Annotated in this window: 50 protein-coding genes and 9 pseudogenes (2 of these 59 cut by a window edge); 36 read left to right on the top strand and 23 right to left on the bottom strand. The window is 62.3% G+C overall.

Annotated elements, in window-relative coordinates; genetic code table 11:
- The 7 genes and pseudogenes from hemP to AC0L7P_RS14345 all read left to right on the top strand — a co-directional run.
- A protein-coding gene (hemP, locus tag AC0L7P_RS14375; RefSeq protein WP_473433360.1) for a hemin uptake protein HemP crosses the window boundary here: on the top strand, window positions 1–37 show its 3' portion. The gene continues 131 nt to the left of window position 1, outside the view; 37 of the gene's 168 nt are visible here — the last part of the coding sequence; its start codon lies beyond the left edge, outside the window; its stop codon occupies window positions 35–37.
- 103 nt (window positions 38–140) lie between these two features.
- Window positions 141–554, top strand: a complete 414-nt coding sequence (locus AC0L7P_RS14370) for a hypothetical protein (protein ID WP_473433359.1) — start codon at window positions 141–143, stop codon at window positions 552–554.
- 11 nt (window positions 555–565) lie between these two features.
- Window positions 566–1,828, top strand: coding sequence for an imelysin family protein (locus AC0L7P_RS14365; protein ID WP_473433358.1), 1,263 nt, complete (start codon window positions 566–568; stop codon window positions 1,826–1,828).
- A gap of 117 nt (window positions 1,829–1,945) precedes the next feature.
- Window positions 1,946–3,433 carry a di-heme oxidoreductase family protein gene (locus AC0L7P_RS14360; protein ID WP_473435467.1) on the top strand — a complete coding sequence of 496 codons (1,488 nt, stop codon included), beginning with the start codon at window positions 1,946–1,948 and terminating at the stop codon, window positions 3,431–3,433.
- Entirely contained in the window at window positions 3,433–4,422 is a 990-nt protein-coding gene (locus AC0L7P_RS14355) for an imelysin family protein (protein WP_473433357.1), read from the top strand. Before AC0L7P_RS14360 ends, AC0L7P_RS14355 begins: the two co-directional genes overlap by 1 nt.
- A 4-nt stretch (window positions 4,423–4,426) precedes the next feature.
- Complete coding sequence (locus tag AC0L7P_RS14350) at window positions 4,427–5,503, top strand: DUF1513 domain-containing protein (protein WP_473433356.1); 1,077 nt, start codon at window positions 4,427–4,429, stop codon at window positions 5,501–5,503.
- 639 nt (window positions 5,504–6,142) lie between these two features.
- A pseudogene (locus tag AC0L7P_RS14345) lies at window positions 6,143–9,782 on the top strand (vitamin B12-dependent ribonucleotide reductase).
- 181 nt (window positions 9,783–9,963) lie between these two features.
- On the opposite strand, the gene AC0L7P_RS14340 reads toward AC0L7P_RS14345, so the two are convergent.
- Window positions 9,964–10,308, bottom strand: a complete 345-nt coding sequence (locus AC0L7P_RS14340; RefSeq protein ID WP_473433355.1) for a lysozyme inhibitor LprI family protein — start codon at window positions 10,306–10,308, stop codon at window positions 9,964–9,966.
- A gap of 276 nt (window positions 10,309–10,584) precedes the next feature.
- Between AC0L7P_RS14340 and AC0L7P_RS14335 the strand changes: the two genes are divergently transcribed.
- From AC0L7P_RS14335 to AC0L7P_RS14320, 4 genes are all read left to right on the top strand, one after another.
- Window positions 10,585–11,976, top strand: a complete 1,392-nt coding sequence (locus AC0L7P_RS14335) for an MATE family efflux transporter (protein ID WP_473433354.1) — start codon at window positions 10,585–10,587, stop codon at window positions 11,974–11,976.
- Window positions 11,973–12,398 (top strand): glyoxalase superfamily protein, encoded by a 426-nt coding sequence (locus AC0L7P_RS14330; RefSeq protein WP_473433353.1) that lies wholly within the window; start codon window positions 11,973–11,975, stop codon window positions 12,396–12,398. Before AC0L7P_RS14335 ends, AC0L7P_RS14330 begins: the two co-directional genes overlap by 4 nt.
- A gap of 235 nt (window positions 12,399–12,633) precedes the next feature.
- A complete protein-coding gene (locus AC0L7P_RS14325; RefSeq protein ID WP_473433352.1) occupies window positions 12,634–12,891 on the top strand; it encodes an EF-hand domain-containing protein in 258 nt (85 codons plus the stop codon).
- A gap of 199 nt (window positions 12,892–13,090) precedes the next feature.
- Window positions 13,091–13,717, top strand: a complete 627-nt coding sequence (locus AC0L7P_RS14320; protein ID WP_473433351.1) for a hypothetical protein — start codon at window positions 13,091–13,093, stop codon at window positions 13,715–13,717.
- Window positions 13,718–13,768: 51 nt separating this feature from the next.
- On the opposite strand, the gene ilvN is transcribed toward AC0L7P_RS14320, so the two are convergent.
- Complete coding sequence (ilvN, locus tag AC0L7P_RS14315) at window positions 13,769–14,338, bottom strand: acetolactate synthase small subunit (RefSeq protein ID WP_473433350.1); 570 nt, start codon at window positions 14,336–14,338, stop codon at window positions 13,769–13,771.
- A 238-nt stretch (window positions 14,339–14,576) separates the two neighbouring features.
- Here ilvN and AC0L7P_RS14310 point away from each other — a divergent pair, with 238 nt between their 5' ends.
- On the top strand, window positions 14,577–15,374 hold the full coding sequence (locus tag AC0L7P_RS14310; protein WP_473433349.1) for a hypothetical protein: 798 nt from the start codon (window positions 14,577–14,579) through the stop codon (window positions 15,372–15,374).
- Here the strand turns inward: AC0L7P_RS14310 and AC0L7P_RS14305 are convergent.
- The 7 genes and pseudogenes from AC0L7P_RS14305 to AC0L7P_RS14275 all read right to left on the bottom strand — a co-directional run bounded on the left by AC0L7P_RS14305 (window position 15,375) and on the right by AC0L7P_RS14275 (window position 20,325).
- Window positions 15,375–17,128 (bottom strand): annotated as a pseudogene (locus tag AC0L7P_RS14305) (acetolactate synthase 3 large subunit).
- 484 nt (window positions 17,129–17,612) lie between these two features.
- Window positions 17,613–18,443 carry an arginyltransferase gene (locus tag AC0L7P_RS14300; protein ID WP_473433348.1) on the bottom strand — a complete coding sequence of 277 codons (831 nt, stop codon included), beginning with the start codon at window positions 18,441–18,443 and terminating at the stop codon, window positions 17,613–17,615.
- A 31-nt stretch (window positions 18,444–18,474) separates the two neighbouring features.
- Window positions 18,475–18,978: an RDD family protein gene (locus tag AC0L7P_RS14295; protein ID WP_473433347.1), complete on the bottom strand. Its 504-nt coding sequence runs from the start codon at window positions 18,976–18,978 to the stop codon at window positions 18,475–18,477.
- A 72-nt stretch (window positions 18,979–19,050) separates the two neighbouring features.
- Window positions 19,051–19,470, bottom strand: coding sequence for a DUF2852 domain-containing protein (locus AC0L7P_RS14290; protein ID WP_473433346.1), 420 nt, complete (start codon window positions 19,468–19,470; stop codon window positions 19,051–19,053).
- A gap of 94 nt (window positions 19,471–19,564) precedes the next feature.
- Window positions 19,565–19,708, bottom strand: a pseudogene (locus AC0L7P_RS14285) (YbaK/EbsC family protein); the annotation flags it as partial.
- A gap of 138 nt (window positions 19,709–19,846) precedes the next feature.
- Window positions 19,847–20,017: a hypothetical protein gene (locus AC0L7P_RS14280; RefSeq protein ID WP_473433345.1), complete on the bottom strand. Its 171-nt coding sequence runs from the start codon at window positions 20,015–20,017 to the stop codon at window positions 19,847–19,849.
- Window positions 20,014–20,325: a hypothetical protein gene (locus AC0L7P_RS14275; protein ID WP_473433344.1), complete on the bottom strand. Its 312-nt coding sequence runs from the start codon at window positions 20,323–20,325 to the stop codon at window positions 20,014–20,016. The genes AC0L7P_RS14280 and AC0L7P_RS14275 overlap by 4 nt, the downstream gene beginning before the upstream one ends.
- A gap of 433 nt (window positions 20,326–20,758) precedes the next feature.
- Between AC0L7P_RS14275 and AC0L7P_RS14270 the strand changes: the two are divergent.
- Both AC0L7P_RS14270 and AC0L7P_RS14265 read left to right on the top strand, forming a co-directional pair.
- Window positions 20,759–21,548 (top strand): annotated as a pseudogene (locus AC0L7P_RS14270) (IS5 family transposase).
- 155 nt (window positions 21,549–21,703) lie between these two features.
- Window positions 21,704–22,083, top strand: a pseudogene (locus AC0L7P_RS14265) (transposase); the annotation flags it as partial.
- 341 nt (window positions 22,084–22,424) lie between these two features.
- On the opposite strand, the pseudogene AC0L7P_RS14260 reads toward AC0L7P_RS14265, so the two are convergent.
- Window positions 22,425–22,889: pseudogene (locus tag AC0L7P_RS14260) on the bottom strand (YbaK/EbsC family protein); the annotation flags it as partial.
- A 94-nt stretch (window positions 22,890–22,983) separates the two neighbouring features.
- On the opposite strand from AC0L7P_RS14260, the gene AC0L7P_RS14255 reads away from it, so the two are divergent.
- Window positions 22,984–25,770, top strand: coding sequence for a [protein-PII] uridylyltransferase family protein (locus tag AC0L7P_RS14255; RefSeq protein ID WP_473433343.1), 2,787 nt, complete (start codon window positions 22,984–22,986; stop codon window positions 25,768–25,770).
- A gap of 33 nt (window positions 25,771–25,803) precedes the next feature.
- Complete coding sequence (locus AC0L7P_RS14250) at window positions 25,804–26,073, top strand: hypothetical protein (RefSeq protein ID WP_473433342.1); 270 nt, start codon at window positions 25,804–25,806, stop codon at window positions 26,071–26,073.
- Here AC0L7P_RS14250 and eda read toward each other — a convergent pair.
- Entirely contained in the window at window positions 26,070–26,708 is a 639-nt protein-coding gene (eda, locus tag AC0L7P_RS14245; RefSeq protein ID WP_473435466.1) for a bifunctional 4-hydroxy-2-oxoglutarate aldolase/2-dehydro-3-deoxy-phosphogluconate aldolase, read from the bottom strand. The two genes, AC0L7P_RS14250 and eda, sit on opposite strands and share 4 nt — an antisense overlap.
- Window positions 26,709–27,030: 322 nt before the next feature.
- On the opposite strand from eda, the gene AC0L7P_RS14240 reads away from it, so the two are divergent.
- From AC0L7P_RS14240 to AC0L7P_RS14230, 3 genes are read left to right on the top strand one after another with little or no spacing between them, the layout of a single operon-like run.
- Window positions 27,031–27,723, top strand: a complete 693-nt coding sequence (locus AC0L7P_RS14240; RefSeq protein ID WP_473433341.1) for a hypothetical protein — start codon at window positions 27,031–27,033, stop codon at window positions 27,721–27,723.
- The gene (locus AC0L7P_RS14235; RefSeq protein ID WP_473433340.1) at window positions 27,707–27,952 is read left to right on the top strand and encodes a hypothetical protein; all 246 of its coding nucleotides are present in this window, start codon (window positions 27,707–27,709) and stop codon (window positions 27,950–27,952) included. Before AC0L7P_RS14240 ends, AC0L7P_RS14235 begins: the two co-directional genes overlap by 17 nt.
- Entirely contained in the window at window positions 27,943–29,067 is a 1,125-nt protein-coding gene (locus tag AC0L7P_RS14230; protein WP_473435465.1) for a surface lipoprotein assembly modifier, read from the top strand. Before AC0L7P_RS14235 ends, AC0L7P_RS14230 begins: the two co-directional genes overlap by 10 nt.
- A 15-nt stretch (window positions 29,068–29,082) precedes the next feature.
- Here the strand turns inward: AC0L7P_RS14230 and edd are convergent, their stop codons facing one another.
- Window positions 29,083–30,888 (bottom strand): phosphogluconate dehydratase, encoded by a 1,806-nt coding sequence (edd, locus tag AC0L7P_RS14225; RefSeq protein ID WP_473433339.1) that lies wholly within the window; start codon window positions 30,886–30,888, stop codon window positions 29,083–29,085.
- Window positions 30,889–31,118: 230 nt separating this feature from the next.
- Between edd and AC0L7P_RS14220 the strand changes: the two genes are divergently transcribed.
- From AC0L7P_RS14220 to AC0L7P_RS14210, 3 genes are read left to right on the top strand one after another with little or no spacing between them, the layout of a single operon-like run.
- Window positions 31,119–31,265 carry an RSP_7527 family protein gene (locus AC0L7P_RS14220; RefSeq protein WP_473433338.1) on the top strand — a complete coding sequence of 49 codons (147 nt, stop codon included), beginning with the start codon at window positions 31,119–31,121 and terminating at the stop codon, window positions 31,263–31,265.
- A gap of 41 nt (window positions 31,266–31,306) precedes the next feature.
- Window positions 31,307–32,518, top strand: coding sequence for an RSP_2647 family RNA methyltransferase (locus AC0L7P_RS14215; RefSeq protein ID WP_473433337.1), 1,212 nt, complete (start codon window positions 31,307–31,309; stop codon window positions 32,516–32,518).
- The gene (locus AC0L7P_RS14210; RefSeq protein ID WP_473433336.1) at window positions 32,515–33,060 is read left to right on the top strand and encodes an RSP_2648 family PIN domain-containing protein; all 546 of its coding nucleotides are present in this window, start codon (window positions 32,515–32,517) and stop codon (window positions 33,058–33,060) included. The genes AC0L7P_RS14215 and AC0L7P_RS14210 overlap by 4 nt, the downstream gene beginning before the upstream one ends.
- Here AC0L7P_RS14210 and AC0L7P_RS14205 read toward each other — a convergent pair.
- The 6 genes from AC0L7P_RS14205 to AC0L7P_RS14180 form a co-directional block, all read right to left on the bottom strand.
- Complete coding sequence (locus AC0L7P_RS14205) at window positions 33,057–35,096, bottom strand: ASKHA domain-containing protein (RefSeq protein ID WP_473433335.1); 2,040 nt, start codon at window positions 35,094–35,096, stop codon at window positions 33,057–33,059. The two genes, AC0L7P_RS14210 and AC0L7P_RS14205, sit on opposite strands and share 4 nt — an antisense overlap.
- Before the next feature lie 12 nt (window positions 35,097–35,108).
- Entirely contained in the window at window positions 35,109–35,699 is a 591-nt protein-coding gene (locus tag AC0L7P_RS14200) for a hypothetical protein (RefSeq protein WP_473433334.1), read from the bottom strand.
- Window positions 35,700–35,889: 190 nt separating this feature from the next.
- Window positions 35,890–36,867, bottom strand: a complete 978-nt coding sequence (locus AC0L7P_RS14195; protein WP_473433333.1) for a methyltetrahydrofolate cobalamin methyltransferase — start codon at window positions 36,865–36,867, stop codon at window positions 35,890–35,892.
- Window positions 36,864–37,517, bottom strand: coding sequence for an HAD family hydrolase (locus AC0L7P_RS14190; RefSeq protein WP_473433332.1), 654 nt, complete (start codon window positions 37,515–37,517; stop codon window positions 36,864–36,866). Before AC0L7P_RS14190 ends, AC0L7P_RS14195 begins: the two co-directional genes overlap by 4 nt.
- Window positions 37,518–37,526: 9 nt before the next feature.
- A complete protein-coding gene (locus tag AC0L7P_RS14185; RefSeq protein ID WP_473433331.1) occupies window positions 37,527–38,447 on the bottom strand; it encodes a methylenetetrahydrofolate reductase in 921 nt (306 codons plus the stop codon).
- Between the two features lie 26 nt (window positions 38,448–38,473).
- Window positions 38,474–38,770 (bottom strand): virulence factor, encoded by a 297-nt coding sequence (locus AC0L7P_RS14180; RefSeq protein ID WP_473433330.1) that lies wholly within the window; start codon window positions 38,768–38,770, stop codon window positions 38,474–38,476.
- Between the two features lie 234 nt (window positions 38,771–39,004).
- On the opposite strand from AC0L7P_RS14180, the pseudogene AC0L7P_RS14175 reads away from it, so the two are divergent.
- Window positions 39,005–40,122 (top strand): annotated as a pseudogene (locus AC0L7P_RS14175) (Ppx/GppA phosphatase family protein).
- A 249-nt stretch (window positions 40,123–40,371) separates the two neighbouring features.
- On the top strand, window positions 40,372–40,968 hold the full coding sequence (locus AC0L7P_RS14170; RefSeq protein WP_473433329.1) for an outer membrane protein: 597 nt from the start codon (window positions 40,372–40,374) through the stop codon (window positions 40,966–40,968).
- Here the strand turns inward: AC0L7P_RS14170 and AC0L7P_RS14165 are convergent.
- Together AC0L7P_RS14165 and AC0L7P_RS14160 are read right to left on the bottom strand one after the other, a co-directional pair.
- A complete protein-coding gene (locus AC0L7P_RS14165; protein WP_473433328.1) occupies window positions 40,965–41,813 on the bottom strand; it encodes a TPM domain-containing protein in 849 nt (282 codons plus the stop codon). The genes AC0L7P_RS14170 and AC0L7P_RS14165 overlap by 4 nt on opposite strands.
- 3 nt (window positions 41,814–41,816) lie before the next feature.
- A complete protein-coding gene (locus AC0L7P_RS14160) occupies window positions 41,817–42,626 on the bottom strand; it encodes an isocitrate lyase/PEP mutase family protein (RefSeq protein ID WP_473433327.1) in 810 nt (269 codons plus the stop codon).
- A gap of 311 nt (window positions 42,627–42,937) precedes the next feature.
- On the opposite strand from AC0L7P_RS14160, the gene cysS reads away from it, so the two are divergent.
- The 11 genes and pseudogenes from cysS (at window position 42,938) to AC0L7P_RS14105 (ending at window position 54,328) form a co-directional block, all read left to right on the top strand.
- Entirely contained in the window at window positions 42,938–44,377 is a 1,440-nt protein-coding gene (gene cysS, locus AC0L7P_RS14155; protein ID WP_473433326.1) for a cysteine--tRNA ligase, read from the top strand.
- A gap of 97 nt (window positions 44,378–44,474) precedes the next feature.
- Window positions 44,475–46,089: pseudogene (gene cimA / locus AC0L7P_RS14150) on the top strand (citramalate synthase).
- On the top strand, window positions 46,086–46,793 hold the full coding sequence (locus tag AC0L7P_RS14145; protein ID WP_473433325.1) for a class I SAM-dependent methyltransferase: 708 nt from the start codon (window positions 46,086–46,088) through the stop codon (window positions 46,791–46,793). Before cimA ends, AC0L7P_RS14145 begins: the two are co-directional and overlap by 4 nt.
- Window positions 46,790–47,542 (top strand): squalene/phytoene synthase family protein, encoded by a 753-nt coding sequence (locus tag AC0L7P_RS14140; RefSeq protein ID WP_473433324.1) that lies wholly within the window; start codon window positions 46,790–46,792, stop codon window positions 47,540–47,542. The genes AC0L7P_RS14145 and AC0L7P_RS14140 overlap by 4 nt, the downstream gene beginning before the upstream one ends.
- A 183-nt stretch (window positions 47,543–47,725) precedes the next feature.
- Window positions 47,726–48,079: a DMT family protein gene (locus tag AC0L7P_RS14135; RefSeq protein ID WP_473433323.1), complete on the top strand. Its 354-nt coding sequence runs from the start codon at window positions 47,726–47,728 to the stop codon at window positions 48,077–48,079.
- Window positions 48,080–48,304: 225 nt separating this feature from the next.
- Entirely contained in the window at window positions 48,305–49,051 is a 747-nt protein-coding gene (locus AC0L7P_RS14130; protein WP_473433322.1) for a FadR/GntR family transcriptional regulator, read from the top strand.
- Complete coding sequence (locus AC0L7P_RS14125) at window positions 49,023–50,180, top strand: PLP-dependent transferase (RefSeq protein WP_473433321.1); 1,158 nt, start codon at window positions 49,023–49,025, stop codon at window positions 50,178–50,180. The genes AC0L7P_RS14130 and AC0L7P_RS14125 overlap by 29 nt, the downstream gene beginning before the upstream one ends.
- Window positions 50,181–50,216: 36 nt before the next feature.
- Entirely contained in the window at window positions 50,217–51,479 is a 1,263-nt protein-coding gene (locus tag AC0L7P_RS14120; RefSeq protein WP_473433320.1) for an ABC transporter substrate-binding protein, read from the top strand.
- Window positions 51,428–52,414: a carbohydrate ABC transporter permease gene (locus tag AC0L7P_RS14115; RefSeq protein WP_473433319.1), complete on the top strand. Its 987-nt coding sequence runs from the start codon at window positions 51,428–51,430 to the stop codon at window positions 52,412–52,414. The genes AC0L7P_RS14120 and AC0L7P_RS14115 overlap by 52 nt, the downstream gene beginning before the upstream one ends.
- Before the next feature lies 1 nt (window position 52,415).
- Window positions 52,416–53,258 (top strand): carbohydrate ABC transporter permease, encoded by an 843-nt coding sequence (locus tag AC0L7P_RS14110; protein ID WP_473433318.1) that lies wholly within the window; start codon window positions 52,416–52,418, stop codon window positions 53,256–53,258.
- Window positions 53,259–53,267: 9 nt separating this feature from the next.
- Window positions 53,268–54,328, top strand: a pseudogene (locus tag AC0L7P_RS14105) (ABC transporter ATP-binding protein).
- Window positions 54,329–54,331: 3 nt separating this feature from the next.
- Here the strand turns inward: AC0L7P_RS14105 and AC0L7P_RS14100 are convergent.
- Entirely contained in the window at window positions 54,332–55,393 is a 1,062-nt protein-coding gene (locus AC0L7P_RS14100; RefSeq protein ID WP_473433317.1) for a D-TA family PLP-dependent enzyme, read from the bottom strand.
- A gap of 223 nt (window positions 55,394–55,616) precedes the next feature.
- On the opposite strand from AC0L7P_RS14100, the gene AC0L7P_RS14095 reads away from it, so the two are divergent.
- Entirely contained in the window at window positions 55,617–56,372 is a 756-nt protein-coding gene (locus tag AC0L7P_RS14095) for a heparan-alpha-glucosaminide N-acetyltransferase (RefSeq protein WP_473433316.1), read from the top strand.
- Here the strand turns inward: AC0L7P_RS14095 and AC0L7P_RS14090 are convergent.
- Together AC0L7P_RS14090 and infC are read right to left on the bottom strand one after the other, a co-directional pair.
- Window positions 56,369–57,058: a DUF938 domain-containing protein gene (locus AC0L7P_RS14090; RefSeq protein WP_473433315.1), complete on the bottom strand. Its 690-nt coding sequence runs from the start codon at window positions 57,056–57,058 to the stop codon at window positions 56,369–56,371. The genes AC0L7P_RS14095 and AC0L7P_RS14090 overlap by 4 nt on opposite strands.
- A gap of 33 nt (window positions 57,059–57,091) precedes the next feature.
- Window positions 57,092–57,244, bottom strand: the 3' portion of a protein-coding gene (gene infC / locus AC0L7P_RS14085; RefSeq protein ID WP_473433314.1) for a translation initiation factor IF-3. 363 nt of this gene lie beyond the right edge of the window; the window shows 153 of its 516 coding nt (coding positions 364–516); its start codon lies beyond the right edge, outside the window; it ends in the stop codon at window positions 57,092–57,094.

Raw genomic sequence — 57,244 nt, 5'->3', positions numbered from 1 at the left:
GATCACGCGGGCCGGTAAACTGATTTTGACGAAATGAGCATGTCATTCCGGTTTTCCGCACCCACGCCACAACAGCCCGCGCCGCCGCCCCGTGGTGCCGCGCCGGTCGGTCATCTGAACGAACTGCCGGCGGTCGAGCTGTGCGCCATCCTTTACTTGCGCGGCTGGTGTCAGGGGGCGCTGCGAAGGACCGGATCGGGAACGATTTCCGGTTGATTCTGGATGCGCCGGGCGCTGACGCCGCGTTGGAGCATTTCAGCGATTTGATGGACCACACCCTTGGCGGCTGTCGTCGCGCGCTGATGCGTCATGGGGTTGGGTGCCGCTGTTTTGGTGGCGACGAAAGCGCCTTTGCCAACATGATCGCCGCCGCCGCCGGGGGGGACAACGACGATGCGATGTTGTTCGCCTGCACGCTTTTGCACCCTTCTGCCGCCTTTGCTGTGGTGCAACTGGCCAGTGCCCTTGGCCCGGTTTTCCTGCGGCTTGCCCGCATCCCTTCAAACCCGGGTGGTGATATTCATCGTCCGTCGCCTTCATCCCTGAAACACTGAGAGGAATTTGAATGACACGCACACTGATGGCCGCGCTGGCCACCACGGCCCTGACGACGCTGCCCGCCCTTGCGGTGGAAAAGGCCGAGGTTCTGAATACCTATGCCGACATCGCCGCCGCTGGCTATGGGGACAGCCTGACCACGGCGCAGCACCTGCAAGAGGCGGTCAACGCCCTGATCGCCACGCCATCGGCGGCGACGTTGCAGGCTGCCAAAACCGCCTGGTTGGCGGCGCGCGTGCCTTATCAGCAGACCGAGGCGTACCGGTTTGGCAATGCCATCGTCGATGATTGGGAGGGCAAGGTGAATGCCTGGCCGCTGGACGAGGGGCTGATTGATTATGTCGATTCGGCCTATGGCGGGGCGACTGATGAAAACGAATATGCGGTGCTGAACGTGATCGCCAATCCCAGCTTTACCCTGTCGGGTGAAACGGTGGACGCGGCCCAGATCACCCCCGAGCTGCTGGAATCCACCCTGCACGAGGCGGATGCCGTGGAATCCAACGTGGCCACCGGATATCACGCGATTGAATTTTTGCTCTGGGGGCAGGATCTGAACGGTACGGAACATGGCGCGGGCAACCGGCCCTGGACGGATTACGCCAGCGGTGCCGATTGCACCAACGGCAATTGTGACCGGCGGGGGGATTACCTGAGTGCCGCAACGGACCTTTTGGTCAGCGATCTGACATGGATGGCCGATCAATGGGGCAAGGACGGCGCGGCGCGCGCCGCAGTGACCGCCAATGAAAACGCCGGAATCAGTGCGATCCTTACAGGTCTGGGCAGCATGTCTTACGGCGAACAGGCCGGCCAGCGGATGAAGCTGGGCGTGTTGCTGAACGACCCCGAGGAAGAGCATGATTGTTTTTCCGACAATACCCACAACAGCCATTATTATGATGGTCTGGGGATGCGGAACGTGTATCTCGGGTCTTATACGCGGATCGACGGCACGGTGGTGTCGGGCCCGTCTGTTTCCGATCTGGTGGCCGAGGCCGACAGCAAGGTTGATGATGAGCTGCGCGCAAACCTTGACGCCACCATGTTCGATCTGAGCCGGATCAAGATGGCCGCCGAGGCAGGCATGAGCTATGACCAGATGCTGGACCGCGACAATAAGGCCGGTGAGGCGCTTATCATGGATGCGGTTGATGCCCTGGTGGCGCAAACCCGCAGCATCGAACGGGCCGTGACCGTTCTGGGCGTGGATCAGATTGATTTCGAAGGGTCTGACAGCCTCGACAATCCCGACGCTGTGTTTCAATAACCGGGCAGGGTCGGGGGCAACCCCGGCCCACCCACAATCATAAGTGATCTCGTGAAAGCTTCTGCATTTTTGCCATCGGCGCTGTGTTGCGCCGTCGCGTTTTTCGCCCCGGGGGCCATGGCCGCCGATCTGCTGCACCCGCATCTGAATGAAATCCCCCGCACCGCGAAAGAGCGGGCGCGGATCGCCAATGCCACAGCACCCACCACCACATTCGACGCCGCCGAGCGGTTCGAGACAAACCCGGGCGGCGCCGCCACCGTCAGGGCGCGCACCGATGCCGATGCCTTTTCGCTGTCCTCGGCCAATATGCCGTTTGAAAGCGAGCTGGATTTCAAGCTTGGCAACGGGTTGTTCACCAAACTCTGGGTATCGTCGCCGTCGTCGACACTGGCATCTGATGGGTTGGGGCCACTTTATAATGCCCGGTCATGCCAGCGGTGCCACCTGAAAGACGGGCGCGGCCATCCACCGGAAAATGCCGATGACAGCGCGGTGTCGATGTTCCTGCGTATTTCCGTGCCCGCCTCCCCGAAAGAGGCGATGAGCGAGATCGAGGCGTTTCTTTTGTCCGTGGGCGATGAACCCCAGCGCACCCGCCCCGACCCGGTGTATGGCGGGCAGTTGCAGGATTTCGGCGTGCAGGGGCATCCGGCGGAATACCGGCTCGATATTACCTATGACGACATCAAGGTGCCGCTTTCGGATGGTGAGGTGGCCCATCTGGCCGCGCCGACCTATCGCGCTGCTGATCTGGGGTATGGCCCATTGACCGAGGGGGCCATGCTCAGCCCCCGGGTGGCGCCGCCGATGATCGGGCTTGGGTTGCTGGAGGCGATCCCGGCCGAGGATATTCTGGCCCACGAAGACCCGGGCGACGCCGATGGTGATGGCATTTCGGGGCGTGCCCAGATGGTGTGGTCCTTTGATGAAAACCGGATCATGCTGGGGCGGTTCGGGTTAAAGGCCGGGGCGCCGACCATTCGCGAACAATCCGCCAGCGCCTTTGCCGGGGATATCGGCATTTCCAGCCCGCTGTTTCAACAGCCCTGGGGCGATTGCTCCGAGGCCGAGGTGGCCTGTCGCGCCGGCCCCCATGGCGATGGCGATGCACGCGGCACCGAGATTGACGCCGAGGGGCTGGATCTGGTGACGTTCTATAGCCGCAATCTGGCGGTTCCGGCCCGGCGCGATGTGAGTGATCCGCAGGTGTTGCGCGGCAAGCAGATGTTCTATGACTCAGGCTGTACCTCGTGCCACACGCCGAAATATGTCACCGCGCGCCTGAAGGATCAGCCGGAACAAAGCTTTCAACTGATCTGGCCCTATACCGATCTGTTGCTGCACGACATGGGCGACGGTCTGGCCGATCACCGCCCCGAAGGCCGCGCCAGCGGTCGGGAATGGCGCACCTCGCCCCTTTGGGGAATCGGGCTGACCCAACAGGTGAACGGCCATTCGCGGTTTTTGCATGATGGCCGGGCGCGCAGCCTGCTTGAGGCGATCCTGTGGCACGGCGGCGAGGGTGAAGCCGCGAAACAGAATGTGGTGACAATGCCCAAAGAGGATCGCGATGCGCTGATCCGTTATCTGGAGAGCCTGTAATGCGATTTCTGCCTGCCCTTGTCCTGTGCGGTCTGGCCGCGCCTGCCATGGCCGATGTCAGCCGTGTGATTGATGATCATATCCTGCCCGGTTACCGCCAGTTTGCCGAGGCAACCGGCGCCCTGGCCGCTGCGGCGCAGGCCGATTGCACCGCGCCCACCCTGCGCCCGGCGTATCAGGCGGCGTTCGATGCCTGGATGGGGATCAGCCATCTGCGCCTTGGGCCGGTTGAAACCGATGGCCGTATTCTGGCCATCTCGTTCTGGCCCGACACTCGCAACCTGACCGAAACCAGCCTGCGCCGGATGATCGCGGATCAGGATGACGTGGTAAACAGCCCCGAGGCCTATCGCGGGGTCAGCGTGGCGGCGCGCGGCCTGATGGCGCTGGAGCGGTTGTTGTATGACGATGATCTGTCTGGTTACGCGCCGGACAGTTACACTTGCCGTCTGGTCACAGTCGTGGCCGAAGATCTGGATGGCATGGCCGGCACGGTTCTGAACGAATGGCAGAACGGTTATGCCCAGACCCTGCGCAGCGCCGGGGCGGCGGACAATACGGTGTTTCTGACTGAAAAAGAGGCGGCCCAGGCGCTGTTGACCGTGCTGACCACCGCGTTGGAGTTCGATGCGGATCAGCGGATTGGCCGCCCCATGGGAACCTTTGATCGCCCGCGCCCCAACCGGGCCGAGGCGCGGCGTTCGGGGCGGCCCCTGCGCAATGTCATCCTGTCCCTGGGCGCCCTGCGCGATCTGGCCGCCGCGTTGGCGGACACTGAACCGACACTCACCCTCGACGCATTTGATACCGCGCTGGAAACGGCCCGCGATCTGGATGATCCGTTGTTTGCCGGGGTGGAAGACCCGGGCGGGCGCTTCAAGGTGGAATCGTTGCAACAGCAGGTACAGAACGTGGATCGGGCGGTTCTGGGCGAGATTGGCAAGGAACTGGGCGTGACTGCCGGGTTCAACGCAGCAGACGGAGATTGAGCCGATGACCACCACCCGCCGAACCTTTTTGGCCAGCGCCTTTGCCGCCTCGGCCGTGCCGCAGTTGAGCTGGGCCGATGCGGGCAACCCGGCCTTTATCGCCGCCGCGCGCGAACCGGACGGCGCGTTTGCCCTGTTCGGGTTGTCGGCGGCGGGGGCGGATGTGTTCCGCATTGCACTGCCCGGGCGCGGCCATGCCGCCACGGCCCACCCCACAGCGCCGGAAATCGTCGCCTTTGCCCGACGCCCCGGCACCTTTGCGCTGGTCATTGACGGGGTCAGCGGACAGGTGATTGAGCAGCTTGAATCGCCCGCGGGGCGGCATTTTTATGGGCACGGCGTGTTTCTGGCCGGGGGTGACATTCTGTGCACCACCGAGAATGACATTGAGACAGGGCAGGGGCGGATCGGGCTTTGGGCGCGGCGCAAGGGCTATGCCCGGGTGGGCGAGGTCGCCTCGGGCGGGATCGGGCCACACGACATGAAACTGCTGGCGGATGGGCGCACTTTGGTGGTGGCCAACGGCGGCATCCGCACCCATCCCGATTCCGGGCGCGACAAGCTGAACATCGACACGATGCAGCCCAACCTGACCTATCTGACCGTTGATGACGGGATCAGCGAACAGGTGGAACTGAGCGCCGACCTGCACCAATGTTCGATTCGCCATCTGGCGCTGGGGGCAGGGGGGCAGGTGGCCTTTGCCATGCAATATCAGGGCGACATCGCCGATGCGCCGCCACTGTTGGGGCTGCACCGCCAAGGCAGCGCGCCGGTGCTGTGTCAGGCCGACCTGGCCGAGCAGATCGCGATGCAGGGCTATGCCGGGAGCATCGCCTTTGACGGCGAGGGCCGGCATGTGGCGATCACCAGCCCCCGGGGCGGGCGGGTGCATGTGTATGATGCCGACGGCGCGTTTCACGAGGTGATCGCGCGGGCCGATGTCTGTGGCATTGGCCGGGCGGCGCGCGGGTTTGTGGCAACCGATGGTTTGGGCGGTATCGTTGCCCTTGGCGCGGCGGGCCTGACCCCCCTGAGCCATGCCGCACGCGCCTGGGACAACCACCTGATCGAGGTCTGAGTCGGGCTGATTCCCCGTTCCGGTCGTGGTGCGGCAGCACCCGGATGGGCGGCTGACCGTGATTCGTGATTCCAAAGATCGCGGCACTTCGCTGAGATTACTATATGTTGTGCGGTTTTTGGATGATCTGTTGTTTTCCACCATATGTGGCCCATCTGCGCCAGCGGAGGGTGGGTTGAAAAAATATTGATGGCCGCCGGGCACTGTGTTGTCCCCAGCCCGCCATTGAACCGCTTTGTGAATAACTTGCCCTAACCATGCCCGAACCCTTGGAAAAACGCCCCCGGCGGCATGTTGATAAATCGGGGGGTAACCCAAGGGGGAATCCCGGGGCGGGTTTGCCGTCAGATCGGGCGGTAACATTCAACAGATAATTCGCGAAGATTTCGTAAATTTGCCGTTGACCCCATAGGCCTGAATACGCCAGTTTGTGCAGGCCGACGGGGAGACTACCAGATGTGGTGGTCGGTTGGCCGGGAACCACATGTAATCCACCCGCGTGACGGGGTAAGTAACGGGCAGGCATCAGCCCGTTGCAGACAATATGTGGTGATCGCCCCCCGACGGTTTCTTGCTGGTGTCCTCTGCAACGACAGGGGGCGGGTATTTGAAAATCTAACCTATGGGGCAGATCGAGACATGAAAATCGAACGCACGTTCACCCGCGCCGGTTCGGACGCATACGCGAAGCTTGAGTTCACCACGGTGACCTCCGAGATCTCGCAATCCCGACGGCACGGTCGTTTTTCACAACGACCGGGTGGAAGTGCCCGGCGCCTGGAGCCAGGTCGCCAGCGATGTGATCGCCCAGAAATATTTCCGCAAGGCCGGGGTGCCTGCGATTTTGAAAAAGGTGCGCGAAAAGGACGTTCCCGAGTTCCTGTGGCGTTCGGTGCCTGACGAAGAGGCGCTGTCCAAACTGCCCGAAGACGAACGGTTCGGCGGCGAGGTGAGTTCAAAACAGGTGTTTGACCGTCTGGCAGGGGCCTGGGCCTATTGGGGCTGGAAGGGCGGCTATTTCAGCCGTGAAACCGATGCCCGCGCCTATTTCGATGAAATGCGGTTCATGCTGGCCACGCAAAAGGCCGCACCGAACAGCCCCCAGTGGTTTAACACCGGGCTGCATTGGGCCTATGGCATCGACGGTCCGGCGCAGGGCCACCATTATGTTGACTTCAAGACCGGCAAACTGACCAAGTCGAAATCATCCTATGAGCATCCCCAGCCCCACGCCTGTTTCATTCAGTCGGTTGCCGATGATCTGGTGAACGATGGCGGCATCATGGATCTGTGGGTGCGCGAGGCGCGCCTGTTCAAATACGGCTCGGGCACCGGCACCAACTTTTCCTCGCTGCGGGGCGAGGGTGAAAAACTGTCGGGCGGTGGCAAATCCAGCGGCCTGATGGGGTTTCTGAAAATCGGTGACCGGGCGGCAGGCGCAATCAAATCGGGCGGCACCACCCGGCGCGCGGCCAAGATGGTGATTGTCGATGCCGACCACCCCGATATCGAGGATTTCATCAACTGGAAGGTCATCGAGGAACAAAAGGTCGCGTCCATCGTTGCCGGTTCCAAGATGCACGAGCAAAAACTGAACGCCCTGTTCGCGGCGATCAAGCAGTGGGACGGCGCCGAGGCCGACGCCTATGACCCCAAGGTGAACGATGCCCTGAAGGCGGCGGTGAAAGACGCCAAAAAGGTTGCGATCCCGGAAACATACGTGAAACGCGTGCTGGATTACGCCAGGCAGGGCCACACCAGCATCGAATTCCCGACCTATGACACCGACTGGGATTCAGAGGCCTATTCAAGCGTGTCAGGCCAGAACTCCAACAACTCGATCCGGGTGACTGATGCCTTCCTCAAGGCGGTCGAATCCGACAGCACATGGGATCTGATCAACCGCAAGGATGGCAAGGTCGCCAAAACCATCAAGGCCCGCGATCTGTGGGAACAGGTGGGCCATGCCGCATGGGCCTGCGCCGATCCGGGCATTCAGTATCACGACACGATCAACGACTGGCACACCTGCCCGGAAGATGGCGCAATCCGTGGGTCGAACCCCTGTTCGGAATACATGTTCCTTGATGATACCGCCTGCAATCTGGCGTCGATGAACCTGCTGACCTTCCTCAAGGACGGCAAGTTTCAGGTCGAGGATTACATGCACGCCACCCGGTTGTGGACCGTGACCCTGGAAATCAGCGTGACCATGGCACAATTCCCGAGCAAGGAAATTGCCCAGCGGTCCTATGATTTCCGCACCCTTGGTCTTGGCTATGCCAACATCGGCGGGCTGCTGATGAACATGGGCCATGGCTATGACAGTGCCGAGGGCCGCGCGCTCTGCGGGGCGCTGACCGCGATCATGACGGGTGTTTCCTATGCCACCAGCGCCGAAATGGCGGGTGAGTTGGGCGCCTTCCCGGGCTATGCCAAGAACGCGGCGCATATGCTGCGGGTGATGGGCAACCACCGCACCGCCGCCTATGGATTGTCGGACGGATATGAATCCCTTGCCACCAATCCTGTGCCGCTGGACCATGCCAATTGCCCCGATGCGCGGTTGATCGACATCGCCAAAGGCGCCTGGGACGAGGCGCTGACCCTGGGCGAAAAGCACGGCTATCGCAACGCACAGGTTTCGGTGATCGCCCCCACGGGCACCATTGGTCTGGTCATGGATTGCGACACGACCGGGATCGAGCCTGACTTTGCGCTGGTAAAGTTCAAAAAGCTGGCCGGTGGCGGGTATTTCAAGATCATCAACCGCTCGGTTCCCGCCGCGCTTGAAAACCTCGGCTATGGCAGCGCGCAAATCGAAGAGATCATCGCCTATGCCGTGGGTCATGGTTCCATCGGCAATGCGGCGCGGATCAACACCACATCGTTGATCGGGCACGGGTTTGGCGCCAATGAGATCGCCAAGATCGAAGCGGCGCTGCCCTCGGCCTTTGATATTCGGTTCGTGTTCAACCAGTGGACGCTGGGCGAAACTTTCTGCCGCGAAAATCTCGGCATTCCGGCGGAAAAGCTGAACGATCCCACCTTTGATCTGCTGCGCCATCTTGGGTTTACCAAGCAGGACATCGAAGCGGCCAACGATCACGTTTGCGGTACGATGACCCTTGAAGGTGCACCGCACCTGAAACCCGAACATTACCACATCTTCGATTGCGCCAATCCCTGTGGCAAAAAGGGCAAGCGGTTCCTGTCGGTGGACAGCCACATCCATATGATGGCCGCGGCGCAATCGTTCATCTCGGGTGCGATCTCCAAGACGATCAACATGCCCAACGACGCCAGCATCGAGGATTGCCAGAAGGCGTACGAATTTTCGTGGTCCCTTGGGGTAAAGGCCAACGCGCTCTATCGTGACGGCTCAAAGCTTTCGCAACCGCTGGCCGCCGCCCTGGTCGAGGATGACGACGAGGCCGAGGAAATCCTGGCCACAGGCAGCGACCGGGAAAAGGCAATCGTTCTGGCGGAAAAGGTGGTGGAAAAGGTCATCATCAAGGAAATCGTCCGCTCGAACCGCGAAAAGATGCCTCAGCGGCGGCGTGGCTATACCCAAAAGGCCAACGTGGGCGGGCACAAGGTGTATCTGCGCACCGGGGAATATGCCGACGGCAAGCTTGGCGAAATCTTTATCGATATGCACAAGGAAGGTGCCGGTTTCCGGGCGATGATGAACAATTTCGCCATCGCGGTGTCGGTGGGCCTGCAATACGGCGTGCCGCTGGATGAATTCGTCGATGCCTTTACCTTTACCAAGTTCGAACCTGCGGGCATGGTGCAGGGCAACGACAGCATCAAAAGCGCGACCTCGATCATCGACTATATCTTCCGGGAACTGGCCGTGTCTTACCTCGACCGCACCGATCTGGCCCATGTGCAACCCCAGGGCGCCACGTTCGACGACATCGGACGCGGCGAGGAAGAGGGCAAGCGCAACTTTACCGAAGTGCCGGGCAGCAAGGCGGCATCGCCGCTGGATGTGCTGAAACAGGTGGTGTCCACCGGTTATCTGCGCAACCGGGTGCCGCAAGAGCTGCGCGTGGTGCAGGGCGGACAGATAAGCGAGGCGGCGAATGATGCGGTTGCAACCCTCACGCCCGAGGTCAAAGCCGCACCGGCAATGGCCATGGACGCCCGCGCCAAGGCCAGGATGCAGGGATACGAGGGCGAAGCTTGCGGCGAATGTGGCAATTACACCCTCGTGCGCAACGGCACCTGCATGAAATGCAACACCTGCGGCGGCACAAGCGGCTGTAGTTAACGGCAGCGGGCGTTTGTTGCGAAAGATCGAACAAGTTCCGGGGCGGGTGCGCTCGCCCCTGACGCGGATTGGGCCGCAGGCATAAAACAAGACGAGCGGTGAACCAATTGAGCCCGATCATGTGAACCTTGGGGCGCCCTTGTGGCGCCCCTTTTTCATTCCTGCGCTGGTATTGTGGCGATCAGCGCAAGGCGCGCAGGGTTTGATTGCGCTTTTGGGTCTCTTCTTTCATGCAGGTCCAATAGAACATGGCATCGGCAGTGCCGCCGCCGTCCCATTCGGGATCGCAGGTCGCGTCGCGTTTTTTCAACCAGGCGCGTTGCTGGTTCAACAGCTTTTTGCCGGTTCCGCGGGCGTCTGCCCGGGATTTCACCTGTTTCCAGAGGCGGTTCAATTCACTGTCGGCGATTTCCCATTTTTCATTGGCGCACAGATTGGCATCCCGTTGGGTATCGCCGCTGCAAGAGGCCTGCGCAAAGGCGTCAGCCGGGCCGAATGACAGAAAGAGGGTCAGAACTCGGATCATTGGGAAACTCCATCAGCAATCCTGCGAAACTATCACGACGGGCAGATTGCCCAAAGAAAATACTGCAATCTGCAAAAGGGCAACCACGCGCCCTTGACGGCCCCCTGTCAGGCCTCTAAAGGGCGCGCAGGCTGTGGACGCCTGCCTCCCGCTGACGCAATGTCTTGGTTAAGTTCCGCGACGATATATTTCCATCGACCTTACTGCCGCATATCGCGCGGATGGTAACGCGGGCCCCGTCCTGAATTGCGTGATCTGGCCAGAGGGATATGGGATATGTCTGACACCCCCGCAAATACGTTTACCAATGGGCCTTTGGGTGCCATTTATCTGAAAACCGCGCTGCCGATCATCTTTGTGATGAGCATGAATGGCCTGCTGACCGTGGCTGACGCGTTGTTTCTGGGCCGGTTCGTTGGCCCCGAGGCCCTGGCCGCCGTCACGCTGATGTTTCCGATTTATATGTTGATCGTCGCGCTTTCGACCCTCGTGGCCAGTGGCATGTCCAGCCTGCTGGCCCGCCATCTTGGGGGCGGTCGTTTGGCGGATGCGCGGGCCGTTTTTGCCGGGGCGCATGGGTTGGCCGTGGCTCTGGGACTGGTGCTGATTTTGCTGTTCGTGGCTTTTGGCGCGCCGGTGTCGCTGTTGGCGGCTGGCGGGGCCGTGGATCTGGCGCATATGGGGTGGGTGTATCTGCGGATCAGCGTGTTTTTCGCGCCGCTGCTGTTCATTCTGTCTGTCAATTCCGACGCCCTGCGCAATGAGGGGCGCGTGGGGTTCATGGCCGCGATGAGCCTGCTGGTGTCCCTCGCCAATATCGTTTTCAACTATGTGCTGATCGCCGGTCTGGATATGGGGGTGGCAGGGTCGGCCTATGGCACGGCGGCGGCGCAATGTCTGGCCCTTGGGATCATCACCGCGTTTCGGCTGTTCGGCGCGACGGCGCTGCGCCCTTCGGTTTTGCTGCACTATTCGCTGTTTCGATCATGGCGGCGCATTCTGGCCCTTGGCGCGCCCCAAAGCCTGAGCTTTGTCGGGCTGGCCCTTGGGTCGGCGGCTATTTTAACCGCGCTGCAATGGGTCGGCGGCCCGGGCTATTCCGATACGGTGACGGCCTATGGCATCACCACCCGAGTTATTACCTTTGCCTATCTGCCGCTGCTGGGGCTGTCGTTTGCGATGCAGACGATCACCGGCAATAATTACGGCGCATCCCTTTGGCAAAGATCAAACGCCAGCCTGCGCACCGCCCTTTGGGCCGCGTTCGTATATTGTGGCATTGTGCAGATCATCGTTACCGGCCTGCCTGCCCGGATTGCCGGGGCGTTCGTCGATGACCCGGCGGTCATATCCGAGGTGGCGCGCATTCTGCCGGTGATGACCTGCGCCTTCTTTCTGATGGGGCCACTGATGATGATCGCCAATTATTTTCAGGCCATCGGCGTGGCTGTGCGCGCGGCGGTTCTGGGTCTTGCCAAACCCTATGCTTTTGCGATCCCGCTGACGTTTGCCTTGCCCCTGTGGTTCGGAGAAATGGGGGTTTGGTATGCTGGTCCGACGGCAGAAGTGTTGCTGTTGTGTCTGACGGTGCTGGTGTTGTCGAAGGCGGCCCGTGGTGGGCAGTTGCACTGGGGCCTTTTCCACCGCGCTGAGGGGGCAAAGCCATGAGCGCGCGCCTTCCGACCACCACACAAGCCAAGGATCAGGCAAAGCGGTTGCGGCTGGATCTGGCGCAGCAGGGTATAAAGGTGGGCCATGCCCAATCGCTGGAGCGGGTGGCGCATCATTACGGGTTTCGGGACTGGAACACGCTGATTGCCGCCATCGGCAACCGCCCGCCCGAGCCATGGCAGGTGGGGGGCAGGGTGCGCGGGCGATATCTGGCACAGCCGTTCAAGGCGCGGGTGATCGCCGTTACGATGCTGCGCCCGGGGTGGTTTCGGTTGGAGCTGGAGCTGGATGTGGCGGTTGATGTTGTCACGTCTGAACGGTTCGCGAACCTGCGAAAGCGGATTCGCGGTGTTGTCGGGCCAAAGGGGCATTCCATGGAACGCACCAGCGATGGAACGCCGCATCTGCAAATTGAATGACCGGCATTCTGCGCGATCCTGCCCAAACCGGCCCCGCCCGCCGGAAGGTTCCCGCCGATGAAACGGGGCAGGGGCCAACGGGCGGGGCAGTGCCCAGCGAACGGGCGTGTTTTGGCGGGCAACCGCGAAAACCGGGGCGTTCGGTTCGGGTGGCGTGACCTGACCGGCAATCGGAGGCGATATGCAGGGGCACGGCGATGATGCCGGGCGCAAAACCTGAAACGGAGATGTGCAAATGAAATCGATGAACCTTATTGCTGCCGCCGCTGTTGGCCTGACCATGGTGACCACTGCCGCAATGGCGCAGGATGCAACCACAGCCACAATGGATGCGGACGGCGATGGCGTCTATTCCTATGACGAACTGACGGCGGCCTTTCCCGATCTGACCGAAGAAACCTTTCTGAGCGCGGATGCCAATGCCGACGGGCTTGTCGATGAGGACGAGCTGGCCATGGCCCGTGATGCCGGACTGTTGCCTGCGGACGGCTGATTTTTCCCACCACTCACGCAAGGGGCCTTGTACCGGAAACGGTGCAGGGCCTTTGCTTTTGCAAGTTGGAAAAAGTTCCGCTCGGGTTGCGCACGTTGATGTGACTGGAAAAAACCGGGCTGCGCGGAACGAAACGGTATGCGGCGCATTGGGTGAGGGAAGGCGCGATACTGCGCCACATGAACGATAGGAGTACCCGATGAAACGCATTATGATTGCAGCCGCCGCGACAGCCATGTCCACCACAGCAGCCTTTGCCGCAATGGACCTGGCCCAGATCGACACCAACGGCGACAATTTTGCATCCGAAGCCGAAATCATGGCAGCCTATCCCGGATTTGACCCCGCAGATTTCAACCAGATTGACAAGAATTCCGACAACCGCATCAGCAGCGAAGAGCTGCTGGACCCGAACACCCAGACGGTGCTTGATCGCTCCGGCGGTCAGATGTCGATGATGGTGATGGCTGACGCAGACGGTGACGGGTTCGTTACCTACGCTGAATTGAACGCCGTTGTTCCCGGTTTCATGCAAAGCGATTTTGACACGCTGGACACCAACAGCGACAACCGCCTCAGCGCCGTTGAAATGGACGCCCCCGGCGCCTCGGCGATCTTTGATCGCGAAACGGCCGCCAATACAACGATGGATATCGCCAACCTCGACACCAATGGCGACAACTTCCTGAACTTTGACGAATTGGCCGCAGGTTTCCCGGGGATCAAGCAAGAGATCTTCAACGACATCGACACCAACGATGACAGCCGGATCAGCGCAAACGAATTGAACGCGCCCGAGGCACGTACGATGCTTGAACAATACTGATCTGCAATTCTGATCGGTTGATCAGCCGCCAGCCCCGTGCTGGCGGCTTTTTCAATCCCGGATACCGCCGCGCCCCAATGCGGCCACGCCGGTGCGCGCCACTTCGCTCAGGCCAAGGGGGCGCATCAGTTCGGCAAAAGCCTCGATTTTTTCGGGGGTGCCGGTGATCTCGAACACAAAGCTGCCCAGGGTGGAATCCACGACATTGGCGCGGAAAATATCGGCCAGACGCAGGGCCTCGACCCGTTTGTCGCCGGTGCCTGACACCTTGAACAGGGCCAGTTCGCGTTCAACCGTCGGGCCTTCGACGGTCAGGTCATGCACCTCGTGAACCGGCACGATCCGGCCCAGTTGCGCCTTGATTTGTTCGATCACCGCCGGGGTGCCCCGGGTGACAATGGTGATCCGCGACCGATGACCGGTCTGGTCAATCTCTGCCACGGTCAGACTGTCGATATTATAGCCGCGCCCGGAAAACAGCCCGATCACCCGCGCCAGAACCCCCGCTTCGTTATCGACGACCACGGCAAGGGTATGGGATTCGATCACGTCGGAATGGGGATCGCGCAGATCATAGACCGAGTGGCGCGACGTTCCTTTTTTGATATTCAGGGGCGACATCTGCGAATATTCCTTGTTCCTGCATGGCCTTGGCCGCCAAAAGAAGTGTGGCGGTGTGTCCTTAAACATCCTTTACAGCACTTCTCGCAATACATGAAACACTCAGCATCACCCAACGCGTTGAAATCTCTGATTTCAGGCAGTTTTGGGTGAGTCAGGATTTTGCGAGAGGGCCTAAAACCTGCTAGGCCAGAGGGATCGCGCGGTTTGGACGGGCGGTTTGCGGAAAGGCGGGGCTTTGACACCACGGCAGGGACAGACACACAGCGGGCTGCGCTGCGCGGAATGCGGGCGGCCTGTCGTCCCGGGGCAACGTGTCGCTGGCGGAATATGCGGCGCGGTGGCGTGCCGCGCGGCATTGGTGGCGCGGATCGAACAGGCGCGCGCAGCCCGCCGCAGCACCGAACAGGCGCAGGCGCTGACCCGCCTGCGCCGGGCGTGGCGGCGGCGATTGGCGCAGGTCGCCAAAGGGGCCGGCTGCGCGCCGGGGCAGGTGGCACTGGGGCAGGTGCCCGCCATTGCGGCGGCGCCGTTGATACCATTGCCCCCCGACAGGCGCGCCAGATTTGAAACCCATCTGCGCCGGGTCGTCGCCACGGCGTTTCGCGATGATCCCGCCCCCGAGGCGCAAGCGGACGATACCGGCGCAACGCCCGTGATCGCCGGGGCCTGCGGTGCGTGCCGGGGACAATGTTGTGCTGTCGGCGCGGACAGTCAGGCGTTTCTGACCCCGGGGATGATCGCGGCGATCCGCCTCAGACGCCCGACGCTGGATGCGGCGGGCATGGTGGCGCTGTACCTTGATGCCTTGCCTGCGCGCTCGGTGCCCGGTTCGTGTGTCTTTCATGGCGCGACGGGTTGTACTCTTTCGCGGGATGACCGGTCGCATCTGTGCAACCTGTATCTGTGCGACGGGCTGCGCGCCGCCATGGCCGCGCACCACCCCGATGTGCCGATGCTGATTGTCGCGCGGCCCGAAACCGGGCGCGCGCGCTCTTGTGTGGTGCCGGGCAGCGGCGCGCGCCCGGCCTCCTGATCACACCATCATGGCGCCTTTTTTGCCGATCGCCCCCTTGGTCGAGGCCTGACCGAACAGCATCTTGTTGTGCGCCTCGCCCGAGGGGATCATCGGGAAACAGTTCTCGTGCTTTTCCACCAGACAATCAAACACCACCGGCCCGTCGTGGTTGATCATCTCCATGATCGCCTCGTCCAGATCGGCAGGGTCAGAGCATTGGATGCCTTTGGCGCCAAACGCCTCGGCCAGTTTCACAAAATCCGGGAGCGATTCTGACCAGGATTGCGAATACCGGCTCGCCGTGCAGCAATTCCTGCCACTGGCGCACCATGCCCAGACGTTCGTTGTTCATGATGAATTGCTTGACCGGCAGGCGGAACTGCATCGCGGTGCCCAATTCCTGCATGTTCATCTGCCACGAGGCCTCGCCCGCGACATTGATGACCAAGGCATCAGGATGGGCCATCTGCACCCCCACCGAGGCCGGAAACCCATAGCCCATGGTGCCAAGGCCCCCGGATGTCATCCAGCGGTTGGGGTCCTCAAAGTTCAGATATTGCGCCGCCCACATCTGATGCTGGCCCACCTCGGTGGTGATATAGCGGTCATATCCCTTGGTCAGTTCCTCCAGCCGTTTCAGGGCATATTGGGGTTTGATGACGGGTCCGTCCTGGGTGAAGCTCAGGCAATCCGCGCTGCGCCATTCGTTGATCTTGTCCCACCATTTCCCCATGCCCTTGGTGTTGGGGGACAGCCCGCGTTCCTTCCAGACCGCGATAAGCTGTTCCAGAACATGGGCCACATCCCCGACAATCGGCATATCCACGCGGATCACCTTGTTGATCGAACTCGGGTCGATGTCGATATGGGCCTTGATCGAATTGGGGCTGAAACTCTGGACGCGCCCGGTGATCCGGTCATCAAAGCGCGCGCCGATGTTGATCATCAGGTCGCAGCCATGCATCGCCAGATTCGCCTCGTACAGCCCGTGCATCCCCAACATGCCCAACCATTGCTTGCCCGAGGCGGGATAGGCCCCCAGACCCATCAGGGTGCTGGTCACGGGAAACCCGGTCAGCTCGGCCAGTTCGCGCAACAATGCCGTCGCGCGCGGCCCCGAATTGATAACGCCCCCCGGTGTAAAGGATCGGCCGTTCGGCCTTGGCCATCGCCTCGGCTAGATCGGCGATGGTGTCGGGGTTGCCCTTTACGCGGGGCTGATAATGGCTGGTGTTCACCTTGTCCTTGGGCGTGTATTTGCCTTCCGCGAACTGCACATCCTTGGGAATGTCGATCAAAACCGGGCCGGGCCGCCCGGTCAGGGCAACATGAAACGCCTGATGAATCGTCGAGGCCAGAAGATCGGTATCCTTGACCAACCAGTTGTGCTTGGTGCAGGGGCGGGTGATGCCCACGGTGTCAGCCTCCTGAAAGGCATCGGTGCCAATGGCAAAAGTGGCCACCTGACCGGTCAGAACGACAATCGGGATCGAATCCATCAAGGCATCGGTCAACCCGGTCACGGCATTTGTGGCACCGGGGCCAGAGGTGACAAGGCAGACACCCGGTTTGCCGGTTGAACGGGCATATCCTTCGGCGGCGTGAACCGCGGCCTGTTCGTGCCGCACAAGAATGTGCCGGATTTCATTCTGCTGAAAGATTTCATCATAGATGGGAAGAACAGCACCGCCCGGATACCCGAACACCACTTCCACTCCCTGATCCTTGAGCGCCTGAACCACCATGGCCGCTCCGGTCATCGCCTTTTTCATCATCTTTCTCCGCTGTGCCTTTGCTGCCTGCCGTGTCCGACCATTGGCCATAAAAAAACCCCCGGTGTAAACGGGGGCGCATGGGGTACCTTGTGGGTGTCCGTTACCGGCCCATGCGCGCGTCTCTTACAAGTACAATAATCCGTGCAACGGGCATTCGTCCGGCTCCTGTTCCAGTAACGGAACATTAGAACCGCTGTGCAGGGGCGTCAACCGCATGGATTGAGAAAATATGTCCGCCAAGCCCATTTTTTTGTATTTTTATTGCGGCGATGTGTCTGCCGGGGGAATATGCGAAAACTGCCCCTGGATTTGGCCGCCCATATCAGGCAAAAGGGTGTGTCACCTTTCACAATTACCCGCCTGATCCTGAACGAACCGCAGCCGCAAAAGCAAAACAGCCTGCTCTTTTTACTGATAAAAATACTCAAAATACCGCGGCCTGCAGCACGCACGCGGAAACAGAATGGCACCGGGCCGGCGTTTATCCGGTCGGGCGCGTATCGGGCAGGTTGATCCGCGCCACCTGTTCGGCAATCGGATCGGTGGACAGGGGGTGTAGCGCAACCGAATACTCCTCGGGGTCGCGCATGGGTTGCCATTGGCCACCGACATAAACCTCAAGCCCCGAAAACTTGGCCTTATACCCCATCTTGGGGCTGCCCGGCACCCAATACCCCAGATAAACATAGGGCAACCCGGCATTGCGGGCGATTTCGATGTGATCCAGAATCACATGGGTGCCAAGGCTTTCGGCGGGGTCGTCGGGGTCATAGAACGAATATACCATGGACAATCCGTCAGACAGAACATCCGTCAGACAGACGGCGGCCAGATCGCGGTCGCGCGGGGTGTCCCCGGGGCGGGCATATTCAATCACCCGGCTGCGGATCGGGGTTTCCTCGATCATCGCCGCAAATTCAAAGATATCCATGTCCGCCATCCCGCCCGTGGCGTGGCGGCTGTCAAGATAGCGGCGGAACAATGCGTATTGGTCTTCGGTGGCCCAGGGCGAATTGGCCGAACGGCTGAGCGCGGAATTGCGGCGCAGCACCCGGCGCTGGGTGCGGCTGGGGATGAAATCGGCAACCCGCACCCGCGCCGACAGACAGGCCGAACATTCGGCACAGGATGGCCGGTACAGCACGTTTTGCGACCGGCGAAACCCCTGTTGGGACAGGGCATCGTTCAGGGTTTCGGCGTGTTCACCCTGAAGGGCGGTGAACAATTTCCGCTCCATCCGCCCCTCAAGATAGGGGCAGGGCTGGGGGGCCGTCACATAAAACTGTGGCGCAATGGGAAGGGTGTGGCGCATGTGGTTCCGCTGGTCGTTTCGACTCGCTACGCTAACAATGGTTCACGCCTCTGCCAAGCCCCTTCAAAGGCGCGGGCTCGCCTGCGGCGCGGTTGATCGCCGCCGTGCCCAGCAGAAGATCGGTCAGACCTTGCGCCCGCGATGATGTCAGCATCAGCACGATCGAGATCAGTTGCAGCGGAAACACGGCCAGCGATACGAAATAGCCCAGCGTGTGCATGAACGCCGTTCCCAGATCGAACCGCGCGCCCTGTGCGGTGCGGAATTCGACAGCCATGATCCGCATTCCCGGCGTGGCCGAGCGGTTGGCAAGGCTGATCACCCGGTACATGAAACTGAGTGTGGCAAAAAGCAGCGGCAGGAAAAACAGGCCGATAAACAGGGTCAACGGCACCGCCAGCACGGTCAAAAGCCCGATCAGCAGAATATCGATCAGCCAGGCAAAGAACCGCTTTGACGGCACATCGGCGTAGAACGCCCCCTGGCTGTCGGGGTCGGGCAGGCCCCAATCCGGTCGGTTGTCGGCAAAGCTCATGACGGGGTGATCCTTTGGTTGTTCATTCTCTTGGGTCATATGGCCCGCCCAAAGGGCAGGCCAAGGGGGATGTCAGACTTCGATCGGTTCGGCGTCGCGTTTCGCGGTCTTGCCGGCCCGGTCGTCCATGAACTGGTCGAACTCGGATTTGTCCTTGGCATCGCGCAGCCGGTTCAGAAACTCCTGAAATGCGGCCTGTTCGTCTTCGAGGCGGCGCAGGGTGTCGGCCTTATAGGCATCAAAGGCGGTGTTGCCCGAACTTTGCCAGGCAGTGGCACGGCCCGTGAACCGGGCGGCTTTGCGGCAGGATTTGTTGAACATACGTTTGCTCCAGATCATATAGGCAAGAATGGCAAGGCCAACGGGCCAGAAAAACACGAACCCAAGAACCATGGCGGCGATCCAGGCACCTTTGCCTTTTTCGTCCAGCCAGCCTTCGGTGCGCGCAAACCACGACGTGCGGGTTTGGGGGGTGTCGGCAAGGGTGCTCATGTTGGTCTCCGTATCCGGGGTTAATGTGAATGTCTTTCACATCACCAAGATTGGAATTTGCACAGCCGTCTTCAAGGGTCGATGTGAAACAAATTTACATTGTTTGCTGTTTGCTAGTGAAATCAGACTGTTGCGCACCGGTAATCCGCAGCAAAACGTCAGGGGCAATGCTGAAAACATGGCGCGGCGTGCCTGCTGCGGCCCAGATTTGTGCAAATTCGCTCAGGCGCGGGTGTAGCGTGACAGCAGGATCTGCAGTGTTTTACAGCAAGTATTGCAGGAAGCCGTTTTTTGTAACGGGGCGTTAAAGAGGGTGTATTTTACCTTTCCAGTTTCGGGCGTCGTGACTCGGGTGCCGCCTCACGGCCAATACCCATCATCCGCATAGTCCACCGGAATATCGCCGCTGTCCTTCAGCGCCCAGGCGGCGGCGTAGATGGCCGAGGCGGCGGTCGCGTTCGGCGTTGACACCTGCCGCGCGCATGGCCTGCTCTTGCTCCGCCTTGTCCTCGGCGGTGATCATTTGGGTAAAGTCGATGTTGCTCATGCTGTGGCCTCGGCTTCATAGGGCGGCAGGGTGACCGGGCCGTCGCTGGTGAGGGTGATTGGCGCGGCGAACCGGGTTGCTTCGGGCGCGTCGGCGCCATGGGGCAGGGTCAGGGTGATGTGCAAAGCACCGCTCATCCGGCTGACCGGGCCGCAAAACCAATCGCTGTCGATGGCCTCGGCTGGCAGGGTTGCGCCATCGGGCAGGGCCGAGAAATCGAACACCTCGCCGTTGACGGTCAGGGTGTCGCCAGTGCGGCTGAGCGTCAGACGAGTATCGCTGCGCATGGGGGATAATGTGATATGCATGGCGTTCTCCTTCAGAACCAGCGGCCAGTGGCCGTGATGTGGATATCCACAGAGTCACTGCCGCCCCAGTCACCGGCATTCTTGCTGAAGTAGATCGTGGTGCTGGTGTTGGCTGTGGAACGTGTCGAAATGGTCGCCGGGATGGCTGACGTCCAATTGCCCGACCCAGACGCAGCGCCATCGCGGGATCCATCGGCACGACTTGCATGGATGGTCGGGCAGAAAACTCGGCGGGGAAGGTCCAGGAATCTTGCAGGGTATTGGCGCTCACGGTGGAGAGCCGCAGTGCATGCCAACATATCTGTATCCCGTTGGCAAACCGCGCCCACTCGCCGTTTGCGTTGGATCCTGTCTCCATTAGGCTCCAGACCCATTAATCTTCTTGAGGCTGCCATGCCTGCATGATTCAAGCGCCCCGAACTGAGGGGGTTTCATGAGCACTCTTTACTGGCTGGGCGAAGATCAAATGGCGCGGCTGCGGCCGTAATTTCCGAGAAGCCATGGTGTGCCGCGCGTTGGTGATCCCGTTGCCTGGCAGGGCATGTTTGCATGCCCGGGAAGGGGCGCGTTCTGAGTGGCATTATTTTCATCAACCGCAATGGGTTGCGATGGTGTGATGCCCCCAGGGGGTATGGTCCGCACAAGACGCTCTACAACCGCTGGAAACGGGGGAGTGACATGGGGGTGTTCGCACGGATCATGACAGGGCCGGCTGCCGAAGCACCTGACAACACGACGATCTCGATCGACGCAACTTACCTCAAAGCGCATCGCACGGCCTCCAGCCTGCGGGTGAAAAAGGGGGACTTGGGCGCCTGATAGGGCGGACAAAGGGCGGCATGAACACCAAGCTGCATGCGGTGTGCGACAGCCAAGGCCGACTTCTCAGCTTGTTCATCACTGTCGGTCAGGTGAGCGATTACATCGGAGCGCGGGCCATGCTCAGCAGCCTGCCCAGGGTCGACTGGCTGCTTGGGGACCGCGGCTATGACGCCGATCGGTTCAGAGAAAGGTGGGAAGACAAAGGGTTAGGCGCCTGCATCCCCGGCCGGAAGCAACGCAAGGCGGCCGTGAAATACGACAATCGGCGAAACAAACGTCGCAACCGGATCGAGATCATGTTCGGAAGACTGAAGGACTGGCGACGTGTAGCGACACGCTACGACCGTTGCCCAAGAATATTCCTCTCAGCAATCGCCCTCGTAGCAACAATATTATTATGATTATAAATCAATGAGATGCCGTAACGGGGCCTGCGTCGCGACCCGCCCGTTGCCGTTGCAAAGTTGCGGGCAAGCTGGCGCCATTCCCGTATTGGATCCAAATGGAGGACTACGGGATGAAGCTGTTTGTAGGGCTGGATGTGTCGCTGGAGAAACCCGCCCAGGAGGACCCGGTCTGTCGCCGATTGATGTCGATGCCCGGGATTGGCGCTGTCGTTTCGCTGACCTATCGATCTGCGGTCGATGACCCGGCCTGACGCCCTCCCGCAACCAGTCGGGCGAACGCGACATCTCGGGCGGGATCACCAGGGCGGGCGCCGTCAACCTGCGTCGTGTCCTGTGTCAGGCGGCAACCGTCATGATGCATCGCGGGCGAGCGACATGCCTGAGAACCTGGGCGGCGAAACCTGCGCGCCGTCGTGGTGCCAAGCGCGCGATGGTTGCGCCGGCCCGGCGCATCGCCGTGATTCTGCACCGCATGTGGAAGGATGACACCGACTTTCGCTTCGCTACTCCGGTGCTTCATGCCGGCTGAAGATACAGGTTCCAAACTGCCGCCCGCCTGATCGCGGGCCTTCGAGGTCCCCACGGGACGCGGTTCCGGTGATGCCGTGCTCCGGGCTGTTGTCGACCAAAATCGAGCACGCCAATGAGATGGGCACATCGGAATTGTCTTGGACCAGAATCATGTTGGCGGCCAACGCGCTGACCACGGACCGAAGCATGCACCCGGGTCGATCTCACGAGAAGGCTACCGAACAGGAGAGCGGATCAATTGTTCAAAGGACAAGACCGCAGAGTGGCGGAGCTTTCCCCATGCGAAAAACCGCTTGACCGGGACGACCCCGTTACCGAAGTCTGGTGCCTGGCATTCGTCGTGAAATCAGACTGTTGCGCGCCTGAAATTCGCAGCAAAATGTCAGGGGCAATGCTGAAAATATGGCGCGGCGTGCCTGCTGCGGCCCAGATTTGGGCAAAGTCGCGCAGGCGCGGGTCGAAAAAGGCCCGGATCGGGGTCAGGTGGCCAATGGGGGCGACACCGCCGATGGCAAAGCCGGTTTGCCCCCGGATCAGCGCCGCGTCGGCCTTGCCCAGGGGGGCGCCCACAAGGGCCGCGGCCTTTTCCGGGTCCACCTTATTGCCCCCTGCCGTCAGAAACAGCACGGCGGTCCCCGTGGTTTCATTGCGAAAGATGATGGATTTCACGATCTGGTCAATTTCGCATCCGGCGGCATCGGCTGCCTCGGCGGCGGTGCGGGTCGAGTCCGCCATTTCGCGGATCTCGGCCGTGACCCCGGCGGCGTCCAATGCGGCGCGGACCCGTTTCAAACTCTTGCTCATGCCAACCTCGCGTGATGTGATTTCTGCAGGGTGATACCATTGGCGCGTCAGTGCAACCCTTGACCCCGCCCGCGCCATGGCCGACCGTCGGTTCATGACATTTGCCAACGCCATCACCCGCAGCCCCCGCCCCTTTGACCGCGACCGCGCCAATGAGGTGGGCAACCTGTTTGCCGATCAGCCCCCCGAGGTGCGCGCGCTGCTGCTGGGCACTGCCGGGTGCAGCCCCTACCTCAAGGGGTTGATGGAGCGCGAGGCGGATTGGTTGCGCACGGCGCTTTCCCTGTCGCCGGACACGGCCTTTGGGGTGCTGATGCGCGAAACCCGTGACCTGACAAACGGCGATCTGGCCAAGGGCCTGCGCCAAAGCAAACGGCGGGCGGCGCTGTTGATTGCCCTTGCCGATCTGGGGGGCGTCTGGCCGCTGGAACAGGTGACCGGCGCGCTGACCCGGTTTGCCGATCTGGCCACCGACCGCGCCCTGCGCGCCTGTGTGGCCCAGCAACATGCCCGGGGCAAATTGCCCGGGGTGTCCGAGGATGATCTGGCGGTTGCCGGGGGCCTTTGTGCGCTGGCCATGGGCAAGATGGGCGCGGGCGAACTGAATTATTCCTCTGATATTGATCTGATTTGCCTGATCGACGACGGGCGTTTTGATCCCGACATGTTCATGGAGGCGCGCCCTGGCTTTGTGCGCGCCACACGGGCGATGGCGGCGGTGTTGTCGGATGTGACGGGCGATGGATATGTGTTTCGCACCGATCTGCGCCTGCGCCCCGATCCCTCGGTCACACCTGTCGCCCTGAGCATGGAAGCCGCCGAGCGATATTACGAAAGCCTGGGTCGCACATGGGAACGGGCCGCCCATGTCAAGGCGCGCCCCTGTGCGGGGGATATTGCGGCGGGTGATAAATACCTCGACCGGCTGCGCCCCTTTGTGTGGCGGCGTCATCTTGATTTTGCGGCGATTCAAGATGCCCACGACATGCGCCTGCGCATCCGCGATCACAAGGGGCTGGGCGGGCCGATTGCCCTTGAGGGCCACAACATGAAGCTGGGGCGCGGCGGTATCCGCGAGATCGAATTCTTTACCCAGACCCGTCAGATCATTGCCGGCGGGCGCGATCCGTCGCTGCGGGTGCGCGGCACGCTGGATGGGCTGGCGCGGTTGGTGGCGGCGGGTTGGGTTGATGGCGGGACTGCCGAAATGCTCGGCACCGATTACCGGTTTCACCGCGAGGTCGAACATCGCCTGCAGATGATCGCCGATGCCCAGACCCACGAATTGCCCGGCAATGACGAAGGGTTTGACCGTCTGGCCGCCTTCATGGATCGTGATACCGCCGATCTGCGCCGTGAACTGGATGAACGCCTGACCCGGGTGTCTGACCTGTCGGAACGGTTCTTTAGCCCCAGTGCGCCCGCCTCGGCCCCCAGCCTTGATGCCGATCAGGCCGCGATCGTGAAACGCTGGCGCACCTATCCGGCCCTGCGTTCGCCCCGCGCACAGGGAATTTTTGACCGCCTGCGCCCCGATCTGTTGCGCCGTCTGGGTGAAAGCGGCGATCCGGCCCGTGCGTTGCTGCATCTGGATGGGTTTCTCAAGGGGTTGCCGGCCGGTGTGCAGTTGTTCGCATTGTTTGATGCCAATCCGCAACTGATTGATCTGGTGGTGGATATTGCCGATACTGCCCCCGATCTGGCCAGCTATCTGGCGCGCAATGCCGGGGTTCTGGATGCGGTTCTGGGGGGCGCCTTTTTTGCCCCATGGCCCGGGCAGGCGGCGCTGGCCGAGGATCTGGCGGCGCGTCTGAACGAGGCAGAGGATTACGAGGCGCAGCTTGATACCCTGCGCGCCTGGGCGAAGGAATGGAAATTCCGCGTCGGGGTGCATCTGTTGCGCGGTCTGATCGACGGCGCCGAGGCGGGGGTGCAATACGCCGATGTGGCGGGGGCGGTTCTGGCGGGTGTGTGGCCTTTGGTGGTGGCGCAGTTTGGTGAAAAACACGGGGCGCCACCCGGGCGCGGCGCGATGGTGCTGGGCATGGGGTCGCTTGGATCACAGCGGTTGAATGCCGGGTCTGACCTTGATCTGATCGTGATTTACGATGCCATGGGGCAGGAAGGCTCAGACGGGCGCCGCCCGCTGGCCACGCGGCCCTATTTCGCCCGCCTGACACAGGCTCTGGTCACGGCCCTGTCGGCGCCCATGGCCGAAGGGCGGCTTTACGAGGTCGATATGCGCCTGCGCCCTTCGGGGCGGCAGGGGCCGGTTGCCACCGCTCTGAGCGCGTTTCGCGAATATCAACAGAACGAGGCATGGACGTGGGAGCATCTGGCCCTGACCCGGGCCCGCCCCATGGTCGGCGACGCGGGGCTGTGCGCCGACGTGGAGGCATTCCGCCGCGAGATCATTTCCCGCCCCCGTGACCGCGCGGGCATGTTCCGTGACATTGCCGATATGCGCGCCCGGCTGGCCGCAGCGCGAACGCCCAGTGGGCCGCTGGATGCGCGGGTGGGGGCAGGGCGGTTGCAGGATATCGAACTGGTCGCATCGGCCTGCGCCCTGCTGACCGGCGACCCCAGCGCCGATGTGGCGACACAGCTTGGCGCGGGCCAAAAGGCGGGGGTGATCGACGCCACCACCTGTGCCACCCTTGTGGGCGCGGCGCGCGATCTGTGGGCGCTGCACGCGGCGGCGCGGCTGTTGTCGTCGGGGGCCTTGCCAATGGACAAGCTGGGCACCGGCGGCGTGGCCTTGTTGTTGCGAAACAGCGGCTGCGACGATATGGACAGTCTGGTTGCCCATGTGTCGCAAATGGCAGATGGTGCCGCCCGGTGCGTCGCGGATATGGTTGGCACGCCTGCCAGAGAATCCTGAGCCGGAACAAACCCGTCAGCAGAAAGCCACCCCATGGACAAAAACCCCAACGACCCAAAGGGCCTGATCCGCGAAAGTTACCGCATCGACGGCATCCGCACCGAGGAATGCCGCTCGATTTTTCTGGACTGGGCGTTGTCCCTGCCCGACGGCACAGATGCAAGCGCGGCGATCGACGCGCTGCTGGCGCAATACGAGGCCGCCAATACCGGCCACCCGATGAACGCGGTTCTGCGCGATGGTCTGGCAACGGCCCCCACGCCGGGGCGCCGGGGCGGCCGGGCGGCGCGGCTGGGCTATTAACGAAGGGCGGCTGCCTCGCGGGCGAGGGCCTCGATCGCGTCCCAGTCCTGGGCGGCGACGCGGTCTTTCGGGGCGACCCAGCTTCCTCCGACACAGATCGTATTGGGCAGGGCCAGATAATCGCGGGCGTTTTTCAGGCTGACGCCGCCGGTCGGGCAGAATTTCACCTGCGGGATCGGCGCGCCGATGGCCTTGAGTGCGGCAACGCCGCCATTCGCCTCGGCGGGAAAGAATTTCTGCGTGGTATAGCCCCGCTCAAGCAGGGCCATCGCCTCGGATGCGGTGGCGGCACCGGCCAGCAGGGGCAGGCCCGCTTCGGCGCAGGCATCCAGCAGCCGGTCAGTGGCGCCGGGGGAAACGCCAAAGGTCGCGCCCGCATCCATTGCCGCATGAACATCGGCAGGGGTCAGCAAGGTGCCCGCACCCACAACGCCGCCTTCAACCTGCGCCATTTCGCGGATCGCATCCAGCGCGGCGGGGGTGCGCAATGTCACCTCAAGGGCGGGCAGACCGCCGCGCACCAATGCGCCGGCCAATCCACGGGCCGTGGCGGCATCGTCGATCACCAGAACCGGAACGACGGGGGCAAGACGGCAGATTTCGGCAGCTCTGGCCGAGGCGACTTCGGGGGGCATGGTCATGTGCATGGTCCTGTAGGATGGGTTGCGTCGGGTTAGCGCAATCAGCCTGCCCTGTCCACTGTGAGGGATGTTCCGGGTGACAGCCTTTGTCATCTGCGATGGTCCCGATTTTACTTGATTTGCAAAAAATCTCTGCTTGTAATGGCTTACGGTCGGGCGGCTGTGCCTTTTTTGACATCGCCTCTGCCGGTCAACGACCCGAAGCTTTGCTGCTGCGCGCTTTGCAAAACCATTTCTGCATTGGACCTGCATTCTGCGGGGTGTTGATTTACGTCTGATGCCTCGATCATTCGGGGTAATTTTTAAGGAGTACAATATGATGAGAAACAGGATTTCGACAGCGCTCAGGATTGGCGGCGGTTTGTTGGCCGCAACCTCGCTGAGTGCATGTCTGGGCAGTGGTGGAGGCGGCGGAGGAGGCGGCGGCCCGATAGACGTGACGCAATATGACGCCAACCTGCAACGCGTTCAGGGAATGATCCCCACGTCAGATATGCAAACCACCGGAACCGCCAATTTCAAGGGCGCGACCAAGCTGGACATCACCAAAGGCGCGACCGGTCATGTGATCGGCGATCTGGACGTCGATGTCGATTTTGCCGCGGCCAACGACAAGGCCATCAGCGGCACCGCCAGCAACTTTCGTGGTGTGGTCGATGGCGAAGCGGTGAGCTTTCCCGGCACGCTGTCAACGGGAACCCGTTTCCCGTCGTCGTTCACCAACGATGAACTGGCGGTGCCAACGCCACCGGGCGGGCCAATTCCGGGGGCACCCACCACGATCCGCCCCGGGGCGGCGTCAATCGCCATGTATGGTGACATTGACGAAGACGGCCAGAACAGCACCGGTGTCGGGAATGACAGCAGTCTCGTGTTGCTGACCCTCGGCGGCAATTTTGTTGGCCCACAAGGCCAGGCCATTCAGGGGCCGGCCCTTATCCAGCAGATCACCGGCAGCTCGATTGCCGAACGCGCAGGCTCTGGCACCTTCTATGTTGAACGTCAGTAAGGCGATCCTTGTGGCGGGGCAGGTTTTGCCCCGCCGTTTCACCGCAATGGGCGTCTTGTCGGTTCTGATCCGGCGATGGACCTTGGCGCTGGTCATGGCGGGGGCTGCGCAGATGGCACATGCCGGCCCGCTGGAAAAGGCTGAAACTCTTGTCGCCAATCGCCACCCGACCGAGGCTTTGGCGATTCTGACCCGGATTGAACCAACCCCCAAACAGTTCTGCGGCTGACGTGGGCGCGGGCCAACGCCCATATTCAGCGCAACGAACCCCGCGCCGCCCTGCCGTTGCTGGAGCGTCTGGTGCAGGCCGTTCCGAATGATGCGCAGTTTCGTCTGGAACTGGCCCGGGTGCTGTTCTTGCTGAAACAGGACACCCGCGCACAGTTTCACTTTGACCGCGCCAGCGCCGCGTCGCTTTCGGCGCAGGAACGCAAGGCGGTTGACGGCTATATCGACGCGATTTCCCGACGCAGCGTCACCAGCACATATCTGACATTCGGGCTGCGCCCGTCCAACAACCCGGGCAAACGCACCTCGGCCACCACCGTGACCATTATCGGTGGTCTGCCAGTCACCCTGAACCCCGACGCACGGGCGCAATCGGGCACGGCCCTGACCTTTGGTGGCGGTATCGTGGTGCGCCCGACGCTGGGGCGCGATCTGCGCGCCAGTTTCCGTCTGTCCGGCGAAGCCGAACTGTATGACCGGGGCGCGGCCAATGCCCTGACCATCGCGGGCGAAGCGGGGCTTGAATGGCTGGGCGACCGAGGCCGGGTGTTTGGCCTTGGTGTCAGCCATATCCAGCGGTTTGATAATGGCACAGGCGCATATGCCACCAACGGTGTTTACCTCAGCTTTTCAGGCAGTGTGGGGCGGGCGGGGCAGGTTGGCCTGCGTCTGGAACACGGGTATCGCGATTACGATGACCGCCCCGCCTCGGATGGCAAACGCAGCCGGTTGTTCGCGCGCTACAGTTTTGCCGTGTCCCCGCGCATGGCCCTGCGCAGTTCGCTGGAGCTGGAACATATCGATGCCGGGCTGGACTATCTTCAAAGTGACAGGGCCGAAGTATCGATCGGGGCCAGTTACGGGTTTGACGGCGGGCTGGTGCTGGGCCTTGATCTCAGCCGGGGGCATATGCGCTATGGCGGGGTGTCGCCGCTGTTTGGCGTGGGGCGGTCGGATGATCTGACCACCCTTGGCGCGCGGTTGCACCATCGCGGGCTTGTGGTGCAGGGGTTTGCGCCGGTTCTTGAGGTGGAGTTTGAAAAGAACGACAGCAACCTGCCGTTCTATTCCTATCGCAACACCGAAGTGTCCCTTGGGCTGACACGCGAATTCTGAACGGGTGCCGGTGGGTCAGACGACCACGCCGGCCCCGTCACTGGCCAGGCCCACGTTCTGGCGGAACACCTCGAACAATTCGCGCCCGACTCCGTGGCCATTGCCGGTCAGATCGGCGGTGACGGGATCGCGCGTGTCCAGATCGACGCCGACCACCTCCAGCGTGCCGGCCACGGCATCCACCCGCACCACATCGCCGTCGCGCAACCGCGCCAGCGGGCCACCCAGCGCCGCCTCGGGCGATACATGGATCGCCGAGGGCACCTTGCCGCTGGCCCCCGACATGCGCCCGTCAGTGACCAGCGCCACCTTCAGCCCCCGGTCCTGCAACACTGCCAAGGTAGGGGTGAGCGAGTGCAGCTCCGGCATCCCATTGGCGCGCGGCCCCTGAAACCGCAGAACCACGATGGTATCCTCGGTGAATTCGCCGCGCTGAAACGCCGGTTTCACGTCGCGCTGATCGTGGAAGATGCGGCAGGGCGCCTCGATGATGTGGCGTTCGGGGGCCACGGCAGACACTTTCATCACCCCGCGCCCCAGATTGCCCTGCAAATCCTTCAACCCGCCGGATTTCTGGAACGGATCAGCGGCCGAGCGCAGGATCTTGGCGTTCAGGGAATGACCTGCGCCATCTTCCCACACCACGCCGCCATCTTTCAGCTTGGGTTCCTTGGCATAAAGCGACAGACCGTCGCCCGCCACGGTCTTGGTGTCGGGATGCAGCAATCCCTGATCCAACAGATCACCGATCATGAACCCAAGCCCCCCGGCGGCATGGAAATGGTTCACATCGGCCAAGCCGTTGGGATACACCTTGGCCATCAGCGGCACGACCTCGGAAATTTCGGCAAAATCCGCCAGATCAAGGATGACCCCGGCGGCGCGTGCCATGGCGGGCAGGTGGATGATCAAGTTGGTCGATCCCCCCGTGGCCATCAGCCCGACGATGCCGTTGACGATGGCCTTTTCATCGAGAATGTCGCTGACCGGGCGGTAATCATTGCCCAGTGCGGTGATTTCCAGTGCGCGGCGTGCGCCCGCATCGGTCAGGGCATCGCGCAGGGGGGTGTTGGGGTTCACAAAGGACGCACCGGGCAAGTGTAGGCCCATGAATTCCATCAACATCTGGTTGCTGTTTGCCGTGCCATAAAACGTGCAGGTGCCCGGCCCGTGATAGCTGGCCATTTCCGCTGCCATCAACTCATCACGCCCCACTTCGCCCGCGGCAAATTGTTGGCGCACCTTGGCCTTTTCATCATTGGGCAGCCCGCTGACCATCGGCCCGGCAGGCAGAAAGATGCCGGGGATATAGCCAAACGTCGCGGCAGCAATCACCAGGCCCGGCACGATCTTGTCACACACACCCAGGTAAACGGCAGCATCATAGGTGTTGTGGCTGAGCGCAACGCCAGCGGCCAGCGCGATCACGTCGCGCGAAAACAGCGACAATTCCATTCCCGGCTGGCCCTGGGTAATGCCGTCGCACATCGCCGGCACCCCGCCCGCCACCTGCGCCGTGGCGCCAACAGCGCGGGCTGCGGCGCGGATGCGGTCAGGGTAGGGTTCAAACGGCTGATGGGCGCTGAGCATGTCGTTATAGGCAGTGATGATCCCGAGGTTGGGCGCGCGACCTGCGGCCAGTGCATCCTTGTCATCGCCCATGGCGGCATAGGCATGGGCCTGATTGCCACAGGTCAGATGGGCGCGGCGTGGCCCCTCATCGGCGGCGCGCGCCATCCGGTCAAGGTATGTACCGCGCGCGCTGTGGCTGCGGGTGATGATCCGGTCGGTGACCTTGGCGATGGTGGCGTTCAGTGACATGTCGGCTGACCTTTCACATTTGGCGGGGGATTGGGGCAATCCCGGCTGGGTTCGGATTTACCGCCCGTCTACAGTATGGTTAGCGCTAACAAAAGGGAGAAATCGCCGCAGGCGGGTGGGCCGTTGCGCCGCACGCATGGCGGATCTGCGCATTTGGGCATGGCCGAGGGCGGTCATGGCGCCTAGCTAGGGGATAGAAAATGCTGCACTTGCACAAAAGGATGGACCCCATGTTTTACAGCACCTCCAAAATCGAACGCGAAGCCCGCCAATTGCGCGCCGAAAGCACCCGCGCCTGGGGTCAGGCCATGGGCCGCTGGATTGCCGCCCGCTTTGCGGCGCTGACCCATGCACGCCCCAAGACCCAGCACAGCTAAGGGCTCTTTCCGGCGCGCCAAATCCGGGATAGGGCAGGGGGATGGAACAAATTGACACCCCCGCCGCCTATCCCGTTGTGCGCCTGTTGCCCAAGACCGACCCCCGGCCCCTGCGCCGGGGCAGTCCCTGGGTGTTTGCAAATGAGTTGGTCGTTGACCGGCGCACCGGCAAACTGCCCCCCGGCACCATAGCCGAGCTTCAGGATGGCGAACGCCGCCCGCTCGGGCTGGTTGCCGTCAATCCCACTTCGAAAATCATCTGCCGGATGCTGGATCGTGACGCAAATGCGGTGATCGACACCGCATGGTTTGCCGCGCGCCTGACCCGCGCCCTGGCCCTGCGCGAACGGATGTTCGACGCGCCGTTTTATCGCCTGATCCACGCCGAGGCCGATGGCCTGCCCGGTATCGTGATCGACCGATTCGGCGATGCGGCGGTCATTCAACCCAACGCCGCATGGGCCGAGGCCCATCTTGAGCAGCTAAGCGATGCCCTGATGCAGGTCACGGGCGTGACGGCAGTGGTGAAAAACGCCACGGGCCGCGCCCGCGCATTGGAAGGGCTGGACGAGGAAACGGCGCTGTTGCGCGGTGCCATTGATGGCCCGATCGCGGTGCCGATGAACGGTGCCACCTATATGGCCGACCTTTTGGGCGGGCAGAAAACCGGCCTGTTTTTCGATCAGCGCCCCAATCACGCCTTTGCCGCGCGTTTGTCCCATGGGGCGCGGGTGCTGGATGTGTTTTCCCATGTCGGCGGCTTTGCCTTGGCGGCGCTGGCGGCGGGGGCCGAAACTGCGCTGGCGGTCGATGGATCAGCGCCCGCGCTGGAGCTGGCCGAGCAGGGCGCGGCGGCTGGCGGTACGGCAGCGCGATTCGCCACACGGCGCGGCGATGCGTTCGAGGTGATGACGGCACTGACCGAGGAAGGCGCGCAATTCGACGTGATCATCTGCGATCCGCCCGCCTTTGCCCCGAACAAAAAGGCGCTTGAGGCCGGCCTGCGCGCCTATGAACGGGTGGCGCGGCTAGCCACGCCGTTGGTGGCACCGGGCGGTTATCTGGGCCTGTGTTCCTGTTCCCATGCCGCCGATCTGGGCCGGTTTCGCGGGGCCTGCAATTCGGGCATCGGGCGGGCCGGGCGTTCGGCGCAGCTTATCCATACGGGCAGTGCGGGGCCGGACCATCCGCAATTGCCGCAACTGGCCGAAAGCGGATACCTCAAGGCGCTGTTTTACCGGCTTGACGGGTGAAAATCCTGCTGGATGCCTGTGTGCTGTTTCCCACAGTCCTGCGGGAAATCCTGTTGGGGGCGGCGGCGCGCGGGCTTTACCAACCGCTCTGGTCGCCGCGCATCCTTGAGGAATGGGCACGGGCCACGCGCAAGCTGGGCGAGGGGGCGGAAACATTGGCGCGGGGCGAAATCGCCCTGCTTGGCGCCCGTTGGCCACAATCCGCAATCCTGCCCCATGACGGGGATCTGCGGCGGTTGTGGCTGCCCGACCCGGACGATATTCACGTTCTGGCGGCAGCCATCGCCGGATCGGCGGATCAGATCATCACGTTCAACGCGCGCGATTTTCCGCGCCATACCCTGGCGGAAGAGGGGCTGACCCGGCAAGACCCGGATCAGTTCCTTTTGGCCCTGTATGCCACGCATTCTGACGAAATCCGCGCCACAGTGGATGATGTGCATGGCACTGCACAGCACCTTTCGGGGGACATCCTGCCCCTGAAACCGCTGTTGAAACGCGCCCGGCTGCCACGTCTGGCCAAGGCGCTGACGCAGGGTTAGCCGCGCCGTCTGCGCCTGCGCCCGCCGTCGCTGCCATCGCCGTTGGTGTTGAACGATACATGCGGCAGGGCAACCACGGCGTTCAGTTCAGGGAACGGATCGGTGGCATGGGGAATCGCGTTGGCGTTGACGAAATGTTCCTGAAATCTTGGAGCGATGGCGGTTTCGACCTTGGTGATCTGATGCACCGTTTCCTCGATCTCGGCCCGGGCGGCGCGGTTCAGCAGGGCAATCCGCGCGCCGGTGCCTGCCGCATTGCCGGCGCTGTGCACATGGTCAAGGGGCGCGTCGGGAATCATGCCCAGAACCATGGCGTGTTTCGGGCTGATATGCGCCCCGAACGCCCCGGCCAGAACCACCCGTTCCACCTTGTCCACGCCGAATTCATCCATCAACAGGCGCGCCCCGGCATAAAGCGCGGATTTGGCCAGTTGGATCGCGCGGATGTCGCCCTGGGTGACCGTGATTTTCGGCCCGCCCTGCGCTGTTGCATCATGCAGGACATAGGAATGGGTGCGCCCCTCGGGGATCAACCGTTCGGTGCCGGTTTGCGCCGCCGATCCGATCAACCCGCCGGGATCGACCAGCCCGGCCATGCGCATTTCGGCCACCGCCTCGATGATGCCGGACCCGCAGATGCCGGTGATGCCGCTGGATTTTGTCGCTTCGGCAAACCCCGGATCGTCGGACCACAGATCACAGCCGATGACGCGCACCCGTGGTTCTTTCGTCACCGGGTCGATCATCACCCGTTCGATCGCGCCGGGGGCGGCGCGCTGACCGGCGCTGATCTGGGCGCCCTCAAAGGCGGGGCCGGTGGGCGAGGAACAGGCCAGAACCCGGTCGCGATTGCCCAGCAAAAGCTCGGCGTTGGTGCCCACATCGACGATCAGGGTCAGCGCCTCTTGCTTGCCCGGTTCCTCGGACAGGGCGACGGCGGCACTGTCGGCGCCCACATGGCCCGCGATACAGGGCAGGATATAAAGCCGCGACGCCGGGTGCAGCGATGTCAGGTCAAGTTCGGCCCCCGTGATGGACAGGGAATCTGCCGTGGCAAGGGCAAAGGGCGCCATGCCCAGTTCCACCGGGTCGATGCCCAGCAACAGGTGATGCATGACCGGGTTGCAGACGATGACGCTTTCCACGATCAGGGCCGGATCAATATCGGCGCTGCGCGCGACCTCGACGGCCAGCGCATCGATCGCACCGCGCACGGCGCCTGTCATTTCCACATCGCCGCCCGGGTTCATCATCACATAGCTGACCCGGCTCATCAGGTCTTCGCCATAGCGGATCTGCGGGTTCATCACGCCGCCCGATCCCAGAACCGCGCCGCTGCGCAGATCGCACAGATGCGCCGCGATGGTGGTCGAACCAAGATCGATGGCCAGCCCGTAAAGCCCATCTTCGTACAGCCCTGGCCAGATATCGATGATCCGCGGCGTCGGGTCGTTGTGGCCCTGAAACAGGGCCACCGTCACCTGCCAGTTGCCCTTGCGCAGGGTCGGTTGCAGCTTGCGCAACATGGGCAGGGATGCGGTGACAGGGCCGGTCTGCCATTGGGTTTCAAGGGCGGTGGACAGGCGTTGCAGATCGCCCGAGGGTTCGTGCATGTCCGGCTCGGCCACCTCGACGAAAAACAGCCGCGTGGCCGGGTCCATGCGGATGTCGCGGGCCGTGGCCTCTTTGCGGATCACCTGTTTGTGAACCTGGCTTTCGGGGGGCACGTCGATCACCACATCGCCTTGTACCGTCGCCTGACAGCCCAGCCGCCGCCCCTTGGGCAGGCCACGGATGGAATCGTAACGTTCCTCGACGCTGTTCCACTCGGACAGGGCATCGGGGGCCACGGTGACACCGTGTTTGGGAAACTGCCCATAACCGGGCGTGCATTGGCATTTGGAGCAAATTCCGCGCCCGCCACAGACGGAATCAAGATCAACGCCCAGTTTGCGCGCGGCTGTCAGAATCGGCGTGCCAGCCGCAAAACGGCCGCGTTTGCCCGAGGGTGTGAAAATCACAAGAGGATCAGTCATAAGCGCAGCCTTTCACAACTGGGACGCAATCAGAGATGGGCCAAACAGCCACACCGCCAGCGGCACGGGCAGCACCGACAGCGCGATGGTCAGCGCCATGGCACGGGGGCCGAACAGCCCGCTGAGCCCGGCAATCAGGCAGATGCCGCCACCGCCGCCGATCACTGAATTGCCCGGGATATTCAGCAGCACCGCCAAAGACACATAGCGGCACCGCACGGCCAGCCCGCCAATGCGCCGGGGCAACCGATGGCGTAGCAGCGCCAGACGCCGGGGGCGCGACAGGGGCGCGATCTGATCCACCAGACGCGCCGCGCGCACCAGCCGCAGATCGAGAAACAGCCGTTGCAGCACCGTGATCGGTAAAAATCGCCCCGCCAGAAACGCCAGCATCAGCCCCACGAGCGTGCCGCAATACACCGCAGGGGCGATTTCGGCGCCGCGCAGCCACATCAGCATGATCCCGATTTCGACGCCGGGCACGAAAGGAAGCGCTGTCAGCAGAGCGTAAAGCACCAGCACCGACAGGATCAGCCCGCCGCGCGCCGCGCCCTGCGCTGCCGGGGGCAGCATCGCCACGGCATCTGTGGCAGCCCCCAGCACCAGATGCGCCCCATAGGCCAGTGCCGCAATCCCAACCAGCCGCAGCGCAATGCGCCAGACCGAGGTTGGCAGGGGCGGGGGTCGGGGTGTTCACGGCCAGGGCTCCGGCGCGCGGAGCTGCGCGTCAGGGCGTATATGGCCGTCAAAACGGCGCGATGACAACCGATGTTCCGGGCCATGGGGGCAGATGTTACCTCCGCCGGCGACGGCCACCGCGCCCGGCGCCGGACTCTGCCGATGCCTTGCTGGCCTCGGCAAAGCTGGCGCCTTCGTTCACCGCGTCCATGATCCGGGAAAAGGCGATCCACTGGGCGCCGTTGGGGTCGTGGTTCATCAGGAAATTGGCGGCGCGGATGGCTTCCATTTCCTGGGCGCGCACCGGGTTCATGATGGCGCTGGTCATGCCGGCCGTGATCGCCATGGGCAAAAACGCGCCGTTGATGCCGTGACGATGGGGCAGGCCAAACGAGATGTTTGACGCACCGCAGGTGGTGTTGACGCCCAGTTCCGCCCGCAACCGGCGCACCAGCGCCCAGACCTGTTGGCCCGCCGATCCCATGGCCCCGATGGGCATGACCAGCGGATCAACCACGATGTCATGGGCGGGGATGCCGAAATCAGCGGCGCGTTCCACGATCTTTTTGGCCACGGCAAAGCGCACGTCGGGGTCTTCTGAAATGCCGGTGTCGTCGTTGGAAATCGCCACCACCGGCACATTGTATTTCTTGACCAGTGGCAGAACCAGTTCCAGCCGTTCCTCTTCGCCGGTGACCGAGTTCAGCAAGGGCCGCCCCTCGGCCACCTCAAGCCCGTTCTTGAGCGCGCCGGGCACCGATGAATCGATGCACAGGGGCACGTCGATCAGGGCCTGAATCCGCGTGATCATTTCGCGCATCAGGGGCGGTTCGACAAAGTTGTTGTCGGCATAGCGCGGATCGTCGACCATCTTGTTGGTGAACACGGCACCCGAGTTGATATCAAGCACCATGGCGCCACAGGCCACCTGCTCCAGCGCATCTTTTTCGATGGTTGAAAAATCCCCCGCCTCAAGCTCGGCGGCCAGCTTTTTGCGCCCCGTGGGGTTGATGCGTTCGCCGATGACACAGAACGGTTCGTCAAACCCGATGACAACGGTTTTGGATTTGGATTCGATGATCGTTCTGGTCATGCGTTGGCTCCTGTCAGGCGGTCCAGATGGGTGTGGAGCGCGGTGTCGTTATAATCGTCAATGGTGTTGTTTGCCCCGGCGCCGATCAGAATGTCGGCAGCCAAACTGGAACGCACCCCGTAGGTAAAAAGACCGGCGCCCCTTGCGGCGCTGATGCCGCTGGGGCTGTCCTCAAGCGCGAAGGAATGGGCGGCCTCGGCGCCCAGATTGGCCAGCCCGGTAAGATAGGGCAGCGGGTCGGGTTTGCCCCGCGCGCATTCATCACCGATGACAATGGTGTCAAAGGCGTCGGACAGGCCCACCGCCTCAAGCATGCCGATGGCGTTCAGGCGCGGCGCGTTCGTCACCACGCCCAGCTTCATGCCCTGCGCCCGCGCCTTGTCAAGAAAGGCGGGCAGGCCGGGGATGATCTTTACCTCGTCCAGACGCTCGCGGAACAGGGCCTCTTTGTGGTCGCCCATGGCGCGGGGGTCTTCGTCGGGAAGGAGGTGCGAAAAGATATCGACGTTCAAGCGCCCATGAAGATGCGTGACGTAATAGGATGCGTCGATCGCCTGGCCGTATCCGGCCATCAGGTCAACGAAAACCGCCGCATGCACGGGGTCGGAATGCACCATGGTGCCGTCAAGATCGAAAAGAATTGCCTGCATATGTCTGACTCAACCTGCCATTGCCGCCGGAACGCCCGAAGCGCCGGCATTTTCCATGGCCCAGGTGGCATTTGCCTTGATCCCGCCAAGGGGAAAGAAATGCACCTGTTCGATATTGAAACCGGGAGTGGCGGCCTTGTGGGCTGCCAGATCAGCGACGAAATCGGTCGGCTCATAGGGCAGCAGCAGCTTGGTCACATCCATTGCCCGCTTTTGCAAGACCCGCAACGATGGGCCAACCCCACAGGCGATGGCGAATTTGATCAGGGTCTGCAATTTCGCAGGCCCCGCCACACCGATATGAATGGGCAGGGTCACGCCCGCGTCGCGCAGGGCGTCGGCCCATGCAATCACCGGTTTGGCATCGAAACAGAACTGGGTCGCCAGCGCCATCTGCGCATCGGTGGTTTCGCTGAACCGCTGTTTCCAGCGCAGGGCGTCGTCCACGGCTTGGGTGCCGCCGTCCGGGTCAATATCGCGGTTGCCCTCGGGGTGGCCCGCCACATGCAGGCGCCTGAACCCGTCAAAGGCACCGCTTTCCAACAGCTGCATGGAACAATGATAATCGCCAACCGGCTGTGCCACCCCACCGGCCAGCAACAGCGCCTGATCCACCCCCGCCTCACCGCGGTAACGGGCGATCCAGTCGTTCAGCGTCGCCTTGTCGGCAATGATGCGCGCCGGAAAATGCGGCATCACGGCAAACCCATCGCGCGCCAGGCGCCGCGCCGTGGCCACCATATCGTCAATCGGCGTGCCGTCGATATGGGCGATGTAAACCCGGGTGCCTTCGGGCAGAAGGGCGCGGAAATCCTCAACCTTTTCGGCGGTGCGCGGCATCACCTCGATCGAGTAATCCTTGAGAAACGGCGCCAGATCCCCGGAGCGGGGGGCGGTGGAATTCTTGCGGCGGAAATTCAAAAGTGCCATCGCGGCCTCCCATATCCGGCAGGGCGTCATGCCCAGCCGTCGTTTGCGATCAATTCAATGATCCTGCCCTTGTCGTATTCCGCCTCGATGCGGGCCGCCTCGCGCTTTGCGACCTCTGCATCCTCGCCCTCGACACTGTATGGCGCGGCCTTGCGCCATTCCGCCAGATAGGCATCGGACTGCGCCGCGCCGGTTTTCATGGCGGCCCGGTCGATGGCCTGTTCAAACCGTTCGGCCAGCGCCACCTTTGCCGCACGGCGCCCCTTTCCGACGATGACCTGCGCGGGAATATCGCGCCAGTAAACGATTGTGACATCCGCCATGGATTCGGTCCTTTGCCTTTTGCCCCTGATACGCGGCAGGGGGCGCTGCACGATGCTGTTTTTCGACACGTCGGACGTGTTCCGCGACGTTGCCCTTCTATCCCTGCCCGGGGGCGGGGCCACCGGGGGCTGCAAGCAAAATTCTCACGATGATTATGAGGTGGGGCGCGCAGCCCGCTTGCACGCGCCGCCGCCGCACACTAGGCTGGCGATAACCAAATGGAGGGCGACGCAATGGCGCCCGAGCGTCCCAAAGGTGCGGGCGCGTTCCCGATCCCGGTCGAGCCACCCGGCACCGCAAAACCCGATCCCGCCGCGCTCTATGCGGCGCTGGATCTCGGCACGAATTCTTGCCGGATGCTGGTTGCCCAACCCAAGGGCAGGCAGTTTCACGTCGTGGACAGTTTCTCCAAATCGGTGCAGCTTGGTCTCGGGCTTGAGGCATCGGGCCGCCTGTCGCGTGCCTCTATGGAACGCACCGTTCAGGCCCTGCGAGATCTGCGGCAAAAAGCTGAAGAAACACAAGGTCGAACACATGCGCCTCGTGGCAACCGAGGCCTGCCGTCGCGCCACCAACGGGGCACAGTTCATGTCGATGGTGCGGCGCGAAACCGGGCTCACCCTCGATATCATCGAACCCGAGGAAGAGGCCCGCCTCGCGGTGATTTCCTGCGCGCCCCTGGTCAGCACCAACACCGAACAATTGCTGGTTGTCGATATCGGCGGCGGCTCGACCGAGCTGGTCTGGATCGATCTCACCCGGGTGCCGAAAATCGAACGCCCCAAGGCGATCATGCGGCTGCATTCCGGCTTTCTGCCCGATCAGGCCTCGCCCTTTGCGGCCGCAAGGGTGGTGGATTGGATCAGCGTGCCACTGGGCGTGGCGACCCTGCGCGATCAGTTCAACGATGTAAAAAGCGATGCCGCGCGATCTCGCCCTGATGAGCTGGTTTTTCGAGGAAAACCTGACCGATTTCGCCCCCTATGCCGAAGAACAAAGCATCGAACGGTTTCAGATCATCGGCACCTCGGGCACCGTCACCACCGTCGCGGCCAGTCACCTTGGCCTGCGCCGCTATGATCGCAACCGTGTGGACGGGCTGCGCATGACCTCTGATCAGATCGACAAGGTGATCCGCGAATATCTGGCCCTCGGCCCCGAGGGGCGGCGCAACGATCCGCGCATCGGGCGCGACCGGCACACGCTGATCATGTCGGGGGCGGCGATTCTTCAGGCGCTGCTGCGGGTCTGGCCCACCAACCGCCTGTCCGTGGCCGACCGGGGCCTGCGCGAAGGGCTGCTTTATGCCCAGATGTCGGCCCACGGTGTGCTGGAAGACGGCCCATACTGAAAACCGGCCCTCTGCCACACGCCCCATTGGCTTTTTACTGATAAAAATACTCTCGCCGAAGGCGTCCCAGCCTGTGCGCGCCGTGCTGCCCCTTGTCATGGGCATCCACCCGCCGACCCACCGGCCAAATCGTGCCGAGCCGGAAAACGTGATCCGCAACGGGGGAACAATCCGGCGCGCAAAGGCCTAGGTAAGCGATGGCGATGCACTGTCGCCACGTGAACTTTATGAGACCCAGGAGCAGAAACAATGAAACTTCTCACATCCACCGCCGCCGTCGCTTTGCTGGCCACCGGTCCCGCCCTTGCCGGCGGTCTGACCCCCGCCCAGCCCGAACCAATCATCGCCCAGCCCGCCCCGGTGATTGCACCGGCGTTCACCGGCGGTGACTGGACCGGCGGCTATGTCGGCGCGCATCTCAACTATGGCAGTGTCAGCCGCGATGCTGACGGCAATGGCGCTGTCGGGGGTGTTCAGGGCGGCTATCTCTATGACTTCGGCCAGTTTGTTCTGGGCGGCGAAGTGGGCCTTGACGGATCGAACATTGATTTCGACGGCGGCGCCGGGTCGCTTGACAGGCTCTATACCGTCAAGCTCAAGGGCGGCTATGATGCCGGGCGCACCCTGGTCTATGGCACCGTGGGCGCATCACGGGCAGATGGCACCTTTGGCGGCGCCGATTTCAATGAAACCGGCTATGTGGTGGGCGCGGGCGTCGATTACATGCTGACCGACAGCGTCAGCCTGGGCGGCGAAGTGAACTATAACCGCTTTGACGATGTAAACGGCTCGGGCAACGACATTGGCCTGACCACCGTGGGCGCCAACGTCAACTATCACTTCTAAGGCTCACCACCGCCCCGAGGCACCACCCCCGAGGAGCTTCCACCGCCGAACGACCCCGAGGATGAGGATTGCCGGATCCTCGGGATCACATAGGTGGAACGCACACGGTAATCACAATCCGGGCAGCGCACATCGCGTTGCCCGGTTCCGTTTCCGGTGCGGCTTGCCGGTGTCAACGTCGTGCGGCTGGCGCGCAACCCGCGATGCCCGCAGTTGGGGCAGCGGCGCAATCGCATGAAAACATCGGCAATCCGGCGGCGAAACACCAGCGCGCCAAAAGCGGCCATGACACTGCCGACAATGACAAACAGCATGGCGTCATCGCTGTTGCCCTCGGGTGCCTGCCCGGCGGCAAAGGGCAGAGCAATCCTCTCGATCACCTTGGCACTGCCGGTCATGATTCCGCGCCGGTAATTGTCGGCGCGAAAAGATGGCAGGAAAAAATCGTCAATCACCAACCGCGCCTGCCAATCCCAGTCACGGGGAAACCCGGCGCCCAGTTCGATCCGCATTTCGCGATCCTCGCGCGCCACCAGAACCAGAATCCCGTCATTGCGCTCGGCGTTGCCGATGCCCCATGCGTTGAACAATCCGGTGGCGAATTCCTCGATCGTGTCGCTGGTGCCGTAATCGCCCCGACGCAGGATCGTCACCACGGTCATTTCTATCCCGTGATCGGTGCGCAGGTTTTGCAACTGCCGGGTCAGATCGGCCTTGTCCGCGTCGGGCAGAAGATCGGCAAAATCGTTGACCTGCGGCGTCAGCGGCTCGGGATAGGTTTGGGCGCTGACGGGGGCGATGAGCAGCGTCAGCGCGAAGAGGGCGGCGAGCAGGTGAATGGGCATGGCTCAACCCAGCATGTCGTTCACTGACGCGCCTGATATGCCCTGCGCCAAGGGGGTGAAATCGCCGCCGGCGAACATCGCGCGCCCAGCGTCAAAGATTGCCCGGTGCGTCACCCGCGCCAGCGCCGATCCCAGGGATATCCGCGCCACGCCGATCCGGGCAAAATCGGCCCGGCTGTGGTTGGCAAACGGCCCGGCGGCCAGGGCGTTGACAGGCAGGGTCGTCGCCTTCACCACAGCCGCCTGATCGGCCAGTGTGCCGGGCATCGGCACGTAAATGCCATCGGCCCCGGCGGTTTCAAACCCGCGCACGCGCGCCAATGCCTCGGTCAGATCATAGGCATTGATCATCACCCCATCGGCCCGGGCCACCAAAAAGAAATCCCGCCCAAGGGTTCGGGCGGCGGCGGCCCCGGCGCGGATACGCTCAATGGCCAGGTCGCGGGCATATGCGGTGCCGGCGTTCAACACCGTATCTTCGATACAGATTCCGGCCAGCCCGATTTCGCCGGCCATGCGCACCGTTTCGGCCACGGTTTCCGGCGCGTCGCCCCAGCCGTTCTCGAAATCGCCCGACACCGGCACCGACAGCGCGCTGACAAAGGTTTCGGCATGGGCCAGCGCCTGATCCCGGGTGACGGTGCCGTCCGGTTGCCCAAGGGTGAACCCATGCGCCGCCGACGACGTGGCCACCGCCTGTGCGCCCAAGGCCACAAGCATTTTCGCACTGCCCAGATCCCAGGCATTGGCAAGGATCAAAGGATCACCGGGGCGGTGCAGGGCGCGGAAGGCGGCGCCGAAATCCTGTGTCATGTCAGTCCTTTCATGATGCCCCATCGACCGGGGTAGTGCAGATGCGGGTCGGATCGCCGGGTTTCATCGCTAAAGAGTGCCAGCTTGCCCCGGAGCGCGCAAATGAAAACCTGTCCGGCCCGGTGACCCACCGAAAAGCTTGCCGCGCCGGCGTGCCGTTGATATGGGGGGCCATGATCATGATTGCACATATCGGCATTTGCATTACCCGCTGACATATCCGCGCGGGCCGGTCTTTTTGTTTTCAATCACACCCGATGTTGCTAAGCCCGCAGCAACGCAGCACCACTGCGCACCATAAGGGACGGCACATGACCGAAATACGCCTGCACAATTCCAAAACCCGCCGCCGCGAGGTTTTTGAGCCGATCGATGCGAACAACGTGCGGATGTATGTCTGCGGCCCCACGGTCTATGACCGCGCCCATATGGGCAACGCGCGGCCTGTCATCGTGTTTGACGTGCTGTTCCGCCTGATGCGCACTCTTTATGGCGCGGATCAGGTGACCTATGTGCGCAACATCACCGACGTGGATGACAAGATCAACGCACGGGCGGCGCAAAGCGGGCGCGATATCGGTCAGATCACCGATGAAACCGCGCGCTGGTATCTTGAGGATATGGCCGCACTGGGCAACCTGACCCCGACCCACACCCCCCGCGCCACGGAATATATTGCCCAGATGGTGGCGATGATCGAAGGATTGATCGCCGCTGGTCACGCTTATGAGGCCGATGGGCATGTGCTGTTTTCGGTGGACAGTTACGCGGAATACGGTGCGCTGTCAGGGCGCAGCGTGGATGACATGATCGCCGGTGCCCGGGTTGAGGTGGCGCCTTACAAGCGTGATCCGATGGATTTTGTCATGTGGAAACCCTCGGGCGATGGCCTGCCCGGATGGGACAGCCCCTGGGGCCGGGGGCGGCCCGGCTGGCATATTGAATGCTCGGCCATGGCGGATGAACTGCTGGGGCAGGATTTTGACATTCATGGCGGGGGCAACGATCTGATGTTTCCCCACCACGAAAATGAGATAGCCCAAAGCCGTTGCGCCCATCCGGGGAGTGAGTTCGCCCGGGTCTGGATGCACAACGAAATGCTGTTGGTCGAGGGCAAGAAGATGAGCAAATCGCTCGGTAATTTCTTTACCGTGCGCGATTTGCTGGAGCGCGGGATACCGGGCGCGGTGATCCGGCTGGTGTTTCTGTCCACCCATTACGGCAAGCCGATGGATTGGACCGACAAAAAGCGTGGTGAGGCCGAGGCAACCCTGCGCCGTTGGGCCGCCATTCTGCACCAGCACGGATATTCGGCGCGCATGGTGGCGGCGCTGAAAGGATCGGGCGACTGGCGGGCGGATGGTGAATTTCTTGGGGTGTTGGCCAATGATCTGAACACGCCCGGCGCGCTGGCCCGTCTGCATGTTCTGGCCAAGGGGCATACGGCACCGGCACTGGCCGGGCTGGCCTTTGGGCTGGAGCTGTTGGGGCTGGTGTCGGATTGGGATTCCCTGGCAGAACTGGCCGGGGTGGCACCGTCGGACCTGGCCTATCCCGCCTGGGTGGAAGGAGTGGTTGAGGGGCTGTTGGCCCAGCGGCAGGCCGCCCGCACCGGCAAGGATTGGGCCGAGGCCGACCGGTTGCGCGATCTGCTGAACGCCGCAGGGGTGCAGGTCAGCGATGTGGGCGGACAGGCCACATGGATGCCGGGGCCGGGGTTTGACCCTTCGGTGCTGGAGGAATTGCAGTGAGCGGCGGTTTTGGGATCAGAGGGCAGAGGGGGCTGTCTGCCCCCGCCCTGCGGGCCCCCCGAGAGTATTTTCCATCAGTAAAAAGCAGGGGGCGGTGATGGCGGAGCGCCTTTACCTTTACGACACGACCCTGCGCGACGGGCAGCAGACCCAGGGAGTGCAGTTTTCCACCCCGGAAAAGCTGCGCATTGCGGCGATGCTGGATGATTTGGGCGTGGATTATGTTGAGGGGGTGGCCGGGGGCAAACCCGACCGATTCGGCGTTCTTTGATGAAGCGCCGCAGATGCGCGCCACCTTTACCGCCTTCGGGATGACCAAACGGTCGGGGCGGTCGGCGGCGAATGACGATGTTCTGGGGGCGGTTCTGAATGCCGCAACGCCGGCGGTGTGTATCGTGGGCAAGACCCATGAATTTCATGTGACCACGGCGCTGGGGATTCCTTTGGCCGAGAATGTCGAGAATATCCGGGCCTCCATTGACCATCTGGTGGGGCAGGGGCGCGAGGCGTTGTTTGACGCCGAGCATTTCTTTGATGGATATGGCGCCAACCCTGAATATGCCTTGAGCTGTGTGTTGGCCGCGTTTCAGGCCGGGGCGCGGTGGGTTGTGTTGTGTGACACCAACGGCGGCACCTTGCCCGCTGATATTGGCCGGATCGTGGCGGAGGTGATTGCCGCCGGTATCCCGGGCGAGCGGTTGGGCATTCATACCCATGACGACACGGGCAATGCCATTGCCGGCACCCTGGCGGCGGTCGATGCCGGGGTGCGTCAGGTGCAGGGCACCCTGAACGGGTTGGGTGAGCGGTGCGGCAATGCCAATCTGACCACGTTGATTCCGACTTTGCTGTTGAAAGAGCCGTACCAGTCGCGGTTCACGATCGGGGTGAGCGAGGCGGGGTTGGCGGGGCTGACCCGGGGATCGCGGTTGTTGGATGATATTCTCAACCGGGTGCCGCTGCGCGCAGCACCCTATGTGGGGGCCTCGGCCTTTGCCCATAAGGCCGGGCTGCATGCCAGCGCGATTTTGAAAGACCCCACGACCTATGAGCATATCGACCCGGTGCTGGTGGGCAATGCGCGGATCGTTCCCATGAGCAATCAGGCGGGCCAGAGCAATCTGCGCGCCCGGCTGGCCGATATGGGGATTGAGGTGCAACCGGGCGATCCGGCGCTGGGGCAGATCCTTGAGGATGTGAAGGCGCGCGAGGATCAGGGATATTCCTATGACACGGCGCAGGCGAGTTTTGAGCTGATCGCCCGGGCCGCCCTGGGCCGGTTGCCGAGGTTTTTCGAGGTGAAACGCTATCGCGTGACCATCGAGCGGCGCAAGAACAAATATGACCGGATGGTCAGCCTGTCCGAGGCCGTCGTGGTGGTGAAGGTGGGCGATCACAAGACCCTGTCGGTCAGCGAAAGCATGGATGACACCGGTAGCGACCGTGGCCCGGTGAATGCCCTGTCCAAGGCGCTGTCCAAGGATCTGGGGCCATACCAGAGCTTTATCGACGATCTGCGGCTGGTGGATTTCAAGGTGCGCATCACCCAGGGCGGGACCGAGGCCGTGACCCGGGTGATCATCGACAGCGAAGACAGCAAGGGGCGGCGCTGGTCAACCGTGGGGGTGTCGCCCAACATTGTTGATGCATCGTTCGAGGCGCTGCTGGATGCGATCAACTGGAAACTTGTGCGCGACGGGGCCGTGGCATGACACCGTTTTTCCAGCTTCACAGTGGATTGTTGCGTGAAGGACCGGGCACAAAGGCCGATGTGCGTTGGGCGCTTGAGGTGGCAAAGACACCCATGCGTGCGCGCATGTGCGATGCTGCCTGCGGGCCGGGTGCCGATGCGGTAACGCTGGCGGCGGCGCGCCCGGCGGGCACGGTTCACGCAGTTGACAAGATGCGCCATTTCGTTGGTGCGGCGCGGTCGCGCCTGTCGCAGTTTCCGTCGCGGGTGACGGTGGAACAGGGGGATATGACCGCGATAACCGGGCCTTATGATTTGATCTGGTGTGCCGGGGCGCTGTATTTCGTTGGCGTGACCGAGGCGCTGAATATCTGGGTCAAGGCGCTGGCCCCCGGTGGGCGGGTGGCGTTTTCCGAACCGTGCCTGTTGGGTGAACCATCGCCCGTTGTGGCGGAGTTCTGGGCGGAATACCCCGAGATTACCGATTACGATGGCATCGTGGTGCGGGTGCGCAAGGCGGGGTTCCGGGTGCTGCATCACCGGATGATCATCGGCCAGGGCTGGGCCGAGTATTACGGCCCGATGCAGGCCCGGATTGATCTGCTGCGCCCCACCGCCGGCCCGGAACTGATCACGGTGCTGGACGAGGGCCAGCGCGAGATCGACCTTTGGCAAAGCGCGCCGGATGAGATCGCCTATGCCCTGTTGGTGGTTGAATCCGCATGAGTGTGCAGGCCTGCGCCGAGATCGTCAAACAGGGCGATCCCGACCGGTTTCTGGCGGTCATGGCGGCGCCCCCGGCGGCGCGCGGCGCGCTGTTCCCGATCTATGCCTTCAACGTCGAGGTGGCGCGGGCGCCCTGGGTGACCAAGGAAGCGATGATTGCGGAAATGCGGCTGCAATGGTGGCGCGATGCGCTGGCGGAAATCGCCACGGGCGGCATTGTGCGGCGTCACGAGGTTGTCGTGCCGCTGGCCCATGTTCTGGATGCGCAAAGCGCCGGCTGGCTGGATCATCTGATCGCCGCGCGCCGGTGGGATATTGACAGCGCGCCGTTCGAAAATGACGCGGCGTTCGATACATATCTGGCCGATACGGGTGGGTGGTTGATGGCCGTGGCGGCCCATGCTTTGGGGGATCGGGCGCCCGAGCAGGCCCGGGCGATCGGCGCGGCCGGGGCCTTTGCCAATTATCTGATGGCGGTGACCGCCCTGATCGCGGCGGGCAAGCAGCCCTTGTTGGGGGATGCAGAGCCATGGATTGCGGAAATGTCTGACAAGTATCTGAAACTGCTTGACCTTCATCGAAGGGGGCAATCGGCCGGGTTGCGCCATTCCGCGCTTTCGGCCTGGCGGGCGCGGGGCATTCTGCGGCAGGCCCGACGCGACCCGAAAGCGGTGCTGGAGGGGCGTTTGGGCGGGTCAGAGTTTGCCCGCCGCACCGGGCTGTTGCGGGCGCAGGTGTTGGGGCTCTAGCGGCGGGCGGTCCCGGCAATTCCAGGCCCAACCGGGTTTGGGCTGGGCCATTGTTTGTACCGACGATGGTGTGACGGCGCTGACAAGCAGCTTGCGCTCGGTCCTGCAAACAGCTCAGAATAACAGACGAGCCCCATTGCCCGAAACGGGCATTTATCCCATCGCATTCTGACGGAAACCAACATGATCCGCTCTTACGCGTATGTCTTGCCCATTGTGCTTCTTGTCGCCTCCAACATTTTCATGACCTTTGCATGGTATGGCCACCTGAAGGTTTCAGGCCGATCAATCTTTGTGATCGTTCTGGTCAGTTGGGGCATTGCATTTTTTGAATATTGTTTGGCGGTCCCGGCGAACCGGATCGGTAGCCAAGTGTATTCCACAGCCGAGTTGAAAACGATCCAGGAAGTGATCACCCTGTGTGTGTTCGCGGCGTTTTCCGTGACGTACCTGGGCGAAAAAATAACGATCAATCACGGGATAGGATTCGCGCTGATCTTTGCGGGGGCGCTTTTTATTTTCCGTGCTCCTCTTTGAATGAGGTGAGGGGCGCGCGCGTGCCGGGTGCCGCGTTTTGCGTCGTGGTCTGCCGTAAACCGGGATGACACCAGAACCAAAACACTTCGTTCGCTGCGATGTGGCAAACGCCATTGATGTCATCGCCAGATGTTGCCGCTTTGAAAATTATGTCTGACAAAGTTCTGGAATTATGTCTGACATAACGCTAGCGTGATGAAATGTGATGCAGCGCGGGGCAGATTCGTGGCAAAGACCGGGGACATCGAGGGAAAGCCAGCGCTGGAAACGGCGCCGCTTGGGGTGGCCCGGACCAAGGATGTCACCGAGGCCCTGATCGAATTGATTGACGCCGCCGGGATCGGTGTGGGTGAACGGCTCCCGCCGGAAATCGAACTGGCGCGGCGGCTGGATGTCGGGCGGTCGACCATCCGCGAGGCGTTGAAGGCCTGGCAGAATATGGGCATCGTGGTGCGCAACAAGGGGGCAGGGACGCGGCTGATGGTCGATGTCACCCATTCCATTCAGGTGCCCCTGACCCTCAAGCTTGAGGCCGAAAGCCTGCTGCGAACCCAGGGCGTGCGAATGCCCCTTGAGATCGAGGCTGTGCGTCTGGCCACCCAAAACGCCACCCCGGCCCAGCGGCAGCGCATCGTCGATCTGGCCGAGGTGGTCATCGCCTCCTGCGAGGCCGGAGAAGACTGGCGCGACGCGGACGGGGTGTTTCACGGGGCGATCCACGATGCCACGGGAAATCCGTTGTTCGGGCAGTTGATTGCGCAGATCCAGATGGCGTTTCGCAAGGTATATGACGCGCCGCTGTGCCGGCCGCAACTGGGCGAACGCAGCATCCCCCTGCACCGCGATCTGGCCCGGGCCATCGCCGCGGGCGATGCAGAGGGTGCGGTGCAGATCACCCATGACATCATGAATATCGTTGAGACAGAAATCAGGGCCGTCATCCATGACACACACCAACCAACCATCGCTTGAAACGCTGCTCTGCGCCCCTTTCGGGGGCGAGGCGGGGTCGGTCATGCCGCCGATCTTTCAAAGCTCGCTGTTTACCTTTGACAGCTATCAGGATTTTGAAGACCGGATGGCGGGCCATTCGGACAAGGCGCTTTATACCCGGGTGCAAAACCCCACGGTGGCCGCGTTCGAAACCATGATAGCCAAGGCGGAAAAGGGCGCGGCGGCGGTTGGGTTCGCCTCGGGGATGGCGGCGATTTCGTCGACCCTGCTGGCAAATCTGAAACCGGGTGATCGGGTGGCCTGCGTTGAACATGTGTACCCCGATGCGTACCGCCTGTTTGAACGGATGCTGCGCCCCTTTGGGATTTCGGTGGAATATCATTCTGTTGCGGCGTTTGAGCAGGATGAAACCCTGCTGGATGGCGTCACGCTGGCCTATCTGGAAGGCCCCAATTCGGTGATGTTTCAGCCGATGAACCTGCCCGTGGTGGCGGCCCATGCCCGGCGTCACGGCACGATCACGGTGATCGACAATTCCTGGGCCTCGCCGGTGTTTCAGAACCCGCTGACCCTGGGCATCGACATCGTGGTGCATTCGGCGTCGAAATATATCTCGGGGCATTCCGATACGGTGGCCGGGGTTGTGGTGTCCAGCGCCGATCATATCGCCCGTATCCGCGATCTGACCCTGCCATTGCTGGGCGGCAAACTCGCCCCGTTTGAGGCATGGCTGCTGATCCGGGGGCTGCGCACCCTTGGCGCGCGGATGCGCCAGCACGAGGCAACCGCGAACCTGTTCGTTGATCGCCTGTCGGCCCTGCCACAGGTTTTGCGGGTGAATTCGCCGGGCGCCAATGTGGTGCCGGGGCTGACCGGGCGTTCTGGGCTGATGTCGGTCGAGCTGCGCGATGATGTGGATGTGCGCGCGCTCAGCGATGGATTGCGCCACTTTTCGCTGGGCGTCAGTTGGGGTGGCTTTGAAAGCCTGATCCTGCCTGCCAAAGTCGGGCTGGCCCAAGCGGGCGAGCAGAACTCAATGCAACGTTTCGGCGTTCCTGCCAACCTTGTGCGCATCAGCGTCGGGTTGGAGGACGCAGAAGATCTCTGGGCTGATTTCGAACAGGCCCTGAGCAATAGCGCCGCCTGAATGGGCGGCAAAACAGACCAACAAATGGAGGTTCCCTTGAAAAAATTATTTGGCGGACTGGCGGTTGCGGCCGCTTTGATGTCCTCGGCGGCCTGGGCCGATACCCAGTTGAAACTGGTGGAAGTGATCACCAGCCCCGAACGCACCAAAACCCTGCAATCCATGGTGGATGAATTCGAAGCGCAGAACGAAGGCGTCAGCGTCGAGATCGTGTCACTGCCCTGGGGACAGGCGTTCGAGAAATTCGCAACCATGGTGGCCGGCGGAGACGAACCGGACGTGGTGGAAATGCCTGACCGCTGGCTGGCCCTTTATGCCGGCGCGGGCAAGCTGATGAACCTTGAGGATCGGATCAAAGGCTGGGATCATGGGGCGACCCTGACCCAAAAGGCGCTGGATATGGGGCGCTATGCCGGTGGCACCGCCTATGAGATTCCCTATGGGTTCTATCTGCGGGCGATGTTTTACAACAAGAAATTGCTGGCCGAGGCCGGGGTCGATGGCCCGCCCGCGACCATGGCCGATTTCATGGAATCCTCGCGCAAGGTGTCGGAACTGCCCGGCAAGTCGGGCTATTGTCTGCGCGGTGGTCCCGGTGGTCTGAACGGTTGGATCATGATGGCCGCGACGATGAACGGCACCAATGAATTCTTTACTGAAGATGGCAAAAGCCGCCTGAACGAACCGGGATCGGTGGAAGGCATCCAATTCCTGATCGACATGTATCAAAAGGGCTATGCGCCCAAGGATTCGGTGAACTGGGGCTTTAACGAAATTGTTGCCGGGTTCTATTCCGGCACCTGTGCGTTCCTTGACCAGGATCCCGACGCCCTGATCGCCGTGGCCGAGCGGATGCCGGCCGAGGATTTCGCCGTCGCACCCATGCCGGTTGGCCCGTCGGGCAAGGCGTTTCCAACCATCGGCTATGCCGGTTGGTCGGTGTTCGAATCCTCTGAACACAAGGATGCTGCCTGGAATCTGACCGCCTTTTTGTCATCGCCCGAGAACAACAAGATCTGGGCCAAGCGTGTTGGCGTGATCCCGATTCATGAAGGTGCCGATCAGGATCCGTATTTCCAGACGGATCAGTTCAAGGGCTGGTTTGAAGAGCTGAACGGCGCGGCCTATGTGCCCACCATCATGCCAACCTATCTTGAGCAGTTCGGTTATTTCGCGGATTCAATCGCGCTGGAATCCAGCCAGGAGGCATTGTTGGGCGATCGCACCGCACAGGATGTGGCCGATGAATGGGCCGATTTCCTGACCGAGGAATACGCAAACTGGAAAGCCGCGCAGTGACCTTGCGCGCACAACACGCTCCTTTGCCCGGCAAGAAGGGCCGGGCAGAGGGCACATTCTATTGGCGCTATGTAATGGAGCCGTGGCTGTATCTGTCGCCCGCGATCATCCTGATCGGGCTGGTCATGCTGGTTCCTCTGGCCATTGGCATCACCTATTCGTTTCAATCCATCGAACTGCTGCGCCCGATGAACTCTGGTTGGGTCGGGTTCGATAATTACGGCGATCTGTGGAGCGACCGAAAATTCTGGAAGGCCCTGCGCAATACCCTGTGGTGGACGTTCGGATCGGTTGGATTCCAGTTCGCGCTGGGGCTTGGGTTGGCCCTGCTGCTGAACACGCGATTTTACGGCAAGCGGTTGATTCAACCCCTTGTTTTCCTGCCCTGGGCCGTGCCGACGTTTTTGTCCGCCCTTACCTGGGCCTGGCTGTTCAACCCGGTGATCGGCCCGCTGCCGCACTGGATGGCGGCGCTGGGTATCCTGTCGGAACCCTATAACATTCTGGGCGATCCCGACCTTGCCATGTGGGGTCCGATTGCCGCCAACGTGTGGTACGGGGTGCCGTTCTTTGCGATCACCCTGCTGGCGGCGCTGCAATCCATCCCCGGTGAATTGTACGAAGCCGCCGAGATAGACGGCGCGTCCGGCTGGCAATGTTTCACCAAGATTACCCTGCCGTTTCTGGCGCCGATGATCGCCATCACCGTGATGTTGCGTACCATCTGGATCGCCAACTTTGCCGATCTGATTTTCGTGATGACAGGGGGTGGCCCGGCGAATTCGACACAAATCCTGTCGTCCTATATTTTCACCACGGCGTTCCGCAAGCTCGACTTTGGCTATGCCTCGACCATTGCCGTGGCGCTGTTGTTTTTCCTGTTGATCTTTGCCGTGATCCTTTTGGTGATTCGGCGCAAACTGGTGCGCATCTGATATGGCGGTTCTTCGCAAACCTTCGCCCATCCGTGTTTTCGGGAAATACGCGGCATTGGCCTTTTACGTCGCCTTTGCGCTGTTCCCGCTGTATTGGCTGCTGAAAATTGCCCTGACCCCGGATCAAATGATCTATACCGACGGGACACGGCTCTGGCCTGCTGCGACGACCTTTGACAACTTCCGCGCGGTGCTGTTTCAGTCCGATTTTCTGGCCTATTTCCGCAATTCGGTGTTTGTTTCGCTGACCACCGCCGCCGCGACGACGCTGATTGCTGCCGGGGCCGGTTATGCGTTTTCGCGGTTTCACTTTGGCGGCAAACGGCTGCTGGTGGCAGTGATGTTGATCACCCAGATGTTTCCGCTGCTGATGATCATCGCCCCGATTTACAAGATCGTGGCGGCCATTGGCCTGTTGAATTCGCTGACCAGCCTGATTATCGTTTACACGGCGTTCAACATCCCCTTTGCCACGTTCCTGATGCAGTCGTTCTTTGATGGTATCCCCAAGGATCTGGAAGAGGCGGCAATGATGGACGGCTGCACCCGGTTTCAGGCATTGCGCAAGGTGATCCTGCCCCTGACCCTGCCGGGGTTGGGCGCGACGCTGGGCTTTGTGTTCACCGCAGCCTGGAGCGAGCTGTTGTTCGCGCTGATGCTGATCAATTCAAACGATACAATGACATTTCCGGTGGGCCTGCTCACCTTCGTGTCGAAATTCTCGGTGGACTGGGGGCAGATGATGGCGGCGGGCGTTCTTGCCCTGGTGCCAAGCTGTTTGTTCTTCGTGTTCATCCAACGGTATCTCGTGCAGGGGCTGACCTCGGGCGCGGTCAAGGGGTAGGGGGCCGATATGGCACGCATCACACTGAACGACGTTTACAAGAAATACGGCGCGGTCGAGGTTCTGCGCGACATCAACCTTGAAATCGCGGACGGTGAATTCATCGTTCTGGTCGGGCCGTCGGGCTGTGGCAAATCCACTCTGCTGCGGATGATCGCGGGGTTGGAGCCGATCACCGGCGGCGATTTCCTGATCGACGGCGACCGCATGAACGAGGTGGCACCGCGCGACCGCGACATTGCCATGGTGTTTCAATCCTATGCTCTTTATCCGCATATGGATGTGGGGCGGAACATGGGGTTCAGCATGGAAATCCGCCGCGCCGCCGCCAATGACCGCACCGCCCGGGTGAAAGAGGCGGCGCAAACCCTGGGCCTTGATCGTCTGCTGGATCGTTTGCCAAAGGCGCTGTCCGGTGGGCAACGCCAAAGGGTTGCCATGGGCCGTGCGATCATCCGCGATCCGCGCGCGTTTCTGTTTGACGAACCGCTTTCCAATCTGGATGCGGCGCTGCGGGTGGAAATGCGGCTGGAAATCGCCCGCCTGCATCAACGTCTTGCCGCCACGATGATCTATGTGACCCACGATCAGGTCGAGGCATTGACCCTGGCCGACAGGATCGTTGTGCTGGAGGGGGGATCATTCAACAGGTCGGTACGCCGCTGGATCTGTACGAACGCCCCGCCAACCGGTTTGTGGCGCAATTCATCGGCTCCCCCACCATGAACATCCTTGGCGCAACGGGCACCGAAACCGGCATTGCCATCACTGGCGGCCCCGAAATCGCGCTGCCTGCGCTGAGGGGGCGCGGCGATGTGGCCAGTCTGGGCATGCGCCCCGAACATATCAGCATCACCGCCCCGGATGGGGGCGATATGAACGGTGTGGCCGATGTGGTCGAACATCTGGGGTCGGATACGAATATCTATGTCGATGTGGCGGGGATCGGCCCGGTGATGGTGCGCGCCCACGGCAATGTGCCGGTCAAGGCGCGCGATCAGATTGGCCTGCGGCTGAACACCGAACACGCCCATATCTTTGCCAGCGATGGTGTTGCCCTGCGCGCCTGACGCTCAGCGCACCTTGCCGCGCGCCTCGACAGGCATCGCTTCGGGCGGCTGACCGTCGCGCAGCAGCCAGACCTCATCAAACAGGTTGGAGATGATACACACGTGATTCGGGATGACGCGCACCAGATCGCCAACCCGGGGCGTTTCGCTGTCGCCGCCCAGATCAATCACGCCGTGTTCTTCGCTCAGGCTGGTGATTACCGCGTCCGGGTATTCCACGATATGCCCATGGCCGGGCGCGGCACAGACATCGGCGGCAAGGGATTTTGACCCGGCATCAATCACCGCGCGGCGCGCCGTGGGGCGGCTGACCACGGTGGCGAGAACACTCAGGGCGCAATCCTCCAGCGTGCCGTGGCCAAACCCCACCTGCATCCGGTCGGAATAAATATAGGTGCCGGGGCGGTACTCGGTCACGACCGGGGCATGGGGGCCGTTATAAAGATCGGGCGTGCCGCCGCTGGTTACCGTGGGGGGCGCAAGGCCCGCGTCCGTCAGGGCAGCGACCAGTGCGGCCAGCAGGGTTTCGGCCTTTTCATGGGCGCCTTTGGGCGGATAGGTCATGATCCCGGCGAAATACAGGCCCGGCGCCGCCGCGATCTGGCGTGCCAATGCGACCGCCTCGTCCGGGGATTGAACGCCGCAGCGCTGCGCGCCGGTTTCGCATTCGACAAACACGCGCAGCGGATGGGTGGCATCGCCAAATTCATCGGCGTACCCCTGAACCGTCGTGGCGCTGTCAGCGACAACGGCCATGGTGATCCGGTCATGCAGGGCATGAAGACGCGCCAGTTTGCGGGCCCCAAGAATGTTATAGGTGATCAGGATGTCGGTAATCCCCGCATCCGCCATCACTTCGGCCTCGCCTATCTTTTGACAGTTGATGCCGACGGCCCCCAGTTTCAGCGCCTTTTTGGCAAAGAACGGCAGTTTGTGGGTCTTGATATGGGGGCGCAGGGCCAATCCGTTGCGGTTGGCGTGTTCCTGGGCGCGGGCCATGTTGGCCTCGGCCTTGGCCACATCCACCAGAACGGCGGGGGTGTCGGGCAGGGCGTAATCGGTCATTCTGTCACCTCTTGGGGTCGCGGGGGCGTCATTTCACAATGGATAGCGCGACGGCGCCTATTGCGAAAGATGCCCGCGCCGGAATTTCGCGCGGCCGTCGGATGTGACGATCCACGCGCCGGCACCATGTGAAAATTCGGCCAAAGCAGGGCTGAAACACGATCCAAGGTTGCTTTCCTGATCTTGCGGTGGCCAGTCTGGCCCATGATCGAAGGGGGCATATGTGCGCAATCATGACGGCAGATCCGGCGCAATCGCCCCGATAAGCGGGGCGCGTATTCCGTCAATTGATGTGGCGCGCACATTGGCGATTGTCGGCATGGTGGTGTTTCACTTTGCCCGCGATCTGGAGATGTTCGCGATCCTGCCCCATGGCACCACCCTGACCGGCGGCTGGGCGATGCTGGCGCGGATCGTGGCCGGGTCGTTCCTGTTTCTGGTGGGGGTCAGTCTGGTTCTGGCCCATGGCGCGGGCGTGCGGTGGCCGTTGTTCTGGCGGCGGTTTGCGGTTCTTGTGGCGGCGGCGCTGGCGATCACGGTTGCGACCGCCGTTTTCATGCCCGGGCAGTTCATCTATTTCGGCATCCTGCATTCCATTGCGCTGTGCAGCCTGATTGCGCTGCCGTTTGTGCGTTGGCCGCCGATTTTCGCCGCGCTGTGCGGTGCGGCGCTTTGGGGGTTGTACCTTTGGGCTGATCCAAGACCGTTTTCCACGCCTTGGCTGGCCTGGACCGGGCTGAGCGACCGGGTGCGCCCGACGCTGGATTTTCTGCCGCTGATGCCGTGGCTTGCGCCCTGTCTTTTGGGGGTGGCGGCCGGCAAATGGATCGTGCCGCTGTTGCCCCGTGGGCGCGGCGCGCTGTCGCCTTTGGCGCGCGTTCTTGTCTGGCCCGGGCGCCACAGCCTTGCGATTTATCTGATTCACCAACCGGTGTTGGTTGGCGTGGTGTGGGCGGCGGTCAAACTGTTCAGCACCTAGGGTTTTCTGAACAGGATCAAACGGTTGTTGGCGGGCATGGCGATCAGCGCCGCGAATTCCAGCCCCCGGTCGGTGGCCAGTCTGCGCAGTTCGCCCACCTCGCGCAGGCCCCATTCGGGGTTGTCGGCGCGCAGGCCCTGATCGAATGCGGCATTGCCCGGGGTCAAGGGCTGGCCATCTTCGCGCAGGGGGCCGTAAAAGATCAGCAATCCACCGGGCGCCAATGCCTCTGCCGCGCCGATCACGATTCCCTCCATCACCGCCACCGGGGCGATATGGATCACGTTCATCGAAAGAATCGCCTGAAGCGGCCCAAGGGTGCGCACTTCGGGCTGAGTGGCCCAATCTGTTGCGGCGTTCAGGGCAAGGGGCGTGCGGTCCGGCGCGCCCAATGCAGCACCCCAGGCCTGCGCCGAGGCGCGATGCCCTGCGTCCGGGTCCGACGGCCACCAGGCCAGCCCCGGAAAGGCCAGACCAAAGCTGGCGGCATGTTGCCCGGTGCCACAGCCGATTTCAAGCGCGACACCCGCGCGCCCGGCCAGCCAGGGCACAAGCGCGGTCAGAACAGGCGGAAAATTCCGCGCGAACACCTTTGAAAACAGGCGTCCGTCCGGCGCACCGCTGGCATTGTCGGGGGTATAGCGGGCAACATGGCGCGGCCCGCCCGTAGGTGACGCGCCGGTCATTCCGCCGCGCCGTATGGGTTCAGACGAACCATGTCACTTGGTGATCGGACCGATAAGCATGACCATCTGGCGGCCTTCCATCTTTGGAAAGTTTTCGACCTTGCCGATCTCTTTGGTGTCCTCGGCCACCCGTTCCAACAATTCGCGCCCCAGATTCTGGTGGGCCATTTCCCGGCCACGGAACCG

Source organism: Oceaniglobus sp. K40-3 (assembly GCF_055808395.1).
This window is presented reverse-complemented; position numbering and strand designations above follow the sequence as displayed.

Coding starts and splice junctions, on each gene's coding strand:
- AC0L7P_RS14365 (WP_473433358.1), top strand. CDS start 566: ATGACACGCACACTGATGGCCGCGCTGGCCACCACGGCCCTGACGACG.
- AC0L7P_RS14360 (WP_473435467.1), top strand. CDS start 1,946: ATGGCCGCCGATCTGCTGCACCCGCATCTGAATGAAATCCCCCGCACC.
- AC0L7P_RS14355 (WP_473433357.1), top strand. CDS start 3,433: ATGCGATTTCTGCCTGCCCTTGTCCTGTGCGGTCTGGCCGCGCCTGCC.
- AC0L7P_RS14350 (WP_473433356.1), top strand. CDS start 4,427: ATGACCACCACCCGCCGAACCTTTTTGGCCAGCGCCTTTGCCGCCTCG.
- AC0L7P_RS14340 (WP_473433355.1), bottom strand. CDS start 10,308: ATGATCCGAGTTCTGACCCTCTTTCTGTCATTCGGCCCGGCTGACGCC.
- AC0L7P_RS14335 (WP_473433354.1), top strand. CDS start 10,585: ATGTCTGACACCCCCGCAAATACGTTTACCAATGGGCCTTTGGGTGCC.
- AC0L7P_RS14330 (WP_473433353.1), top strand. CDS start 11,973: ATGAGCGCGCGCCTTCCGACCACCACACAAGCCAAGGATCAGGCAAAG.
- AC0L7P_RS14325 (WP_473433352.1), top strand. CDS start 12,634: ATGAAATCGATGAACCTTATTGCTGCCGCCGCTGTTGGCCTGACCATG.
- AC0L7P_RS14320 (WP_473433351.1), top strand. CDS start 13,091: ATGAAACGCATTATGATTGCAGCCGCCGCGACAGCCATGTCCACCACA.
- ilvN (WP_473433350.1), bottom strand. CDS start 14,338: ATGTCGCCCCTGAATATCAAAAAAGGAACGTCGCGCCACTCGGTCTAT.
- AC0L7P_RS14300 (WP_473433348.1), bottom strand. CDS start 18,443: ATGCGCCACACCCTTCCCATTGCGCCACAGTTTTATGTGACGGCCCCC.
- AC0L7P_RS14295 (WP_473433347.1), bottom strand. CDS start 18,978: ATGAGCTTTGCCGACAACCGACCGGATTGGGGCCTGCCCGACCCCGAC.
- AC0L7P_RS14290 (WP_473433346.1), bottom strand. CDS start 19,470: ATGAGCACCCTTGCCGACACCCCCCAAACCCGCACGTCGTGGTTTGCG.
- AC0L7P_RS14280 (WP_473433345.1), bottom strand. CDS start 20,017: ATGAGCAACATCGACTTTACCCAAATGATCACCGCCGAGGACAAGGCG.
- AC0L7P_RS14275 (WP_473433344.1), bottom strand. CDS start 20,325: ATGCATATCACATTATCCCCCATGCGCAGCGATACTCGTCTGACGCTC.
- AC0L7P_RS14255 (WP_473433343.1), top strand. CDS start 22,984: ATGACATTTGCCAACGCCATCACCCGCAGCCCCCGCCCCTTTGACCGC.
- AC0L7P_RS14250 (WP_473433342.1), top strand. CDS start 25,804: ATGGACAAAAACCCCAACGACCCAAAGGGCCTGATCCGCGAAAGTTAC.
- eda (WP_473435466.1), bottom strand. CDS start 26,708: ATGCCCCCCGAAGTCGCCTCGGCCAGAGCTGCCGAAATCTGCCGTCTT.
- AC0L7P_RS14240 (WP_473433341.1), top strand. CDS start 27,031: ATGATGAGAAACAGGATTTCGACAGCGCTCAGGATTGGCGGCGGTTTG.
- AC0L7P_RS14235 (WP_473433340.1), top strand. CDS start 27,707: ATGTTGAACGTCAGTAAGGCGATCCTTGTGGCGGGGCAGGTTTTGCCC.
- edd (WP_473433339.1), bottom strand. CDS start 30,888: ATGTCACTGAACGCCACCATCGCCAAGGTCACCGACCGGATCATCACC.
- AC0L7P_RS14220 (WP_473433338.1), top strand. CDS start 31,119: ATGTTTTACAGCACCTCCAAAATCGAACGCGAAGCCCGCCAATTGCGC.
- AC0L7P_RS14215 (WP_473433337.1), top strand. CDS start 31,307: ATGGAACAAATTGACACCCCCGCCGCCTATCCCGTTGTGCGCCTGTTG.
- AC0L7P_RS14205 (WP_473433335.1), bottom strand. CDS start 35,096: ATGACTGATCCTCTTGTGATTTTCACACCCTCGGGCAAACGCGGCCGT.
- AC0L7P_RS14195 (WP_473433333.1), bottom strand. CDS start 36,867: ATGACCAGAACGATCATCGAATCCAAATCCAAAACCGTTGTCATCGGG.
- AC0L7P_RS14190 (WP_473433332.1), bottom strand. CDS start 37,517: ATGCAGGCAATTCTTTTCGATCTTGACGGCACCATGGTGCATTCCGAC.
- AC0L7P_RS14185 (WP_473433331.1), bottom strand. CDS start 38,447: ATGGCACTTTTGAATTTCCGCCGCAAGAATTCCACCGCCCCCCGCTCC.
- AC0L7P_RS14180 (WP_473433330.1), bottom strand. CDS start 38,770: ATGGCGGATGTCACAATCGTTTACTGGCGCGATATTCCCGCGCAGGTC.
- AC0L7P_RS14170 (WP_473433329.1), top strand. CDS start 40,372: ATGAAACTTCTCACATCCACCGCCGCCGTCGCTTTGCTGGCCACCGGT.
- AC0L7P_RS14165 (WP_473433328.1), bottom strand. CDS start 41,813: ATGCCCATTCACCTGCTCGCCGCCCTCTTCGCGCTGACGCTGCTCATC.
- AC0L7P_RS14160 (WP_473433327.1), bottom strand. CDS start 42,626: ATGACACAGGATTTCGGCGCCGCCTTCCGCGCCCTGCACCGCCCCGGT.
- cysS (WP_473433326.1), top strand. CDS start 42,938: ATGACCGAAATACGCCTGCACAATTCCAAAACCCGCCGCCGCGAGGTT.
- AC0L7P_RS14145 (WP_473433325.1), top strand. CDS start 46,086: ATGACACCGTTTTTCCAGCTTCACAGTGGATTGTTGCGTGAAGGACCG.
- AC0L7P_RS14140 (WP_473433324.1), top strand. CDS start 46,790: ATGAGTGTGCAGGCCTGCGCCGAGATCGTCAAACAGGGCGATCCCGAC.
- AC0L7P_RS14135 (WP_473433323.1), top strand. CDS start 47,726: ATGATCCGCTCTTACGCGTATGTCTTGCCCATTGTGCTTCTTGTCGCC.
- AC0L7P_RS14125 (WP_473433321.1), top strand. CDS start 49,023: ATGACACACACCAACCAACCATCGCTTGAAACGCTGCTCTGCGCCCCT.
- AC0L7P_RS14115 (WP_473433319.1), top strand. CDS start 51,428: ATGGGCCGATTTCCTGACCGAGGAATACGCAAACTGGAAAGCCGCGCA.
- AC0L7P_RS14110 (WP_473433318.1), top strand. CDS start 52,416: ATGGCGGTTCTTCGCAAACCTTCGCCCATCCGTGTTTTCGGGAAATAC.
- AC0L7P_RS14100 (WP_473433317.1), bottom strand. CDS start 55,393: ATGACCGATTACGCCCTGCCCGACACCCCCGCCGTTCTGGTGGATGTG.
- AC0L7P_RS14090 (WP_473433315.1), bottom strand. CDS start 57,058: ATGACCGGCGCGTCACCTACGGGCGGGCCGCGCCATGTTGCCCGCTAT.